The organism is Psychrobacter sp. D2, from assembly GCF_013608135.1.
Classification (GTDB): Bacteria; Pseudomonadota; Gammaproteobacteria; order Pseudomonadales; family Moraxellaceae; genus Psychrobacter; species Psychrobacter cryohalolentis.
The window spans coordinates 288,358-330,554 of record NZ_JACDXZ010000004.1 but is presented as its reverse complement, the minus strand read 5'-3'; the positions used below and the strand labels follow the sequence as shown (position 1 = coordinate 330,554).

The 42,197-nt window shown below is 42.3% G+C and carries 35 protein-coding genes (1 of these 35 running past the window's edge); 13 read left to right on the top strand and 22 right to left on the bottom strand.

From position 1 onward, the window contains the following. Positions 1-58: 58 nt before the first annotated feature. The 8 genes from H0262_RS07925 to queC all read right to left on the bottom strand — a co-directional run bounded on the left by H0262_RS07925 (position 59) and on the right by queC (position 9,794). A complete protein-coding gene (locus H0262_RS07925; protein WP_011513117.1) occupies positions 59-1,126 on the bottom strand; it encodes a DUF475 domain-containing protein in 1,068 nt (355 codons plus the stop codon). A gap of 274 nt (positions 1,127-1,400) precedes the next feature. Continuing rightward, entirely contained in the window at positions 1,401-1,976 is a 576-nt protein-coding gene (locus tag H0262_RS07920) for a TerD family protein (RefSeq protein WP_011513118.1), read from the bottom strand. 267 nt (positions 1,977-2,243) lie between these two features. Continuing rightward, on the bottom strand, positions 2,244-4,574 hold the full coding sequence (gene rlmKL / locus H0262_RS07915) for a bifunctional 23S rRNA (guanine(2069)-N(7))-methyltransferase RlmK/23S rRNA (guanine(2445)-N(2))-methyltransferase RlmL (RefSeq protein ID WP_181210354.1): 2,331 nt from the start codon (positions 4,572-4,574) through the stop codon (positions 2,244-2,246). A gap of 185 nt (positions 4,575-4,759) precedes the next feature. Next, positions 4,760-5,953 (bottom strand): mechanosensitive ion channel family protein, encoded by a 1,194-nt coding sequence (locus tag H0262_RS07910; RefSeq protein WP_227673075.1) that lies wholly within the window; start codon positions 5,951-5,953, stop codon positions 4,760-4,762. A 212-nt stretch (positions 5,954-6,165) separates the two neighbouring features. Further along, positions 6,166-7,701 (bottom strand): dihydrolipoyl dehydrogenase, encoded by a 1,536-nt coding sequence (locus H0262_RS07905; RefSeq protein ID WP_181210353.1) that lies wholly within the window; start codon positions 7,699-7,701, stop codon positions 6,166-6,168. Positions 7,702-7,754: 53 nt separating this feature from the next. Then, positions 7,755-8,252 (bottom strand): peroxiredoxin, encoded by a 498-nt coding sequence (locus tag H0262_RS07900; protein WP_181210352.1) that lies wholly within the window; start codon positions 8,250-8,252, stop codon positions 7,755-7,757. Between the two features lie 161 nt (positions 8,253-8,413). Next, positions 8,414-8,743 carry a hypothetical protein gene (locus H0262_RS07895; protein ID WP_181210351.1) on the bottom strand — a complete coding sequence of 110 codons (330 nt, stop codon included), beginning with the start codon at positions 8,741-8,743 and terminating at the stop codon, positions 8,414-8,416. A gap of 271 nt (positions 8,744-9,014) precedes the next feature. After that, positions 9,015-9,794: a 7-cyano-7-deazaguanine synthase QueC gene (gene queC, locus H0262_RS07890; RefSeq protein ID WP_011513124.1), complete on the bottom strand. Its 780-nt coding sequence runs from the start codon at positions 9,792-9,794 to the stop codon at positions 9,015-9,017. 354 nt (positions 9,795-10,148) lie between these two features. Here queC and ttcA point away from each other — a divergent pair, with 354 nt between their 5' ends. Beyond that, entirely contained in the window at positions 10,149-11,294 is a 1,146-nt protein-coding gene (gene ttcA / locus H0262_RS07885) for a tRNA 2-thiocytidine(32) synthetase TtcA (protein WP_181210350.1), read from the top strand. 107 nt (positions 11,295-11,401) lie between these two features. On the opposite strand, the gene H0262_RS07880 is transcribed toward ttcA, so the two are convergent. The 6 genes from H0262_RS07880 to ccoN all read right to left on the bottom strand — a co-directional run bounded on the left by H0262_RS07880 (position 11,402) and on the right by ccoN (position 17,479). Beyond that, positions 11,402-11,983: a FixH family protein gene (locus H0262_RS07880; protein ID WP_011513126.1), complete on the bottom strand. Its 582-nt coding sequence runs from the start codon at positions 11,981-11,983 to the stop codon at positions 11,402-11,404. A gap of 189 nt (positions 11,984-12,172) precedes the next feature. Then, the gene (gene ccoG, locus H0262_RS07875; RefSeq protein WP_133105301.1) at positions 12,173-13,582 is read right to left on the bottom strand and encodes a cytochrome c oxidase accessory protein CcoG; all 1,410 of its coding nucleotides are present in this window, start codon (positions 13,580-13,582) and stop codon (positions 12,173-12,175) included. 440 nt (positions 13,583-14,022) lie between these two features. Next, positions 14,023-15,171 carry a cytochrome-c oxidase, cbb3-type subunit III gene (gene ccoP, locus H0262_RS07870; RefSeq protein ID WP_011513128.1) on the bottom strand — a complete coding sequence of 383 codons (1,149 nt, stop codon included), beginning with the start codon at positions 15,169-15,171 and terminating at the stop codon, positions 14,023-14,025. Then, positions 15,171-15,350 (bottom strand): CcoQ/FixQ family Cbb3-type cytochrome c oxidase assembly chaperone, encoded by a 180-nt coding sequence (locus H0262_RS07865; protein WP_011513129.1) that lies wholly within the window; start codon positions 15,348-15,350, stop codon positions 15,171-15,173. Before H0262_RS07865 ends, ccoP begins: the two co-directional genes overlap by 1 nt. Then, a complete protein-coding gene (gene ccoO, locus H0262_RS07860) occupies positions 15,350-15,988 on the bottom strand; it encodes a cytochrome-c oxidase, cbb3-type subunit II (protein ID WP_181210349.1) in 639 nt (212 codons plus the stop codon). The genes H0262_RS07865 and ccoO overlap by 1 nt, the downstream gene beginning before the upstream one ends. A 9-nt stretch (positions 15,989-15,997) precedes the next feature. Beyond that, positions 15,998-17,479, bottom strand: coding sequence for a cytochrome-c oxidase, cbb3-type subunit I (gene ccoN, locus H0262_RS07855; RefSeq protein WP_020443069.1), 1,482 nt, complete (start codon positions 17,477-17,479; stop codon positions 15,998-16,000). An 872-nt stretch (positions 17,480-18,351) separates the two neighbouring features. Here ccoN and H0262_RS07850 point away from each other — a divergent pair. Continuing rightward, positions 18,352-18,741, top strand: coding sequence for a hypothetical protein (locus H0262_RS07850; protein ID WP_011513132.1), 390 nt, complete (start codon positions 18,352-18,354; stop codon positions 18,739-18,741). Between the two features lie 91 nt (positions 18,742-18,832). On the opposite strand, the gene H0262_RS07845 is transcribed toward H0262_RS07850, so the two are convergent. After that, the gene (locus H0262_RS07845) at positions 18,833-19,801 is read right to left on the bottom strand and encodes a hypothetical protein (RefSeq protein ID WP_181210348.1); all 969 of its coding nucleotides are present in this window, start codon (positions 19,799-19,801) and stop codon (positions 18,833-18,835) included. 449 nt (positions 19,802-20,250) lie between these two features. Here H0262_RS07845 and H0262_RS07840 point away from each other — a divergent pair, with 449 nt between their 5' ends. Genes H0262_RS07840 through H0262_RS07830 form a run of 3 tightly spaced genes read left to right on the top strand, consistent with a single transcriptional unit; the run spans position 20,251 to position 22,578 of the window. Continuing rightward, positions 20,251-21,486, top strand: a complete 1,236-nt coding sequence (locus H0262_RS07840) for a lipoprotein-releasing ABC transporter permease subunit (RefSeq protein WP_011513134.1) — start codon at positions 20,251-20,253, stop codon at positions 21,484-21,486. 44 nt (positions 21,487-21,530) lie between these two features. Beyond that, positions 21,531-22,211 (top strand): lipoprotein-releasing ABC transporter ATP-binding protein LolD, encoded by a 681-nt coding sequence (lolD, locus tag H0262_RS07835; RefSeq protein WP_011513135.1) that lies wholly within the window; start codon positions 21,531-21,533, stop codon positions 22,209-22,211. A gap of 58 nt (positions 22,212-22,269) precedes the next feature. After that, on the top strand, positions 22,270-22,578 hold the full coding sequence (locus H0262_RS07830) for a hypothetical protein (protein ID WP_181210347.1): 309 nt from the start codon (positions 22,270-22,272) through the stop codon (positions 22,576-22,578). Between the two features lie 9 nt (positions 22,579-22,587). Here H0262_RS07830 and H0262_RS07825 read toward each other — a convergent pair whose 3' ends face one another. Next, positions 22,588-23,181, bottom strand: coding sequence for a DUF2062 domain-containing protein (locus tag H0262_RS07825; protein ID WP_181210346.1), 594 nt, complete (start codon positions 23,179-23,181; stop codon positions 22,588-22,590). A gap of 262 nt (positions 23,182-23,443) precedes the next feature. On the opposite strand from H0262_RS07825, the gene H0262_RS07820 reads away from it, so the two are divergent. From H0262_RS07820 to H0262_RS07805, 4 genes are all read left to right on the top strand, one after another. Beyond that, positions 23,444-26,422 carry a ComEC/Rec2 family competence protein gene (locus H0262_RS07820; RefSeq protein ID WP_310502984.1) on the top strand — a complete coding sequence of 993 codons (2,979 nt, stop codon included), beginning with the start codon at positions 23,444-23,446 and terminating at the stop codon, positions 26,420-26,422. 256 nt (positions 26,423-26,678) lie between these two features. Continuing rightward, positions 26,679-27,734 carry a signal peptide peptidase SppA gene (gene sppA, locus H0262_RS07815; RefSeq protein WP_133105308.1) on the top strand — a complete coding sequence of 352 codons (1,056 nt, stop codon included), beginning with the start codon at positions 26,679-26,681 and terminating at the stop codon, positions 27,732-27,734. A 142-nt stretch (positions 27,735-27,876) separates the two neighbouring features. Further along, positions 27,877-28,767, top strand: a complete 891-nt coding sequence (locus H0262_RS07810) for an alpha/beta fold hydrolase (RefSeq protein WP_181210344.1) — start codon at positions 27,877-27,879, stop codon at positions 28,765-28,767. A gap of 111 nt (positions 28,768-28,878) precedes the next feature. Continuing rightward, positions 28,879-29,664 (top strand): CPBP family intramembrane glutamic endopeptidase, encoded by a 786-nt coding sequence (locus tag H0262_RS07805; protein ID WP_259275432.1) that lies wholly within the window; start codon positions 28,879-28,881, stop codon positions 29,662-29,664. Between the two features lie 75 nt (positions 29,665-29,739). On the opposite strand, the gene dusA is transcribed toward H0262_RS07805, so the two are convergent. The 3 genes from dusA to H0262_RS07790 all read right to left on the bottom strand — a co-directional run bounded on the left by dusA (position 29,740) and on the right by H0262_RS07790 (position 34,058). Next, positions 29,740-30,711, bottom strand: coding sequence for a tRNA dihydrouridine(20/20a) synthase DusA (dusA, locus tag H0262_RS07800; RefSeq protein ID WP_181210342.1), 972 nt, complete (start codon positions 30,709-30,711; stop codon positions 29,740-29,742). 150 nt (positions 30,712-30,861) lie between these two features. Beyond that, entirely contained in the window at positions 30,862-32,163 is a 1,302-nt protein-coding gene (locus H0262_RS07795; RefSeq protein WP_149408771.1) for an MFS transporter, read from the bottom strand. Between the two features lie 194 nt (positions 32,164-32,357). After that, positions 32,358-34,058 (bottom strand): phospholipase D family protein, encoded by a 1,701-nt coding sequence (locus H0262_RS07790; RefSeq protein WP_181210341.1) that lies wholly within the window; start codon positions 34,056-34,058, stop codon positions 32,358-32,360. A gap of 424 nt (positions 34,059-34,482) precedes the next feature. Here H0262_RS07790 and H0262_RS07785 point away from each other — a divergent pair, with 424 nt between their 5' ends. The 4 genes from H0262_RS07785 to H0262_RS07770 all read left to right on the top strand — a co-directional run bounded on the left by H0262_RS07785 (position 34,483) and on the right by H0262_RS07770 (position 38,315). After that, positions 34,483-35,751: an O-succinylhomoserine sulfhydrylase gene (locus tag H0262_RS07785; protein ID WP_181210340.1), complete on the top strand. Its 1,269-nt coding sequence runs from the start codon at positions 34,483-34,485 to the stop codon at positions 35,749-35,751. 84 nt (positions 35,752-35,835) lie between these two features. Further along, a complete protein-coding gene (locus tag H0262_RS07780) occupies positions 35,836-36,165 on the top strand; it encodes a YbaB/EbfC family nucleoid-associated protein (RefSeq protein WP_011513146.1) in 330 nt (109 codons plus the stop codon). Positions 36,166-36,274: 109 nt separating this feature from the next. Beyond that, positions 36,275-36,868, top strand: coding sequence for a recombination mediator RecR (gene recR, locus H0262_RS07775; RefSeq protein WP_020443082.1), 594 nt, complete (start codon positions 36,275-36,277; stop codon positions 36,866-36,868). 148 nt (positions 36,869-37,016) lie between these two features. Continuing rightward, complete coding sequence (locus H0262_RS07770) at positions 37,017-38,315, top strand: HRDC domain-containing protein (protein ID WP_181210339.1); 1,299 nt, start codon at positions 37,017-37,019, stop codon at positions 38,313-38,315. 17 nt (positions 38,316-38,332) lie between these two features. On the opposite strand, the gene H0262_RS07765 is transcribed toward H0262_RS07770, so the two are convergent. The 3 genes from H0262_RS07765 to H0262_RS07755 form a co-directional block, all read right to left on the bottom strand. After that, complete coding sequence (locus H0262_RS07765) at positions 38,333-39,010, bottom strand: triacylglycerol lipase (protein WP_181210338.1); 678 nt, start codon at positions 39,008-39,010, stop codon at positions 38,333-38,335. Positions 39,011-39,171: 161 nt separating this feature from the next. Further along, a complete protein-coding gene (gene gcvP / locus H0262_RS07760; RefSeq protein WP_181210337.1) occupies positions 39,172-42,069 on the bottom strand; it encodes an aminomethyl-transferring glycine dehydrogenase in 2,898 nt (965 codons plus the stop codon). A 63-nt stretch (positions 42,070-42,132) separates the two neighbouring features. Then, positions 42,133-42,197: the 3' end of a nitroreductase family protein gene (locus H0262_RS07755; RefSeq protein ID WP_259275431.1), read on the bottom strand. The gene runs 694 nt beyond the window's last position; the window shows 65 of its 759 coding nt (coding positions 695-759); its start codon lies beyond the right edge, outside the window — the gene reads right to left on this strand; its stop codon occupies positions 42,133-42,135.

Below are 42,197 nucleotides of genomic sequence, written 5' to 3'. Positions count from 1 at the left end.
TACCAAAGCGCTTTTTCTTAATTTGAACGTAGCGTTTAAACGTAAGACAAAATCAACACTAAGTAATCGCCTTTGCTTGTTGCTTGCGATGCTTAAGTGAAGCAAGCAATGCCCAACCAATAAAGGCAATACCAATCAAACCAGTAATAATCTCTGGTACATGGAATTTCACTGATAGCAGCATAATAATTGCCAAAGCACCAATGGCATAATGCGCACCATGTTCTAGATAGATGAACTCATCAAGTGTGCCTTTGTCTACCAAGAAAATAGTCATCGAACGCACAAACATGGCACCAATGGCCAGACCAAGCATAATCACAATAACGTCATTGGTAATCGCAAATGCGCCAATCACACCATCGAAACTGAATGAAGCATCAAGAACTTCTAAGTATAAGAAACCGATAATACCGCCCTTCATAATCGCGCTGGTCGCTGCGGCGCCTGAACCCTTCTCTTCATTTTCTAAGTCTTCCTCAAGGTCACCCTCGAGCATACCAGAGATAACTTGGACACCAAGATAGACCAAGATACCCCAAACACCCGCAATCAGTACGGCAGAAGCTTGCTCCGCACTGGCCCAAGATACAGCAAACATCAAGACAATAAGCGCAACGAAGACGCTCATGGCATCCACTTTGCCAAGCTTTGCTAAGCGGCTCTCAAGCCAGTTAAACCAATGCACTTCTTTATCATCAAAGATAAAGTTTAAGAAGACAAGTAACAAGAAGATACCACCAAAGGCTGATATTTCAGCATGATGCGCCATCAGTCTTGCTGAGTATTCTTTAGGATCGTTCAATGCCAAATCTATCACTTGCATCATGCCAAGGTCTGCGGTAACCGCAACGATGACAATTGGGAATACCAAGCGCATACCAAATACAGCAATTAAAATACCAACGGTTAAAAATATCTTTTTCCAAAATTCGTCCCAGCCTTTGAGGACTGAGGCGTTGACCACCGCATTATCAAAGGATAATGAAATCTCCATAACGGCCAAAATAGCAGTAATAGAAAGGGTGGTTATCAAACCGCCCATACCGCCATGTGAATATCCCCACCATGCAGCTACCATCAATGCGATAGCTGTGAAGATGAAGTCTAAATAAAAATGTCTCATGACACATCCTGTCTGGTTGCGTAAAGCTAAGGTTGTCTATTATAGACGCAGCATAAAAAAAGTGGCTATCGCTAGCCACTTTTCCATGTGTGATTTTTAATAAAATATAAAGTATTATCAGTCATTTGGCTATTAAAGATTGTGACTATTTTGCAACCATATTTTACAGCCAATAGTGAGGCATAATGGCTTTAGGTTTTGCACCTACTTATCATCTAATGGATGGTTTTAGCACGGGCTAAATATCGATTTAGATAGTAGTTTAACTAACAGTTTAAATAACGACACCATATTGCTGGCACATCGCTTGTAAGCCACCAGAGTAACCTTGACCAACGGCGCGGAATTTCCATTCTGCATTGTGGCGATAGACTTCTCCAAATACCATTGCTGTCTCAACAGAGTAGTCTTCTGCTAAATCAAAACGGACCACTTCAGCACCCGTTTCTTCATTCACAACGCGAATAAAGGCATTAGCAACTTGACCGAAGTTTTGGCTACGAGCCGCTGCATCATGAATAGTGACTGTAACAACGATTTTGTCGACATCAGCAGGTACTTGCGTTAGGTTGACTTTGACCACTTCGTCATCACCGTCGCCTTCGCCTGTACGGTTATCACCAGTATGCTCTACTGCACCATTGTCAGACTTGAGTTGGTTGTAAAAGATAAAGTCATGGTCGCCACGTACTTTGCCAGCTGCATTTAATAAGAATACGCTTGCATCAAGATCGAATTCGGCGCCAGAGGTTGCACGCTCATCCCAACCAAGACCAATAAGCAGCTTAGTTAAGTTTGGATCCGTTTTGGTTAGCGATAAATTACCGCCTTTATTTAGAGATAATGCCATGGAATGGTCCTTGTTATTTATTGGAGTAGGGTGGACTGCACGTTTACAACGGTAAAAGTAATAACTATTTTAAGACCGTCAGTTCAAAATAGTGCTGTGTCGCTTTTGAATTAGATACGCTATACCAGCGATAATGGGATTCAATAACGATAAAAAGATCGCTAGTAGCTCTCTATCATACCAACAAAAAATGACCCAATCAAAGCTGATTGGGTCATTGTTATGTTTTATAGCCAGTTAGGCGTCAAAGCTAAGATTTAGTGTTTGTTATAGACTCTGACGATGACGAATCTCAAAGCTTTGATGAATCGGTTTTTTGATATCAAAATCAAAACCAATGGTTTTTTGGGTGATATCAACGATGTCATAACGTTCAGTTAGCTGCTCATCCAGCTCAAAGCGGGTAAAGTTATTAGAGAAGTATAAAATACCATCTGCCGTTAAGCGGTTCATTGCGCGGTTAATCAGTGCAGCATGGTCACGCTGGACATCAAAGGTACCTTGAAACTTTTTAGAGTTTGAAAAGGTTGGCGGATCAATAAAGATAATATCGAATTGTTCCGTGTTGTCTTTGATCCACTCAAAAATATCGGCAGCAACGAATTGATATTTATTACCACTGACATTTAAGCCATTTAAAGCAAAGTTTTGTTTGCCCCAGTCCAGATAGTTCTGTGATAAGTCAACGCTGGTGACTTTCTTAGCGCCCGCCAATGCCGCATGCACACTCGCCGTACAAGTATAAGCGAATAAGTTCAATACCGATTTATTACGACTGTTGTCTTTGATACGCGCACGCATATTGCGATGGTCAATAAATAGACCCGTATCGAGATAATCGGTGAAATTGACATAAAGATAAGCACCATCTTCGCGGGCAATATAAAACTTGCCACGCTTTTCGGTATTGCCTTGTTTACTATATTGATCATTACCGGATTGACGAGCACGGGTTTTAATAAAGATTTGTTCGCGATTAATACCGAATACTTCACGAATACCCATTAATGCCAAATTAAAGCGTTTTTTGGCAGTTTCTGGTGGAATAGTCTTCGGCGGCGCGTACTCTTGGACATGGGCATAGTCGCCATATAAGTCGATCGCCACTTTGAAATCAGGCAGGTCAGCATTGTAGACACGGATATTACTCACGTTGTCTTTTTTAGCCAACTTCTTTAGTCGGGTCAGGTTTTTTTGCAAACGATTGATAAAATCTTGACCGTCTTCAACCTCAATTTCACGCTTCTCAAAGCGGCTAACGAGATTCCCTGTCTGACCAGCAATCAAGGTGCCATAGCGGAAATACACAGTAATAGCGCCATTATGACATCGCAATGTTTTTGGTTCTCTAATCGGCAAAATATCGACTTGCTCAACATGCGACGCCAATATACCAAGCATCGGGTCAATACCACTACCGGCAAAGCTGTCTTGTAGGATAAGCCCAATCGATTGATATAACGGCTTAATCATTTCTTCATCACCCAGACGCTCACCATAAGGTGGGTTGGTGATAATCAAAGGATTGCTCAAACGACCGTCAGCAACCAAAGGTTTTAATAGCGTGCTTAGCTGATCAAGGGCGCGTGTTTCGATATCGAGTAGCGGTAACAGGTCTTGTAAACCAGCAGCAATCAGATTCTTTTCTGTGGCAATGATAGCGCCATTATCGGCATCAAATCCAAAGATAAGCGGTAATGTATCTGGCTGCTCATTAGCAATCTCTAAGGCTGCACGGAAACGTGTCTGTGCATCATCAATCATTTCTTGCCATAATACTGCGTCATGATGCTGCCACTCGTAAAAACCAAACTGATTGGCGGCTTTATCGATACCGACGGCATAATCGCAATGCATGAGGAGCGCTTCAATGATAAAGGTACCAGAACCACACATCGGGTCGATTAGCGCATTATAAAAAGGCGCATCACCTGCTTCGTTTTTCTTATGCCAGCCTGCGCTATAAAGTAGCGCCGCTGCTAAGTTCTCTTTTAGTGGTGCTTCTGTCATTGCAACGCGATAGCCACGGCGATGCAAGCTGGTACCTGACAAATCTAGATATAACTCAGCTTGCTTATCATTGACGGTCGCAAAAACAGAAAAGTCTGGGTTTTTACTATCGACGTTAGGGCGGCTCTCATACACTTCGTTAAAGGTATCCGCAATCGCATCTTTAATACGTAGCATGGCAAACTGTTGGCTGACAGCCACACGTTTATCAACAGACAGACGAATCGCAAAGGTTTGCTCTAGGCTAAATTGCTCTGTCCAATTGACCGATTTCGCCAAACCATACAGCTGCTCAGCCACATCATATTCGGCATTGATATTTTTGCGTTTAATCAGCATTAATACGCGCGATGCCACGCGCGACCAAAGACAGATCTTATATAAATCACGCAAGGTACCCGTAACAGCAAGGCGACCAGTACTCTTTATCTCACTTGCAATACCAAAACTGGTCAGCTCAGTCTGTAGCGGTGCTTCTAACCCATCGGCGCAGGTGATGATAAGGTCAAGCGACAATACCTGTGAAGATGCTTGTGAAGATGGTTGCGAAGACGCTGTGGATGAGGCGAGCGCGGTTGTTTCGGTCATACGGATACCTGTGGGCTAAATTGATAAATAGTGCACATCATAAAATAAGATGTTTAACCGCTAATTTTACCATAATTCTATAGCGGATGGTTTAAAGCGCTAATGTTTAAGAAAGCGATGATTAAAAGATTTCTATTTGAAAGTATTTTTTATGGCATATAAATGCTAAATAAGTTGCAAGGATATTAATGCTGGTCTTTGTTCAGCGCTAATGACTCTGAAACAGTTTGCGCGGTCGTTGCCAATGGCTTGGGCTTAGTCACAATCGGATAGACGTCTTCTCTTGGCATAAGTAAGCGCATATGAGGATAAGGGGTCGAGATATCAGCGGCATCAAAAGCGCGTTTGATATTCTCTCGTAAATCTTCTTTGATTTTGGGCATACGAGCAACTGCCGCTGGTTTGACCCAAAAGCGTACAATAAAATATACGCCATACTCGCCAATCTCTGCCACGGTCGCAGAAGACTCAGGTCGGTTGAGGACCGCCTCACTATCAGACAGTACCTGCAAAATCTCATCACGTGCTTTATCAATATCATCTTCAAAAGCAATACGCATCTGAATATCAAAGCGGATAAAGTTTTTGGAGGTCAGGTTGGTAACGACGGAGGAGGCCACATTCGAATTGGGTATGATGACCGTAATATTATCACGAGTTAAGACGTGGGTCGTACGTAAGGCAATCACCACCACGCGCCCTTCATTGTCATTGATATTGACCCAGTCACCAACTTGAAAGGATTGCTCAAGCAAAATGGTAATACCTGCGATAAAATTGGCAAGCGTTGACTGCGCGGCAAAGCCGACTGCCAAACCAGCAATACCTAGACCTGCTACTAAAGAAACGATATCAAAGCCAAACTGAGCCATGACGCTGGCAAGCCCTAATACCAGTAATAGTACGGATAAGATATTTTTAAGCAGCTGCTCAATAGAGGCGTTTAGCCCATAGTGCTGTAGTATTTTATGGACAATTTGTCCCGATGATGTCCATAGCACGTAATATATTCCCGCCCATGTACTGGCTTTGGCAGTGGCTTTAATGGTATCTGGTTCAAAATTCAGCTGACTCATAATAGCAATGACACTGGTCACAGCCCATACATAACGCAAGATTGAGCGGGCAATTTTAGCCCGGCGCTCATTCAGACGAATGCGTGCTTTGCTTTTTTTTAGTACATAAATAGCTAGCCAATACATAAACCCCGATATCGCAAGCAGTATTAGAATTTTGATGCCAGTGCTCACCAGTTCTACTGATTTAGACGACCAATCTAAGGTGCCTTCCTCGATAGAGCCACCAATAGCAAGAAAAAGGCTGGTATGTAGATCACGAGCAATCTCTTGAAAAAATTCAGTAATACTAGCGATTGCCATTATCTTATCCATGAAAGGTGTGGTTCTAAAAAATATTACTCTGTACTAATAGGATTTTAACCGTATCATTATAAATAAAACCGCTTTTACCAAATACTGCTTTAACCATATAAAGTAGATTACGTCCTGACGGCAAATCAAGTTTAGATCTTCTGAAGTCAGCGCTAGTAGGTCTACTCCATTACTTTTAAAACAGAGCATTTAACAGCTGATTAAGAATTGTTTTGATGGATATCAAGCGACTGATACGGTATTTCCATCAGATCCTGAACATCACGCAAGGCGGTACGCAAGCCTTCTAAGATAGTAGGATGGTAAAAAGGCGTATCAAGCATGTCTTTAATACTCAAGTCATTAGTAATCGCCATTGCCAATATATGCCCGATGTATTCTGCATCCGGACCGACCATACTTGCACCCAAGATTCTGTCTGTTTTTTTGCAGCCATAAATATGCAATAGACCACAGTTAATACCCATGACGCGGCTACGACCTTGATTGTCGAAGCTGACTTTCCCAATCACATGCTCAAGTGTTGAATCTTCTTGGATTTCCGGTAAAGACATACCAACATTGACGATTTGTGGTGAGCTAAATACGATGGAAAATGGCGTGGCAGGCGGACGAATATAAGCGTCTTTTTTATTGTCACAGACCATACTGCCGGCGCTAAAACCTTCATCGCTTGCTACATGCAGCAATGGAATATTAGCATTGGCATCGCCAACGATATAAACGTCTAAATCACCGATTTTACCAGTTTTTTTGTCCAGCTGTTGTGGGCGATTTTTTTCATCAAGCTCAACGCCTAGGTTTTCAACACCCAATGCCTCTATATTATTACGTCGACCAGTCGCGACTAGTACGTAATCACCTTGCCATTGTTGCACTTCGCCAGCGCTGTCTTCATAATCAATAAAGGCAACAGTGCTCTTTTTATTTATGCTTTTATCGCTATTTTCATCTGATTTTTGACCGACATCAGTAATTTTGCTGCCCAAGTGCATGGTCAGCTCACGACTTAAACAATCAATAGCTTTGTTATTGATGTCTTCGTCTTTTAGACCAGCAACACGTTTGGCTCGATTAAATACCGTTACCTTGACACCCAATCGTGTGAAAGCTTGGGCAAGTTCTAAACCTATAGCACCTGCGCCAATCACAGCCATAGATTTTGGTAAGTCGGCTAACTCAAAGACAGCATCTGAGGTCAGCATAGTATCACCAAGCTTATCTTCCCAGCCATCTGGAATAAAGGTCGAGCTGCCAGTGGCGACAATGATTTTATCTGCTTTGATCAATTGATCATTGACCTCAATCAAGCCTTGCTTATTAATATAAGCCCGTCCCGCTATCTTACTATCCTCAGGCCAGCTATCGACTTGTTTTTCGATGTAGCTGGCAAAATGATCACGCTCAGCGCGCACCCGTTCCATCACCTGTTTGCCATCTATGCGAGCAGTGGCATGTACGCCAAACTCGGCAGAATGATTGGCATCATGAGCGCGGTCAGCAGCTGCAATGAGTAGCTTGCTTGGCATGCAACCTACCGCAATACAAGTCGTTGTCCAAAAGCCATCATTGATAATAATGACATCTTCTAAGAACTTTTTTGCTTGGCGAAAAGCGTTTTGTCCGGCAGTCCCAGCACCAATGACCGCAACAGATACCTTGCGAGTCACGTTTTGATGAGTGCTATGATCAAAGGGAGCAGAAGAATCAGAGGCGGTATCAGGCTGTTTATTCATAGTATTCTCAAATAAAAATAGTTTTAAGGTTTATCGTAAGCTCGATTAAAAGACTAAGGCGCAAGCGTAGTTAATAAACGCTCAGTATAATCCTTTGCTTTAAGGTTACGCTGTGCATGAGTGAGCGTACCATTTTTATCAAAGACAAACGCCGAACGTACAAGACCTAGAGTAATATTGCCATACATGTTCTTTTCTTTAATCACATCAAAATAGTGGCAGAGTTTTTCATCGGCATCACTAATAAGTGGAATATGTAGATTATATTTGCTAATAAAGTTTTCGTGTGATTCAACGCTATCACGTGAAACGCCAATAATGTCGTAACCTAAATCATCAAATTCGTTAAGATGGGCGGTAAACTCTGTCGCTTGTGTGGTACAGCCAGGTGTATTGTCTTTTGGATAAAAATAAAGGATAAGTCCTTTGCTGGTGTTGGCGACCAGCTCTTTTAGACTAATATCATCATGAATGAAATGACCATCTAACTCACGTACGATATTGACTGGAAAATCAGGTAGAGTAATGGTTTCTGTGGTTGGCTTTGCCATCATAAAATCCTTATTTATTTTGATTGCGGTTATATTATTATTGGTCATCCCATTATAGGCAGATTCATAGAAATAAATCCTCGATTTTACACATCACTTATGGATGAGCAACAAAAAAGACTGGCAATGGCCAGTCTTTTATATATCTAAAGATTTGAGGATTAAACAGGTTTTTGTGGCTGCTTTAAGTCCAAACCAACGGTACATTGTTGCAAATCTTTCTGCATTTTTTTCACATACGAGAGGCTTGATGGGTCTTTTTTACTTTGCGCATAGCTCTCAATCTCCCACATCTGACCAATGGTCATATTGCTACGGACACCGATCGTGCAATCACAAAGCTTGGTTGCGGTGCTCTTGTCAGCGACTTTATATTTGACTGCACCGTTGACGCAAGTATTGATATTATTCTGCTTAATATCAACAGCGTTCGCTTGTGGCATGGCAAATAGTGCAGCAAGAGCTAGGGGTAATACTGGCAAAAATTTCATAAATATCCTTTTACATGTGACTGCGATAACTTGAATTTTTTATAAATGAATTAGATTTTGTACAAATGATAAAATATTACTTCTAATAAAATGTTGCTACTTTGATGAGCATTTATATCTTGTGGTAGATAAAGTGGCTCATACCATAGCAATGATTGTATTTAAAATACAACGGTAGCGTGCTGTGTTAATGCAAGCGAATGTTTCGCCAATGTTTAATTGCCTTTATTTTAAGACCGTTTATTCATGTTCTGAGGCGAAACTTCTAAAATCACGACTGATAATGGGTAGGGTCGGCAACGCCTGCCTGAGCGAACCCTTGACGACGCAGCGCGCAACTGTCACAAACGCCGCAGGCAAGACCATTGGCATCTGCTTGATAACAAGAAATTGTTTGTCCGTAATCAACCCCTAGCGACAGACCCAGCTCAATGGTTTTGGCTTTCGATAATTGTTGTAGCGGGGTTTGAATCGATAAATGATGACCGGTAACGCCCGCTTTGGTAGCAAGATTTGCCATATGTTGGAAAGCGGCAATATACTCAGGACGGCAATCAGGATATCCTGAATAATCGACTGAACTGACACCAATGACGATATGGTTTGAATCAGTGACTTCAGCAACTGCTAGGGCATAAGATAAGAAGATGGTATTGCGCGCTGGCACATAAGTGTTTGGAATCGCGTCATTATCAATCTCATCACGCTTTTTGTCTGGGAATTTATCAGTATCACCATCAGGCACAATCATACTGTGATCCGTTAGTGATGAGCCACCCAGTTGGGCGATATCGATATCAATAATTCTGTGATTAACGCCTGCAGTTTCAGCGATTGCTTTGGCAGCGACCAGCTCACTATTATGACGTTGACCATAATCAAAACTGACTGCGGTTACTGACGCATAACGGGCCTTTGCCCAATATAAACAAGTCACTGAATCAAGCCCACCTGATAGCAGTACGACCGCATTTTGGCTTTTATGCAGCTCATTTAATTGGGTATCGTTTTCTTGATCAGCAGAAGAGGTTGGCAGAGCAGTATTTGTCATAATGGCATCTATTATTGGTTAGCGAAAAACGCCTATTTTAGCAAAAATTCTACCATTACAGAACCTTGAAAGCAGCATTAAAACGTCATGCAAGTAATAGTATAAAGTTTAGGAAATCGATAATTAGTAGCTTTAGATAAGCAGTCGCATTTAAGACGATAATTTAATGTCATCTTTTCAATCTGTTAGCAAATTTTGTTATAATCGCTGCTGTTTTAAATCATGTTTGAAGCGTTGCCTTATGAAGCATCATTGTTAGCCATACGCAGATAGCTTTTATTGCAGCCTTTTGAATAAATCGATTGATTATCTCTTTTGAAGTAACGCCATTCTTGTCAAGATATTGAGTAACTTATGACTGCAGCAACCTTATTTACACCATCAATCACGCCTCAGTTTGACAAGGCTTCTATCGATACTGATGTGAATCATCATGATAAAACAACTGACATTGAGGCGATGTTATATGATGATATCGATGACAGAAATGATGATTTTATGGATGAGCAAGCAGATAACATATTGGCTGATACACAATCACTGACCGAGTCGGCTCACTTTCGGAAATTGCAAAAGAAGCTTCGTCGTCAAGTATCATGGGCGATTCGCGACTTTAATATGATTGAAGATGGCGATGTGGTGATGGTTTGCGTATCAGGCGGTAAAGACAGCTATACGTTGCTCGATATCTTACTGCTATTAAAACGTATCGCCCCGATTCATTTTGATATCGTTGCCGTCAATCTTGACCAAAAGCAGCCCGGCTATCCAGAAGAGGTGTTGCCCGCCTATCTAAACGAGCAGGGCATCGCTCATTATATTCTGGAAAAAGATACTTATAGTATTGTCAAAAGCGTGGTGCCAGAAGGGAAAACTTATTGCTCGGCGTGTTCACGTCTGCGTCGTGGCTCACTCTATGGTTTCGCCAAACAAATCGGTGCGACCAAGATTGCGCTTGGGCACCATCGCGACGATATGTTGGCGACTTTCTTTTTGAACTTATTCCATGGCGGCGCGTTGAAATCGATGCCGCCCAAGTTGCTCAGTGATGACAAGCAAAACATGCTCATCCGTCCACTGGCCTATGTGGAAGAAAAAGACATCATTGAATATGCGAACCTAAAAGAATTCCCTATTATTCCGTGTAATCTCTGTGGCAGCCAGACCAATCTGCAACGTGCCATTATTAATGATATGCTACGAGAATGGGACGATGCTCATCCTCAGCGCCTAGCGTCTATTTTTAAAGCGATGCAAAATGTTGCGCCCTCGCAATTGGCAGATAGAGAGCTGTTTGATTTTGAGACATTAAGTCTGGATCGTGACGATAACGAGCGTTTATTTGAAGGCGATAATATCCAAGCGGGGCAAATAGAGAGTCTGGCTGAGATTGGTTTGCCAGTATCACCAGAAACGCAGATATTCAATCCAGACTTTGCTAATGCAGAAAAGGGCAGCCGTGCACCGAAAAAAATTCCAACGATTAATCCAATGATTTAATGACTTAATAGTTTAATGATCTGATACCGTTTACGCTCTTCAAATAAAAAACCAGCACATGATAGATTCATGGCTGGTTTTTTTATTTTAATCATACTTTGAACAGTTTAGCTTTCGCCAAATACCGGTAGAGGATCAAAGCTAACCTCTGAGCGTGGTAACTTGGCAACATCTTGCATGCGCCAATCGTCTTTACCCTTATGACTTACTTGTAAATAATATTTTGCTTTAAGAGGATCGATATCTACTTGGGCACTATATTTATTGCCTTCTAGATGCTTTAACACCGCATCACGGTCTTTTTTAATGTCAGTGGCATGAGATATAGACAAATCCAGTGTTTCAGGATAGCTAAGTGGACTGCCATTAATCAGTTTACCCGACTGCAAACTTTGCTCAGGATAATTCAGATAAAACACAACATCGCCATTATCTGCAAATTGCATTTGTCCATGTAGGTCTAAATCATAGGTCAACTTGTCACGCGACACATCATGATAAAGGGTTTTACCATCCATATACCAGTCGTCGCGTACCACGCTATCACGAATCTGATAAGAGTAATAAACAAACCAGATGCAAGCAATGACGACAAAAGCTGGCATACCAATGACAAAGATAACCACCATGTAGTTTTTGTACCATGGCTGGCTGTCTTGATGCTTAAAATTTGGGGCTGGACTGGACATAACATACCTATTAATCAGATATCTAGTAACCGTATCAACGGATAAAGCTGACAGCCAAAAGCTGCCAAGGTAAGGTAACTCAATCACCAGTGAGCTATCAAGCGCTAACTCATTGTTAAATGATACCTACCAGTGAGCTATCAAGCGCTAACTCACTGGTAGGTATCATTTAACAATGAATGTTAATACTTACTGACCTTGAGTGGTAAAAACATTCTGCTTACTAACATGATATTTGCCGTCTTCACTACTGACATTCAAAGTCACGGGTGTTTGACCAAATTCAATCACATCAGGGTCGCCATAGATACTAACTGGCATATCAAAGCTTTCACCGGCATCTAACGGCACATCGTTAAAGCGAATCTCCAAGCTCAAACCCTCTTGCGGTGCGAGCGTTATTTTATAAGTATGGGCATCTTGGGTTTTATTGGTCAACTTAACGATATAACTGTTTTCAATCATGCCTTGCTGATTCAATGAAGACAACTGATTGCGGTCACGCCGTATATCAATCTCTAATGGCACACGGTCATTCAAAGCGTATAAAACACCGCCACAAAGTATCGTGAGAAGTGTTAAGTAAGCGAAGAAACGAGGGCGAAAGACACGGCTCTTCTCTTTTTCAGCCAATTGACGCTCTGTGGTATAGCGGATAAGTCCGCGTGGATAGCCCACTTTATCCATTATCTCATTACAAGCATCCACACAGGCGGCGCACTGAATACAAGCTACTTGTAATCCATCACGAATATCAATCCCAGTAGGGCAGACTTGTACACACATCTGACACTCGATACAGTCGCCTAAATTCTCAGGGTTGGTGCCTTTTTTGCGAGCACCGCGAGGCTCGCCGCGCTCATAATCATAAGAAACCACCAAGGTATCTTTATCAAACATCACACTTTGAAAACGACCATAAGGACAGATTTGGATACACATCTGCTCGCGCATATAACCTGCATTAACGTAGGTCGAAAACGCAAAGATAAATACTGATACCCAAATCCACGTCGCCCAATCAGGGAAGGGGATAAAACCAATCATCTGCCAGCTATTGTATAGAGCATCTGTACCCGATACATAACTTACAAAGGTCGTGGCGGTAATCATGGAAAACACAAACCAGATAAAATATATCAAGAAGCGTTTAAACACCTTGGTTGCGCTCATTGGTTCTTTATCAAACTTAATGCGTTTATTACGATCGCCAATCACCCATTTTTCTACATATTGAAATAAATGCGTCCAAATGGTCTGGGGACAAGCATAGCCACACCAAACTCGCCCTGCATAGACTGTTACCATAAATAAGGCGAAGGCTGCAATGATAGCAAAGGCGGCAATAAAATAAAAATCCTGCGTCAAAAATGTCATGCCAAAAATATAATAATGCTGCGATGGCACATCAAACCAAATAGCTTGTCGTCCGTTATAGCGTAACCACGGCAACAGCAAAAACGCCGCTAAAAGTGCATACATCGTAATAACACGAATGTTTTGATAGAAACCAGTCACAAATCGTGGATGGACACGATGCTTTGTGGCATCAAGATCTACTTGCTGTACAGGGATTTTATTAGATTGTGGTGCTGACATAAACGTGCCTCTTTAAAAAAAGAATCAGTCTGCTGGCATGGGTAACAAACATCTATTATAAAAATAAGATAAGTGGATGTGCGGTGTTATCAATGTCAGTAAGTAGAGAGATAAAAATTAAAATACCTTTAATTCGTCTACCAAATGAGGGATGATCAATAGTTGGCAAAAAAGCTGAAATGGCTCTGTCACCAATGTCTTATGGTCTAACTATTTTAACATTCTCCCTACTATAAATGGGGTGAGAGTGTTAAAAAGCAATATCTATATGGTGGCTATGACGCTTCAAATAGTAGTACTGCTAAAAGCCATAATTGATGATAAAGCTTAAATATTTTTAATAAAAAAGAGAGGACTGTAATGACAGACCTCCCTTTATCTAAATCTACTCGTCAATGAGATAGCTGCTAACCAAGTAACTATAGTTAAAATTAACCGTATTAGTTAACCGTCTTCTCTGTACTTACCACTTGTTTCGGCATTGCAGCAGCAACAGAAGTTGCCTTAGCAGCAGGTTGAACAGTTCTATCTGATAATGAATATACGTAGGCAGCAAGCAACATAATACGTTCATTACCTAGCTTGGTTTCCCACTCAGGCATCACACCTGCACGACCATAACGTAATGTTTCTCGAATAGTCTCGCGATCGCCACCATATAACCAGATATTATCTGTTAAGTTTGGCGCACCCGCTGAAATCATACCTTTACCCTCTGGACCATGACAAAGCACACAGTTGGTAGGTTCTTTAAAGATAGCTTCACCTTGAGCAACTTGGGCTTTATCAAGCTCGTAACCGGGTTGGTTACCAGATAGTGACAACACATATTCAGAAACAGCACGAATACCATCTTCACCAAGTTGATCACGCCATGCAGCCATACCGCCGACGCGCCCATTATGTAACGTCGTTAAGATGTTTGACGCTTCGCCACCATATAACCAATCATTATCGGTTAGATTTGGATAACCTGTAGCACCTTTGGCGTTTGAGCCATGACAGACCGCACAGTTCTGTAAGAACAAGCGACTACCGACTTTTAACGCATTCGGGTTTTCAGATAGCTTTTCTACATAAGGTGACAGTTCTGCAATTTTCTCATCAATTTGAGCTTGCAGATCTGCAGGCGGCTTTTCACTGCGACGCATAGTCGCTTGCATCTCAGACAAGCTGGCTAGGGTCTTAGTAGCACCGCTGGCATCTGCTTTTGCCAAAATGTTTTTCTCAAAGTTATCCGTAAATACTTTGTTGTTACTTTCAAGCTCACTGTAAAGCTCGTTTTTAGAGGTCCATGGCAAAGTTTTGCCATCGACTTCTACGGTTGTGATGCCTTCCCATTTTGAGGGGAAAATACCTGGAAAGAACACCCAGTAAGCAACACCCCAAATGATTGATCCAAAAAATATCACTAGCCACCATTTAGGCAGCGCTTTATCATATTCTCGAATACCGTCGTATTCATGCCCTGTGGTACCATCGTCTTCTACTTCTGGTTTGAATTTTAAGACCATTAGTAAAATACCGAGGATAAACGCCCAGCACATGATACTTAGTATAGTTATCCAAGAACTCCAAAAGAATGTCATCATTTATCCTTATCGCGCTGCTCGTCAGACAGAGATTTGATATCCTCGTCATCAAGCGCAAGTTGTGCATCTTCTTCGAAGCGTTTTTTGTTTTTTGGCGAATACGCCCACCATGCAACACCTACGAAGGCAATAAAGGCAGAAACGGTCGCAATTGTTTGTAATTCACCAATACCCATTAGCGCTGTCCTTCCATTGCGGTACCTAACTGCTGAAGGTAGGCAACCAAAGCATCAAGCTCAGTAGCACCAAGCACAGCATCTGGAGCGCCTTCGATATCTTCTTCAGTATAAGGCACACCGAAGCGATCACGGAAGAGACGCATTTTGGTTTGAACATTAGAACCATTCACTTCATTAGTCGCAAGCCATGGGAAACCAGGCATGACTGATTCAGGCACTAATGAACGTGGGTCAATCAGATGTTGTTTTTGCCAATCTTCAGAATAACGTCCGCCCACACGTGCTAAATCGGGACCAGTACGTTTTGAGCCCCAAAGAAAAGGGTGATCCCACGTTGATTCGGCAGCACGTGAATATGGTCCATAACGCTCAACTTCAGCACGTAATGGACGTACCATTTGGGTGTGGCAGACATGACAACCTTCACGAATGTAGATGTCACGACCTTCAAATTCAAGCGCAGTCCAAGGCTCCATAGAAGGGAGAGGAGTGTTTACACCACCTTCTTCAGCACCTCTATAATCGTATATCAGCGGTACAATCTCAACGAGCGTTGCAAAGCTAATAGCGATAACGATACCGATGACCAACAAGCCTGTATTTTTTTCAATAATTTCATGCGGTGTACCAGCCATGATCGCTCCTTATACTTTAGCTGTCGAGATTTGATCGACACTAGGTTCATGATCAGTCGGATCAGCAATGTCTACTGGCTTACCTTCTGGCATCTTGATTGTTCTATAGACATTATATGCCATCACAAACATACCAGATACATACAGAAGACCACCAAACGCACGACCAATATATGGGAAATGCGAGAACTCAACGGTATCAACAAAGCTGTATACCAAAGTACCATCAGGGTTGGTCGCAAGCCACATCATGCCTTGGCCAATACCTGAAATCCACATAGAGACGATATAGAAGATGGTGCCCGCTGTTGCTAGCCAGAAATGCGTTGTGATCAAGCTGATAGAATACATTTTAGGCTTGTTATAAATACGTGGTAACAGTACATATAGCGAACCAATGGTAATCATACCAACCCAGCCAAGCGCACCTGAGTGTACGTGACCGATCGTCCAATCCGTATTATGCGATAACGCATTGACTGTCTTAATCGACATCATTGGACCTTCAAACGTCGACATGGCATAGAATGACAAAGCGACAATCATAAAGCGAATGATCGGATCGGTACGCAGCTTATCCCAACTACCTGAGAGCGTTAGTACACCGTTAATCATACCACCCCAAGATGGAGCAAATAGAATGATTGAGAATACCATTGCTAGAGACTGCGTCCAATCTGGAAGCGCTGAATAATGCAAATGGTGACCACCAGCCCACATATATGAAGCAATCAATGCCCAAAAGTGAACGATAGACAAACGGTAAGAATAAATAGGGCGACCAATCTGTACTGGCACGAAATAATACATCATGCCTAAGAAAGCAGCCGTCAGATAGAAGCCTACCGCATTATGCCCATACCACCACTGCACCATGGCATCGGTTGCACCGCCAAACAGCGAGTAAGACTTAAATGCACTAACAGGAATCGCCATGCTATTTACAATATGCAGTAGCGCAATCGTAATAATAAAGGCAGCAAAGAACCAGTTAGCCACATAAATATGTGACGTTTTACGCTTAATTAGCGTACCGAAGAAGACAATAGCATAAGATATCCATACCAATGCGATAAGGATGTCAATCGGCCATTCAAGCTCAGCGTATTCTTTAGCCGAGGTTAAACCTAATGGTAAGGTGATAACAGCCGATACGATAACCGTCTGCCAACCCCAAAAGGTAAACCAAGCTAAGTAAGGCGCAAATAATCTTGTCTTACAAGTACGCTGAACGATGTAATAAGACGTTGCGAACAAGGCTGAGCCACCGAACGCAAAAATAACCGCATTGGTGTGCAGTGGTCTTAAACGACTAAAAGTCAGCCATGGAATGTCAAAATTGAGTGCTGGCCATGCTAACTGAGAAGCAATGAACACACCAATACTCATGCCGACGATGCCCCATACCACGGCCATAACCGTAAAGAATCTTACGATAGTAATTTCATATTCACGGTCAATGGGGGCGAGTGCTGTGTTTTGTAAACTCATTGGATGATTCCTTTACAGCCCGAATTATCAACAGAATTAACTAACATGCCATGTCATCTAGATCATGATAAAGATCACAACCAAACAATGGCTTTGGTAAAGGCTGTTTTCACTTGTCTTATCAGGCTGACGGTATTAACTATCAAGCTAAGCATGGTCTAGATATCAGTGATTGCTGATGGGTAGAGAGCAGTACTAAAGCGGACTGCACGCGAAGCTGATTGATAGTAGGATTGTTAATATATTGTCAGGTTTAATAAGAAAATGTGCCGTTCTCGAGCATCAAACATCTATTGAGGCTGAGTATTTATCTTAATTGTCACCGCCAAAAGCCGTACAAACCAAGATAGATACTGATGTTCAACCGGTGATAAGAAGGTATCGACCGTCAATGTATGCTAGCGATAGCTGACAAAAAAACATATTTACGTAATGTTTAGTTAAAACTCCCGACTCTGTTTAAGGGTATTGTAACGCAAACCTAATTAAATATCATCAGAACTATGCGCCAAAATACAAACTCTTTAGTAAAATCTTAGCAAGCAACTTATCACTGCTACGCTATCCGCTTATTTTATACCCAATTTCATGACTATTCTATAGATGAAAAAAGATTGTATTAACAAGTTTGTATGGACCAACTATGAACAAGGTTTTGTAACAATTTTATTATTTGTTCTACAAATAAGTTTTACTTATTGTAAAGTCGCATCTTATAATGCCACTGAGCAGTATCCATAATAAAGTGCTTATTATATAAAATAGTCACCTTGTAGTATTAAGTTTTTTGGCATTTAACTGGCTGTTAGGTTGGAGCACGAAATGTGCTGACCTAGCACCGATTAACAACAATAGGTATTAAGGATAATAATATGGCAGTTTTTTTGACAGATGAATGGTTTGAGCAAGTTGAGCAAATGGGTCAAGAAGCAGGTGAGCTTAATTTGCCGCCCGCACTTGCGAATATGATCGTCAATCTAAAAGTATCTGATAGCGATCAAGACATTGAAGCCAACTTTGCAAACGGTCTATTACATCGCGGCTTAAACGATGGAGCGACCACTACGTTATTGCTTGATCGTAGTATCCTACAGTCCATCATCACTGATTTCGATACCAATGAAATCATGGGCGCCTTTATGGGTGGCAAAATTCGTGTCGAAGGCGATATGTCACAGTTGATGGCAGTACAGACGGCTCGTCCAAGTGCTGAGCAAAAAGCGCTTTATAGCAATATTAAGTCAATGACTACAATGGCTTAGAGTCATTATTAATTTAATCGTATTTAGACAAATAAAAAGCCCCTAAAATCAATTAGGGGCTTTTTATTTGTCTAAAATAATCTAAATCTGACTAGCTGGCTTTCGATTGTGCTACTTGCTGATTTTCTTTATAAATAGCCGCTTGTAGCCATACGTTTGCTTGTACGTAATCATGAACGTTAATAGAGGCAGTATCAGGTGTTTTTAGCGCACCAATACGCATTACAAACGGATCAGCATCTTGTTCGCGCAGTACCACCACATCAAACAGAATAATCGTTTTACCATTAAATAGGGTTTCTTGCTTGCCAAGTACTTGACCTTGACACCATGCTTCATCTTCTTGACCTAACGTATCGCCAAACAAATAAGCACACATATGACCCAGATTGATCTCGACCGGCGCCATTTGTTCTTTGGTTTCTGGTTGCCATGCTTTGATTTGTTCTTGTAGGTCATCCGGCATTTTTCCATCGTTTGCCGCAACGATATCATTAAAAGCACGGTGATAGCGTATCGCTTCTTGGTCTTCTACTTTGATGACTTCATTTTGTTCGCTGATTTTGATCTCATGTGCCCAGGCGCTAAAATTCACAAAATAGGTGGTATCACGTTGATATAAATGACGGTTGGCCGTATATAGCTGATCAAAAGCATAGATGATACTGCCATCAGTGGTACGTAAGCGTAATACGGCATCGTGTGAGTTGTCATTGACAATCATACGCTCGATTTTACAGCTCAATCCATATGGGCTGTCGACACAAGGATAGGCATTGATAAAGCATTCAGGCTTGCCACCCTTCATTGCCAGTACTTGATTGATATGACAAGGCTGGTTCTCAGATAGCAATAAACAGCTGTCTTTGGCACTGACATCGGTATTAAGGCCTTTAGGCATCGCTGCTTTTTCAATCATCTGTTGTAACCATTCAGGTACATCATGACTCATGTCATCAGTCAGAATACGCCAATGGTCACCGTGACCAGCTGATTGCTCATCAGTTAAGGTGATTTTGGTAGGAGATTGGATGTTTTTATATTGATAATTAATGGTCATGAAAATACTCAAACTTAAGTCAGCCATGAGGTTTGGGTCTGAAACTGTGATCGCTGAGTACCATGTACCACTTGAAAAGAGGGGTTTATGATGGTCAGCAATGCCGTCAGTAAAGAGGCAACAAACAACAATGAGGGGTTAATGACAATTGTCCTTAGCATACAATATATAGGTATAGACACAGAGAATAGCAAGTCTGTTATAAAAAATAATCATAAAACCGCATTTTTTATTATAAAATCTGGACAGTTTTCGGTAATGACTGGCACCTGTTAGCCAAATTGTGTCAAACTAGCTCCCTTTTGACAGCCACATTTGGCTTGTCTTACACCCTGTTTTTGTGTTCGATTGATATGTTTTTGTGGCAGCTGCAAAAGTATGATGCAATTGCCGCTATTTGTTTTGTAACCTACATAAAGTCGCACGTAGATAAGATAAAGAGTTTGAATATGTTTCGTCCTTTAGCGTTATTTATCGGCTTACGGTACACCCGAGCAGAACGTAGTAATGGTTTTATCTCTTTTATATCACTGATCTCAATGATTGGTCTGACGCTTGGCGTGGCAGTATTGATTACCGTACTGTCGGTCATGAATGGCTTCGATCGTGAGCTAAAAACGCGTATTTTGGGTATGGTACCGCAAGCGACTGTCACATCAACCGAGATTATCGGTGATTGGAAGCAAGTCGCTGATAAGATTAAAGAAGATCCGGAAGTGGTTGCAGTTGCGCCTTTTATCCAGCTGCAAGGTATGTTGACCTCGAATGGTCAGGTAGCTGGCATTATGGTGACAGGTGTTGATCCTGAGTATGAGAAAAACGTTTCTATCATTAATGAGCATATGGTAGAAGGCAATATCGATACGCTAAAGAATGGCGAGTTCGGTATTGTGCTTGGTGAAGGTATGGTGCAATCACTAGGGCTACAATTGGGTGACAAAGTCACTCTCGTACTACCAGAAGCATCGCCATCACCTGCTGGCGTGATACCACGCTTTAAGCGCTTTACCTTGACTGGTATATTTTCTATCAGTCCAGAAGTGGACAGTCTCATGGCATTTATTCCAATGGGCGATGCGGCAAAATTACTGCGTTTACCAGAGGGCGCCCAAGGTATCCGTATGAAGCTTCATGATATCTTTACAGCGCCAATGGCAGCACAAAAAGCGGCGGCGATAGCGCCAGAGCAATTATATCCTAGTGATTGGACCCAGACGCATGGCAATCTATTTGGTGCTATCCAAATGGAAAAAGCCATGGTTGGCTTGCTACTGTTCTTAATTATCCTCGTGGCAGCTTTTAATATTGTTTCAAGTTTAGTGATGCTAGTTACAGATAAAAAAGCTGACATCGCTATCTTAAAAACTTTTGGCGCCTCACCGCGTCTGATTACCCAAGTCTTTATGGTACAAGGTGTGGTGATTGGTTTTATTGGTACCATTGCAGGTACGATATTGGGCGTGATATTTGCATTAACGGTCAGTGATATTTTGGGCTTTATCAATAATAGCTTTGGTCTAAATTTATTTGATGCCTATTTTGTGAACTATCTACCATCGCAGCTGCGTTTGGCGGATGTGGTATTGATTACCAGTGCGTCATTTATATTGAGCTTTTTGGCGACCATTTATCCAGCACGCCGAGCGGCTAAAATTCAGCCTGCACAAACGCTGCGTTACGAGTAATTTACAGGCGTTAATGCCGTTATAAATAAAATAAAGGAAGCATTATGTCTGCTATCTTAAAAGCGACCAATATTAATAAGATATACGATGAAGGTGCCGTGAGCACCCAAGTCTTGACTGGTTTGGATTTGACTGTCACCGCTGGTGAGCGTATCGCTATCGTTGGTACCAGTGGCTCAGGAAAGAGTACTTTGCTCCATCTGCTTGGTGGACTTGATACGCCAACCAGCGGTGAGGTTTGGTTACATGGTCAATTGTTAAACAGTATGAATGAGACCGAACGCGGTGCGATGCGTAATAAGCATTTGGGATTTATTTATCAGTTTCATCATCTATTGGCTGAATTTACTGCCATTGAAAACGTTGCCATGCCACTATTGATGCGCCCAGAAGTATCGACGGCTGAAGCGCGTCAGCAAGCCATCGATATTTTAAACAGTGTTGGTCTTGAGCATCGTTTGGCTCATAGACCTGGTGAGTTGTCGGGCGGTGAGCGTCAGCGCGTGGCGATTGCGCGTGCTTTAGTCACCAAACCGTCGCTTATCTTGGCAGATGAGCCAACAGGTAACCTAGATTATGATAACGCACAAAGCGTTTTTGGATTATTATCAGAGCTGCAAAGTACGATGCAAACGGCACTATTAATGGTCACTCATGATCGAAATCTAGCGGCGCTTGCTGATCGTCAGCTGCTTTTACGTAATGGTCATTGGGAAAATTATTAAAATATAATAGGAAAGGACTGCAAGATAGCAGTCTATTGATTGAGTAAGGATAAATATAATGGATAAAGATGACGACCCGATTGCTGCTTTTGGCAGTATTGAAGAAGGTGATGAGCCACTAAAGCTTTATATGGATACCGCGTTATTTGATACGCTCGATAAACAAGGTCAAATAGATTTACTGACGCCCGTTTTTGATCGTATTACTTTGGCAGGTGTTGATTTTGATTTAAAGGTTCAAGACAGTGCGACAGGTAAGCGTTATGTATTGCTCAAAAACGAAGAAGTGGTTGAAGTTTTTGTGATGGATAATAAGCTCACTGACAACATCCTTAATGCTATTGAAGAAAATAGAGATGAGGATTGATAGCATTTATTAAAGTTCGGGCGGCTTATCTAAAGAGCTAAACTGCCTTTTTTGCCAACTCGTGACAGTCTTATAGCGCCAAATGGCTTTAAACGCTAAGCCGCAGACGATACTGGTGATAATGGCTAAGATAGTCAGACCTAGGCAAAATGCGGTCAAGGATACAGTGCCTTTATAAGTAATAAAGGGGTTGGCGCCGTCCGATATAATCCATAAACTTAAGTCAGAGATCATCCTGCCAATCGTGCGCAAGCTAATCATTGGCAGATCGAGTATTTCGGCACCGATATAGTATCCAGCGTAAAATACCGGTAAGGTGGTGAGTGGATTGGTAATCCATGTTAAGCCCAGTGCCATAGGGACATTGGCACGGAAAATAAGCGCACCAATCAATGCTAATAACATCTGTCCTGGCAATGGAAAAAAGGCACTTAGCACACCGATATAGACGGCTTTATTTAAGCTATGGCGATTAAAATGCCACAATCGTGGGTCAGAAAGTTGCGGCGCAAACAGTTTTAATGTGCGACTTTCTAACACTTTCTCAGGGGTAGGTAATAAGTCTTTTAAACGTTTTTTTGGCACAGATTTGCCTTTACTCATTGTCTGCAGCCCGCTCAATCATAATAATAGGCAGATAGGCAGTCATGTTATTGATAAAAGTATAGATAAGAATTCTATCAGAAAAACGTAAAGAGAACGTTAGACAATCACCATCCTAGTGTGTGCAATTAGTATAGGATAATATCCGGATAAATACCATGGCTTGATGTAGTGGTATTTAGCGCCAAGGTAATATAGCAAGCGCATTACAGTTTTTTAGTGGATGCTATATATTATTTCAAATATCACGCAAGGAGCACTGGTGTATTGGTTAATAGGTAGCTTTATCATCCTTGCTATGATGGGTATTTTGGCGGTTGCTGATAGCACGCCTATACCAATAATGCCGCTATTTATGGATAGCGCCGGCACTCCTGTTCTGACTATTTCATTCGTACTTCTTACCTTTATTTTAATTTTGATCAGCCAGTTTACTATCCCATCAGCTTATCCTATCAATTCCGTAAAAAATACGTCGCATCACTCTAGGTTTGCTTCTGGTATTCTCTATTTTATATCAATCGCTATACTAGCAAGCACTTTGGTTATCGGCAGTGGTTTGAAGGCACTAGTAAGTCATCAACAAGCAGACGCTCAAAAAATTACTGAGCCTATGCGTGTGCAGGCTTTGGTTCATATAGAGGGAATAAGCGATAGTGTGTATGATGCTGGTACCGATACTGGCTATCGGCAAGTGGCGATCATCAGTCAAATATTGCCATTGGTTTCTGAGCTGACAGCGCAAGACTTTGATAAAGTGACAGCAGAATATGGAGCAGGGCTAAATAATAGCTTAAGCGGCGATGATATCAAGTATGAATCTTCAAATACCATATCTTCACATCAAAACACACTTGCTGAAAATGCTGTTCAAGATAAGGTATACCGCGTCCTACTCAATGCTTACCCAAAAAAGCCAGTCAAACAGTCATCTAAGACTAACTCTCAGAAAAAATCTAAGAAAACAGAAAAACAAAGTCAGATTGCTGACTTAAATCATTTGCAGCCGGGTGATAGATTGTTTATGACCTTGACGCTTGCACCGCTTGCTACTTCTGAGCAAGTATCAAATAACCCATCAGGGTTTGATAGTTATCGCTGGCTACGTAGTCGGCATATTGACGGCATTGCCAATATACTGGCTACCAGCAGCGCGATTTTGCCATCCAGTCACCCACAGTCACATTCAAATTCGCATTTACTCTCTTCTGATTCTTATTTAACACGGTTGCGTACTGCTATTGACCAAGGGCGTTGGCAATTACGTCAGCACTTTTATAAAGATTGGGCTACAAATACTGCTGCAGAGCAACAAGCAAAAGCGGTCACATTAAGCTTGCTGAGCGGTGATCGCAGTTTAATTAATCGTGAGACCAAAGATCTATATCAGTTGGCTGGCATTTCACACTTATTAGCAATATCGGGTACGCATGTTTTGTTTTTAGCGATCGTGCTGGCTGGTATAGTTATCCTACTAGCTAATCGTCTGTATCCCGCTTTATATCGCTATATTCCGCGCTGGCACGTACGTTGGTGGGTGATGATTAGCACCGCATTTATTTATGCATTGTTTACAGGGTTTGATGTGCCCGCTGCACGTACCGCATGGATGTTACTGGCAATTGGTCTGACAAGACTAACTTTATTGCCTGTCAGTACCATGCGCGTATTATTTGCCTTGGCAGTACTGATGGCGTGGCATGACCCTTATGTATTATGGCAAGCAGGTTATTGGCTGTCCTTTATTGCCGTGGCGTTATTGCTTAAATATGAAGATACCTCACAAAATCAGCCATTAACATCAAACCAACCCTCTACTTCCTATGACAAATTACTTAGACGTCTATGGCTAAGTTTTAAGCGCTTATTTAAGTTACAGTGTTGGCTGTTCCTCGCTCTATTACCTGTAACGTTGTTGCTCTTTAGCAAAACCTCATTATGGGGGTTAATCGTAAATCTTTTTGCTATTGGCTTATTTGGTTGGATTATCGTACCGCTTAATTTATTGGCTGGGCTTTGCTATCTCATATTGCCGTCTGTAGCTGATATTATTTGGATGTTAGTCACTGCGATTGTCAGTAACCTACACGAACTGATAGGATGGCTAACGGCAATGCCTGTGCTATCAGATGCGTGGCTTTATACGCCCGTTAATGCTGCTATTTTGCTCATGGCATTATTAACCCTGTTACCTTGGTTGCTACCTCGCGGTCTGATCAGTCGTTGGCTAGTATTGCCACCGCTCAGTCTTTTGGTAATGACGGTATATGCCAATCAGCAGTCACTGACTACGACACCCACTCTATATATATTGCCAACGGGTGATCATTATATAAGTGCCGCTTTATTACAATATCCGGTCGTCAATGATAAAGATGCCAAAAATACCAGCTGGCTGTTTTTGGCAGATCATAGACCCAGTAATACTAAAATTAAGACCATGCCTAGCAATCTGACAGCAGATAAATTCTCTGCCATGTTAGCGCAGCAATTGGGTAGCTTATCTGTCAACAAGCTAGAGGGCATCGTCGTACAAAGCAGTAGTAGTGGCGTGACTGATTCACGCGTTTATGATAAAAAGAGCAGCGCAGTGGCTCCTAATGATTCAGAGCTCTTACCCATGATAGTCGCTCAGCTCAGTCAGAGATTGCCTGTGAGCCAATACTGGCAAGCAGGACGTAGTGAGCGTTGGTCTGCGCTGCATCAAGCTTATAAAGTTACTACGGACTCTCAAGAGACGGCAACTATCAGCGCCCAACGTTGCGAATCCGGTAAAATATGGCAGCTGCCAAATGGCAACTTAACGTTGCAAGCAATCACAGGCTGGAGCAAGATAGAGGATGCCAGTGTTTGGGATTGTACTGTGGCTATTGATAGCAGCACGCCCATACGAGTGCTCAAGTATCAAGCAAACGATCCTCTCAAGTCATTACCTGCTAACTCGCAAACACTCATGTCAAAAAGCAAACCACTACCTGACCAAGCAAATATGTCGCAATCGCGGCTAATTTTGAATGCAGATACCCATGAGAGAACTTGGCAAATGTGGTCGTTGCTATGCTCGGCTGATTTAACCAATAACAATATAGCCACGAATCATACGACATGGCTGGGTCACAGTACCTCACATATCTCGAATGAGGTAATCAGCCAGCAACAAATAGATGAGATAATCACCTATGATAATAAACCGTTAGAAGTGGCTTTATCTTCTGATGCGCTATTCAAAGAGGGTGATTAAGAATTGTTCCAGTATTAATAGTATTGTGGATGTTATTAATGCGCCCTAATGTTTAGCCCTAGTGTTTTATTTGTGATATCACATTTATAAAATACACGTATTTCACAGAGATGCTATTGAACCACGAGTAAAATGACACCATACTGAACCACCTATTCATACAGAAAACTTAAACAGTAAGAATCTCGAATTTTCTGTCGTAAGTTTATATAATCTGTCTTTTATCGTTTTACATTGTTTCTACTTAGGAAGTTATATGCCCAACTGGCCGCCAGACCCTAACAAACGTCCTGATAATTCGGCAAATCAGCCAGCACCGATGCAGCAGTCAAACCAGCCGAGCGGGCAAGAATGGCGACTGATTGAAAATACTTTATTAGCAAGCGTGGTCGAGCAACGCCGTGCCCGTCGTTGGAGTATTTTCTTTAAGCTACTGACCTTCGGCTATATTTTATTGATATTTTTGACGATTGGTCGTAGCTGTAGTACTGAAGCACCCACTGGTCTTGATGGTATCGATACCAGTAAGCCGCATTTGGCAGTGGTTGAGCTTCAAGGAACTATTAGCAGTGGTGATGTGGCCAACGCTTATGATGTCAATGATGCGCTCACACGCGCCTTTAAGAACAGTAACTCAAAGGCAGTGGCGCTCGATATCAACTCACCGGGTGGTTCGCCTGTGCAGTCAGATGAAATCTGGCAGACTATGATGGATTTGCGTAAAGAATATCCAGATAAAAAGCTTTATGCAGTGATTGGCGATATGGGTGCTTCTGGCGCGTATTATATCGCATCAGCGGCTGATGAGATTTATGTCAACCCATCAAGCCTAGTCGGTTCGATCGGCGTCATTATGCCAAGCTATAATGTAAAAGGCTTGATGGACAAGGTCGGCGTAGAAGATCGCACCATTACAGCAGGTGAATATAAAGATATCTTGAGTTTGTCACGTCCCCTAACGGATTATGAAGAAAAGCATGTTGAAAAAGTGCTAGACAATACTCATAAGCACTTTATTAATGCCGTAAAAGAAGGTCGTGGCGATCGTCTAAAAAATCCTGAACAAAATAAGCTGTTTTCGGGACTGTTTTGGACAGGTGAGCAATCTATCGAGCTTGGCTTGGCGGACAAAAAAGGCAGTATTTCAAGTTTAGAGAAGCAGCTTAAATTAAATAATGTGGTTAATTATACGCCAAGTGATCCGTTCCAATTATTTATGGATCGCTTCGCCGTCAAATTGGGCGCAGGTGTGGGTTCAAGCATTAATCTTGATCTCTTGCCACAAGAAGAAGGCAACGCGCAGATGCGTTAATAGACTTTAATTTTTAGCGTTACCGTGTATGATTGTTAAGGCTGAGCGTATGATTACGCTCAGCCTTATTTATGTGTCGCTATCTAGCATTTAAAACCATAAATACAATACAAACCGTTATAATAACTAATGAGAATGTGTCATGAGTGAAGTCAATTTGCAGTCTTTTGCGTCCTTACCGATATCGAAAATAACCCAAAAACCAGTCATCCATTTTGCTCATGCCAACGGAATGCCAAGTCCTGTCTATGAGCCATTTTTTGAGAAATTGGCTGGATTTTTTACCATTGAATATATCTCAATGTTAGGCGATACGCCTGATTATCCGGTCGATAACCAATGGCGAAGTCTCACGCAGCAGATTGTCGATAGTGTTAAAGATACCTGTAAAAAACATGGCGTTAAGCAAGTCGTAGCCGTCGGGCATTCGCTTGGTGCCATGTGTACCTTGCAAGCGTTGTACCGTGCACCTGAGTACTTTTCGCAAGCCGTTCTGATGGATCCGCCATGGATTTATGGCAAAGTTAGCTTGCTATGGCATCTTGCCAAGACAGCAGATCGATTGCCATTGATGAATAATCGTTTGATGGATAAGCTATCGCCAGCTGGCGTGTCTAAGCATCGCCGTGACGTATGGGACAGCCGAGAAGATGCGTATGACAAACTGCGCCATAAAGGATTTTTTAAAGATTTTACTGAGCGCAGTTTTCAAGGTTATATTGAGCATGGTCTGCATAAGCGTGCCGATGGTAAAGTTACCTTGGCGATTCCAAAAGCCAGTGAAGTCGCTGTTTTTCGTACCAATCCTTCTTGGTATTGGTTAACCCCAAATCGAGCGCCTAAAGTGCCAGTGACCTTGATTATTGGTGAGGACAGTATCTTTTTAAAACGTCGATTCCCGCAACAAATAAAGTCGCGCTTACGTATTCCTTATATTACTCATGCGGGCGGTCATATGTTTCCACTTGAGCATCCAGAGTCTGTGTCAGAGCAGGTATTATCATTGATTAAAAAACAGTTATCTGCCAAATAACAACAGACTTTGTGTTTAATCAATTTCCTTACGCTAAACCGATTGTCTTTGTGAGCAGTTTTTAAGTAATGCTTCAGTATCTTTTCGAGTAAACCTATTATGTCAATGCGAATGCCAAATAAGAGCACCGCTGAAAACAACAAAGTTGTCATACATCCTCAGCCTTTATTCACACGCTTAGGCACTTTATTGCTTATCATAGGCATGGTGGTTTTTTTCTTTATCAGTCAATTGATCGGGATTTACATCGCTGGCAAACTGGTATTACCAACTGCCAAAAGCGCAACGGTCGGCGATATTTTCTTTTTTGGCAGCAATGATGGAACGGTTGTCAGTATTTCTATCATGATAGGCTGCGTGTTATTAGTGGCAATCAGTGCGTTGGTTATACGCGTGAGAGGCGGAAATTTAAAGCAGTATTTGGCATTAAGACCGTTCTCATTGGCGGTCGGTATGGGCATGATAGGGCTGCTGTTGATATTTATGATTGGCAGTCAGGCATTGACGTATATGCTTGATAAATCACCGTTGGCGTTTGTAGATCCTTTATATCAGTCTGTCAGCTCAGTATGGTTACTTATTTTTGCGATGGTTATCGTCGCGCCCATTTATGAAGAGCTCATATTTCGTGGCATATTGTGGTCGGCGATTGCAGAGCAGTTTACTTCGCCACCTGATACAGAATATCGCGGAGCAATCGTAGCAAGTCTGGTGACCAGTTTGATATTTGCGGTCATTCATTTGCAATATGGAATTTACGAGATCAGTACCATCGTGGTGTTAGCATTACTATTTTGCTATGCGCGTATCAAATCAGGCTCGCTGATATTACCCATTTTATTACATATTATAAATAACGGCGCGGCTATGTGGCAATATTTGGCGCAAGTAGCATAAAGAATAACAGTGAATATTTGATAATTAATACTCACGCCGTATGCATTGTTATTTAATAGTAGGTTTTATCAGGCGTCAGGCATCAGGGTTAAGGGCTAATACCTCAGTCGCCGCGTGCTTGATATCATCAATGGTCAAGTGAGGCTTACCGCTCAATGCTTGACGCCATTTTCGAGCACCCACCAATCCTTGGAATAACCCTAAATAGTGCCGAGTCATCGTTGGAAGTGCTTCACCTTTAGCTATTTGCTCTTCTAAATAAGGATACAGCTGAGCTAGTATATCTGAACGCTTCGGGACAGGGGTGTCCCACAAGCTATTGGCTTCGGCTAACAAATATGGGTTGTGATAAAAGGCGCGCCCAATCATAACGCCATCGATATGCTCAAGATGCGCCTCAATATCAGCGACGGTCTCAATCCCACCATTTATCTCAATATCAAGGGTAGGAAAGTCCTGCTTTAAACGATACACATCTTCATAACGCAGTGGCGGTATTTCACGATTTTGCTTTGGGCTCAAGCCTTGTAGCCATGCCGTACGCGCATGAACGATAAAGCGTGTACAACCACCTGCTGCTACCTTTTGTACAAAATCTGCCATAAATTCATAACTGTCAAAGTCATCAATGCCAATACGATGCTTGACCGTGACTGGAATATCGACTGCCACTTGCATATGCTTGACCAAGTCTGCAACGGTATTGGGTTCCGCCATCAAGCAAGCACCGATTTTATTGTGCTGTACACGATCAGAGGGGCAGCCCACATTAATATTAACCTCATCATAACCATGCTGCTGAGCAAATTCTGCACACTGCGTCATCTCAGTGATATCTGCGCCGCCAAGTTGCAATACCAGCGGATGTTCAAGAGTATCAAAGCGTAAATGCCGTGCACGATTGCCATGTATCAGCGCGCCCGTACTGATCATCTCGGTGTACAAATAAACATGCGGATTAAAAAGCCGAGCAAAATAACGATAATCCGTCGTTGTCCAATCGATCATTGGTGCAACCGAAAGACGTTTATTGGTCATATCAACCATAGTGGTTAAGCCTTAATTTTTTAGAAATTTTTGAAGATGTATATGCTAAATGCTAATGCTATATGTGTCAGTTTACGTATCACTTGCAATGGCTTGTGAGTCTATAATCAATAGGCTGATAAAAGATCAGCCTATTTGGATAAAATAATATTATATGACCTGATCGATTTTCTTGAGTTCAGGCAGATTATAAAAATAAATGCCCATGATGATTGCAATAAAACCGATGAAAGTGATATAGAGTGCGGGTGAAAAGCTCACATATAAAGTGGCATAGCCAAGTCCAAATGGTACTAGCACCCCAACGATACCATAAGTGACATTGTAGCAAAAAGCCATTCCGGTGAGTCGCACATTGGTAGGAAATAGTTGAATCAAGATGGCAGGTATCATGCCGATAACACCGGCACAAAAGCCTAAAAGTGCATACATAATAAGGATATAGTCGCCACTTGCCTCTAAGTGATAGAAGAAAGCAAGCATTTGAGCGATTAAGATAATAGAGCCTATCGCCAAAATTTTGCCAAAGTTTTGGTGGTTAGAGATGATGCCATAAAAAATACAGCCAAAAATCATAAAAACGATGCCAAGACTGTGTGAGAATCCAAACAAGTCAGTATCGAGCGTAAAGCGTAATTCAATCAAATCAGGCAATAAAATAACCACGACTGTGGTGATGCTTGAGACAATTAAAGTGAGAACCAGACCTATAAAGATAGCATGCTTGCAATGCTTAAATAGGGTCGTAAAAGGTTTAGCAACATAATCACTAGGTCTTGATTTTTTCATCTGAGTGAAAAACGGAGTTTCTTCTATCCATCGCCAGGCAAGGAGCGGTAAAACCGTCAGGATAGCCGCTATAAAGAAAGGCAAACGCCAGCCATAATCTGCCAATTGCTCAGTGGTCAATGTACTGCTTAACCAAAGAAAAAAACCATTAGAGAATAAAACACCCACAAAAAAACTGGCAGTCACATAGCTACAGCCTACTGACAGATATTGGCGCGGCACGTGCTCTGCAACGAACACCCAAGACAGTGGCACATAAAGACCATAGGCCATGCCATGTATGATTCGCAAGACGATAAACAATGCAGGCGCTGCCAAACCCCATTGTGCATAAGTAGGCAAACATCCCATCGCCAATAAGCTTGCTGCCGTAATCAAGATACTGATTAGTAATAACGGTTTACGACCTTTTATATCGCCATAACGTCCAAAGATAACACCGCCAAGTGGGCGTGCCACATAACCAATTGCAAATAATGACAACCCCTGTATCTTCATAAGATTGGGATCTGAGCTAACAGGAAATAAAGTCGCTGCCAACATATCTGCAAGATATAGGTATATTAAAAAGTCGAAAAACGCTATTGCACTGCTATAGCAAGTAAACAGTACCGTATTTTTATCTTTAGAAGACATAAGTGCATATTGAGAACGAGAAGGCATATTAGGTCACGCATCCAGACATTAAGGTATTCGTTAAGGCAGTCATTATCTAAATAACTGCCTATAATAAAAAACGATAAATCATCATTACTAATGATTTATCGTCAAAATAAAGACGTTTATGTCAAATATGATTATATGAAACAGAATTAAGCCAAGAGCATTCAACTTCTGTTTTTTTTATATTGAGCCAACTATAACAGCCAATCAATAGGTAACCATGACATGATGGTTAGCCAAACATGGTCACTGACATCGACGCGCGGCTCTGAATCATAAATGACTTTCTTATCTTTTTCCATGGTATGCCATTGTAAATCACCGTTTTCTAGTAACTTCACTTCATACGCTTGGTTTAGTAAGTCATCGCTCAATGCACCATGCAACTGAGTGGCAAGCTCCTCATCATTGATAATCACGCCCATCTCAGTATTAATATTAGCCGAGCGCGGGTCAACATTATATGAGCCAATGAATACTTGATAGTCATCAACGGCGAAAGCTTTTGCATGTAAACTGGTTGAAGATTGGCTACGCGCTTTCCAAAGTTTGTTTTCGCGCTTTTCTTCAGAAGCGGTTGATTTTAGCTCATAAATCTTGACTCCCGCGCGCAGTAAACTAGGACGCCATTGGCTATAGCCAGAATGTACCGCCGTTACGTCGGTTGCATCAAATGAATTGGTGAGAATTTTGATTTCGATACCAGATTCTGCTAATGAGACCAACGTATTAACACCGTCTTTGGTCGGTACAAAGTAGGAGGAGATAATAGTCAATTTTTTTGATGGACTACCAAGCAAAGTGCGTAGCTGATGCACCAAATTGGTGTCTGCTGGCACGGTTTTAGTCAATTTGCCGACGTCATCACTCAAGAACTGCATGTCCGTCCAGCGAAACGGCACTCGCTTATTAATCAAATCCGTATCGATAGAGGAGTCTTCTATGGCTGCTTTATACACTGATAAGCTGCCACTGCTACTACTTTTCTCATCGGCTTTTAACTTATCGAGCCCTTGTACGAAGTCAGTCGTCTCTCCTTTATCAAGAGTCGCTAAGGTTTGAATATCGAATGATATTGGTGCTGACCAGTAGCTGGCAAAGCTATTGTCAATATCTGCCACCACTTTACCAATCAATAGTACATCCAAATCTGCGAACTGACTGCTTTTATCATTGCTTAGGTATTCATCGCCGATATTACGACCACCAATGATGGTTATTTGTTTATCAAAAATCATGCTTTTATTGTGCATGCGTCTATTGATACGTGGCAGACCGGTGACAAAATTTAAAGTCTGAAATTTACGATGCATAAGTGGATTGATGATACGCACAGCAATATTAGGGTGACTGGCAAAACGCAGTAAATGCTGATCAAACTTAGCATTATTATTAAAATCATCGAGCAGTAAACGTACGATCACGCCGCGCTCTGCCGCATCCCATAAGTCTTTGAGCATCAGCTGACCGGCTTGATCATCGTGCCAAATATAGTACTGGGCATCGATATTTCGCGTTGCCATACCCGTCAATATACTGCGTGAGGCAAAAGCATTGGCGCCCGTCACAATTGGATGATAGCCTGATAAATCAGGGTGAATCTCACTCTGTTGACTGATGGCAGCAACCAAATCAAGACTATCCGTGTTTGGGATAGCAAGGTCTGTGCTAACAGTCGTAGTATTTATAGGATCGCCCTCTTTTTGGGCGTCTTTTTCTATTTCAGCTTGTTTGCTGATGTCCGATTGGTATAAAGCATTGACCCGTGCAGATAGTGCTTGGCTTTCAGGCAAGTGCGGCTGCTTGGGTAAGCTTTGGCATCCACTAAGACCTAAGGTGAGACCGAGTGTCAGGCTCAACGATAAGTTGCTGGGTTCTATACTGAACATCGACATAAATAAATTACCTTAGTGAGCCTTTATATAATGGAGAAGTTGCCAAAAAATATGTATGGATTTCTTGGTGGTTTTGCAGATAATAACACTGATTATAAGGCATATGATAATATCGCCTAAGGCAAAGTTTAAATCGCCGCTAAGCTTATCAGGTGTCGGCATCTGTGCCTATTATAAATACGTTACTTTTATAAAATATTGCCTGTATTAGATCTTGTTCTTATTGGATCTAGGTAGCACAATTTTTGCTTCTTCTTTCTAATAAGTGATACGTTAGGCAAAATAATAGACAGTCAGCGCTGAAAACTGCTGCTTTGAAGCTGCTGCTTGGAATAATTTATCATGATATGATAACGCGAATACGTGAAGTTTATAATCAAAAATAAACGCTATTGTAAATAACAATCAAGGCAATGGAAACTTTATGAGTCAACCGCAAAATAAAGACAATATAAACGGCTTGGATGCAAACTGGTGCAATGATGCACTGGATTTAGAACTCGATTATGGTATGCAAACCATTGCAGTACGTGCAGGTCAGCATCGTACCGATGAGGGCGAACATTCAGAAGCTATTTTTACGACCAGCTCTTATGTATATAGCTCAGCAGCTGATGCTGCCAGTCATTTTGATGGCACTAAAACGGGCAATGTCTACTCACGTCATACCAATCCAAGCGTACGTACCTTTGAGCGCCGTTTAGCAGCACTTGAAAATGGTGAGCGTGCAGTCGCAACAGCCTCTGGCATGGGTGCGATTTTGACCATGTGTTTGGCGTACTTAAAAGCCGGTGACCATTTACTTGCTGCTAATCAGCTATTTGGCTCCTCTATTGGTCTGTTTAATAACTATATGGCAAAGTTTGGTGTAGAAGTCAGTTACGTTGATTGTTTCGACAATGACGCATGGGCAAATGCTGTTCAACCAAATACCAAGGTGATTTATTGCGAAAGCCCCAGTAATCCATTGGCACAGATTTGTGATATTGGCTTTTTAAGCCAGCTATGTAAAGCCAATGATATACTTCTTGTCGTTGACAACTGCTTTGCCACCCCAGCTTTGCAACGTCCGCTTGATTTGGGTGCCGATGTGGTGATTCATTCTGCAACCAAATACTTAGACGGTCAGGGTCGAGTACTTGGTGGCGCGTTAGTCGGTAGCGATAAGCTGATGCAAGAAGCGTTTACCGTCATACGTTCAGGCGGTATCAGCATGAGCCCTTTTAATGCTTGGGTCTTTACCAAGGGACTTGAAACGCTTAAATTACGTATGCAAGCGCATTGTAGTAACGCCAATCAAGTGGCAGAGTTTTTGCTTAATCATCCCAATGTCAGCATCGTACACTTTTCAGGCTTGAGCGACCATCCATCGCATGAGTTGACCAAGCGTCAGCATCATATGAAAGACGGCTTTGGAGCCATTATGGGTTTTGAAGTGCAGCCATCAGAGACGCGTGATTCAAAATCTGCCGCATGGCATGTCATTGATTCAACCCAAATGGTCTCTATCACCAATAATTTGGGTGATGCTAAAACCACGATTACCCATCCTGCAACAACGACCCATTTTCGTTTGAGCGCCCAAGAGCGCGCAGAAGCAGGCGTAAAAGACGGGCTGATTCGTCTGTCGGTCGGTCTAGAAGATGTGGAAGATATCATCAAAGATTTGGCGCGTGGTTTAGACAGTTTGTAAAGATAGCGGTATAATTGCTATTAGTATTTTATTTTTTATTATCAAAACCCCCATTATTTATTATTAAAAAACCAAGAGGCAACTATGAATATTCAAGCATTGATGCAACAAGCACAAACCATGCAAAAGAAAGTCGAAGCAAACGTCGAAAATGCTAAAAAAGAGCTTGGCAATAAAGAAGTACATGCAGAAGCGGGCAGTGGTCTGGTAAAAGTAACCATGACGGGTCGTCATGTGGTTAAGCGCTTGACCATTGATCCAAGCTTATTAGAAGATGAGCCAGATATGATCGAAGATCTTATCGCTGCTGCTATCAATGACGCGGTGCGCCAAGCAGATGCGCTATATGAAGAAACCATGGCTGGCGCGACCTCAGGTATGGGCTTGCCACCAGGTATGCAAGGCATGTTCTAAGTAGCTGGTTCTTAAACGCTAAAGGCGACATATTAAAGAAAATGGGGTTGTTATCGACATGATACGACCCCATTTTCATAGCTATGATTTATAAACAAAGGACATCACTTTGCTGACAGCCAAATTTGATCAGCTGGTCAAACAGTTGCGTATCTTGCCGGGCGTTGGTCAAAAAAGCGCTCAACGTATGGCGCTGCATCTGCTCACCAAAAAACGCCCACAAGGAATGGCACTTGCTCAAGCGCTTGATGAGGCGATGCGTGATATCGTCGAATGTCAGCGCTGCCATAGCTTTAGCGATGAGGCTGTTTGCCCATTATGCCAAGATCCTAGGCGTGATGATGCATTGCTATGCGTGGTTGAGACTGCAGCTGACGTGATGGCGATAGAGCAGACGGCAGGCTATCGTGGGCGTTATTTTGTGTTAGGTGGTCACTTATCACCGATTGATGGCATTAGTGCTGATGATTTAAATATTGAGCAACTGGTCTGGCGCGTCAAGCAAGAGCCTGTTGAAGAGCTGATATTGGCGACCGGTACGACGGTTGAAGGGCAAACGACCGCTCACTTTATCAGTGAGGCAGTCAGTCGTCATGTCAATAAAGTCACGCGTCTGGCGCAAGGCGTACCGATGGGCGGTGAGCTTGAATATCTTGACAGCATGACCCTTGGACAAGCGATGCAAAACCGCTCCTTTTTATAGCCTTCTTATCTTTATCAGATTAAAATCTTGCGCATTTTATTCAATGATGTGGTTATAATTGTTTATATTATTTTATCGCTTTCTCTTTTAATTTTATTAAGACGTGCTTTAGCGTTTTATTCTCTCTTATCAATGCAGGTATCTGCCCGTGTCTAACACTGCTTCAACTGAATCAAACCTTCAAAATACATTTTCGGCTGACGAAGTACACCATTCAGTCAATCCAGCCAAATTAGTAGACCTGCCAGTAGAGCCGGATATTGACGCATTATTAGATATTGCTGATGAGGTTGCCGTCACTTGGGTGCGTAAGCAAAGCCAGTTGGATGAAGTGATTGAGGCATTGGCCACTTGCGGGCGTGTGGCATTAGATACCGAGTTTATCAAGCGCGATACCTATTATCCACGCTTAGCACTGATACAGCTAAATACTGGCAATCATGTATATTTATTAGATGCGCCGCAGTTACAACTGAGTGAGCTATGGCAAGCACTTATTAAAGTTGATGTGGCTATCTGGCATGCTTGTGGTGAAGATTTAGGTATATTTTATCTATTGTCCGGCTGCCCGCCACTGACCAATATTTTTGATACGCAAATTGCCTTGTCCTACTTAACAGGTCAATTACAGATGGGCTATCAGCAAGCGCTTGATGAGCAGCTCGATATGCATATTGATAAGGAACAAAGCCAGTCAGATTGGTTACAGCGTCCATTATCAGATGAGCAAGAGCAGTATGCGATTGATGACGTGCGCTTTTTACCTGCGTTATATTTGAGTCTTGAATACGCTCTAAAATCTCAAGGTCTCTATGAGTATGTCTGGGAAGACTGTCAGCTTTACGCCAACGACTTATATGATGCTCAAAATGTTGTAGACGAGCAGATGTATCTAACCATGGCAGACTATCGCTATACCTCTGAGCAAATGGCAATATTGCAGGCGGTAGCCACATGGCGTGAAGAGCTGGCGCGCTCAACCAATCAGCCCCGTACTTTTGTCATAAAAAAACAAGCGGTGCGTGAGATTATCACTGAAAAACCAAACAATATGCGTGAGCTTGCGCATAAAACAACGATGCATCGCAGTATGCTGCGATTGTATGGTGAAGAGCTACTCAAAGTAATAAAGGCAGCCAAAAACCTGCATCCTGCTGAGTATCCCGATTGCCTATTACCGCCGTATCGTTCAAAAAACAAAGTACTGTCAAAAGCGGTGCAACAAGCGATAGATGATCAGGCGAAAGCTACTGGCGTACCTGCCAATGTCTTGATGCGCAAAAAATGGCTTGGGCAATTATATGAAGTCATTGCTTTTGATCAAGATATCAGCGAGTTGCCACAAGGGTTGAAGGGCTGGCGTCATGATTGGGTGATGCACACCTTTATTCCCGTTATCGAAGCGCACAAGACTGAGCTACAGCAAGGCATGGGCATCAATGTATAAGGTTTAACGCCTGACACTTACCTGCGTTCAAATTGACCATACTGTAAAAAATATCCTGTCTGCTTGGCAACGTTAGTATCAATCAACATGCCGGTATGCGATACAGGCAGGATTAAATGGTCAGCCGCTGCTTCAAGTTTGGTCTCTTTTAAATAGACGGTGCCATCATGCACCAGATGTTCATCAAGCAATGGGTTATGAGCTTGGCGTAATTTGCGATTATGATATTGCAGAAATATCTGACCCAAACCGTATGGACGACTCCCAGCAATCACGCCGAGGCTAATATGCTCTGGTAATGCTGCGACGGTGCCATCCAATGCATCTGCATATGATCGTCCCATAACCGCAGGGGTTAATCGCCAGATATAATCGGCGCAGATACTGCCTACATGTGGCGTACCAAGGGTCACGCAGCGACCAATTTGCCACTTAGGATACTGAGTAACAAAATCACGAATAATCAAACCGCCCAAGCTATGACCGACCAAATGTATCGGCTCATCAGGATGATGATTTTCCTCAAGCCACTTATTAAGCCGCTGACTATTGGTTTGAATACCATCGCGCATACTACGATAGCCAAATTGATGAGTTTTAAATCCTGCTGCTTGTAAGCGTTTGGCAAGTGGTCGCATAATCCAAGCCGTTTGGTGCAGACCATGGATAAGAATGACAAGATTGTTTTTCTGCATATGTGATTCTAACCAAGTGGATGATATGAATAGATTAATAGCCATTTTATTATAGCGCTAAATGTTATTAGTAAAATAAAAACCTCCAAATCAGATGCTGACTTGGAGGTTTATTTTTATCTTTTATAAAGTATCAAAACTAAGACTATATAAAACTGGGATTACATATAGTTTTCGATACTTGGGCAAGAACACATGAGGTTTTTGTCACCATAGGCGTCATCGACACGTGCCACACTTGGCCAGAACTTATTGGTGCGGATATAAGGCAGTGGGAAGGCTGCTGTCTCACGGCTGTATGGATAGGTCCATTCGCCGTCAATTACCATAGCAGCTGTATGCGGGGCATTGACCAATGGATTGTTCTCTAACGTCCAGTTGTCTTCGCCCGCTTTGGATTTCAGCGCTTCCGCTTTAATAGATTTTAGAGCACTGATAAAGCGATCAAGCTCTTCTTTTGACTCTGATTCTGTCGGCTCAATCATCAAGGTGCCTGATACTGGGAAACTCATGGTTGGTGAGTGGAAACCATAATCCATCAAGCGTTTCGCGATATCGCTTTCACTGATGCCCGTCTCTTCTTTTAAAGGACGAATATCGATGATACATTCGTGAGCAACGCGACCGTTTTTGCCCGTATAAAGGACAGGGTAGTGGTCTTTTAATTGAGCAGCGACATAGTTAGCATTTAATAGCGCAAGCTCAGTTGCTTTTAGCAGACCATCACGACCCATCATGGCAATGTACATCCATGAAATTGGTAGGATGCTTGCTGAACCATAAGGGGCTGCCGATACGGCCGAGCAGTCTTTTTGGGCGTTGTGTACAGGACTTAGAGTATGGTTGGCCATAAATGGCGCCAGATGCGCCTTCATACCGATAGGACCCATACCAGGACCACCGCCGCCATGTGGGATACAGAAGGTTTTGTGCAAGTTCATGTGTAGTACATCAGCACCAACGTCAGCTGGCTGCATCATGCCAACCTGCGCATTCATATTAGCGCCATCCATATAAACTTGACCGCCATGTTTATGGATGAGGTCACAGATTTTACGGATACCTTCTTCAAACACACCATGCGTCGATGGGTAGGTGATCATCAATGCACCTAGACGCGTGCTATGTTCTTCAGATTTGGCAGTTAGGTCATCGATATCAACGTTACCATTGTCGTCAGTTTTGACCACAACCACTTTCATGCCCATCATCATAGCAGTCGCAGGGTTAGTACCATGCGCTGACATAGGGATCAAGCAAACATCACGGTCAGTCTCACCAAGTGATTCATGATAACGGCGAATCGCTAGCAAGCCTGCATATTCACCTGAAGCGCCAGAGTTTGGCTGCATAGAGACATCATCAAAGCCGGTAATGGCTTTTAATTGCTCTTGCAAGCTATCAATCATGGCAACATAGCCTGTGACTTGGTCACGCGGTGCAAAAGGATGCACATTGGCAAATTCAGGCCAAGTGATCGGTAGCATCTCACTGGTGGCATTCAATTTCATGGTACAGCTACCAAGTGAAATCATACTGCGGTTCATCGCCAAATCTTTGTCTTCAAGCGATTTTAAATAACGCAGCATTTCATGCTCGGTATGATGCGAGTTGAATACTGGATGCGATAAGATGGCATCAGTACGCAAATGAGCACTATCAAGAGAGACACGAGCGTCTTCTGGTAAGTCATGTGCTTTAGTAACGAACAGCTGAGTTAGGACATTAAAGTCTTTCTGATCGCTGGTTTCACTGAACGCAACGCTTAATTTGGTCTCACCAAGACGCCATAAGTTATAACCGACATTGTCAGCATTTTGAAAGATTTGGCTAGCAAGTTTTTCTGAGCCACAATCAACCACAACGCTATCAAAGAATTGATCATGGACCACATTTAAATTACTATCGTTGGCGTTTTTGATGACGTCAGCGAAGGCAGTCGCAAATGCATGGATACGAGTAGCGATACGCTTTACACCACCTGGACCATGATAAACCGCATACATACCAGCTAGGTTTGCCAATAGTACTTGTGAGGTACAGATGTTTGAGTTGGCTTTTTCGCGGCGGATATGCTGCTCACGAGTCTGTAGCGCCATACGTAGGGCAGTATTGCCTTGTGAGTCTTTTGAAACTCCGATGATACGACCAGGTGCTGAGCGTTTGGCTTTATCAGAGAACGCAAAGTAGGCGGCATGTGGACCACCAAAGCCCATTGGAATACCAAAACGCTGGGTGCTACCCAATGCCACGTCTGCGCCCATGTCCGCTGGTGATTTTAGTAACACCAAACTCATGATGTCACTGACGACACTCACATAAGTTTTATTTTTCTTAACGGCAGCGATAACGTCGGTTAGGTCTTTAACATCGCCTTCAACACCGACATATTGGAATAATGCACCGAAATAGTCGCCTGATTTAGCCAGTTCAAAATCACCAACAACCACTTCCCAACCAAAATATTTGGCGCGAGTATTAATAACATCTAGCGTCTGCGGATACACGCGGTCATCAACGAAAAACTGCATAGACTTGCTTTTGCTGACACGTTTTGACATTGCCATCGCTTCAGCAGCAGCCGTTGCTTCATCAAGCAGTGAGGCGCCAGCAAGCTCAAGACCAGTCAGGTCGATACAAACTTGTTGGAAGTTAAGCAATGCTTCTAGGCGACCTTGAGCGATTTCTGCTTGATAAGGCGTGTAAGCGGTATACCAACCTGGATTTTCAAGGACGTTGCGCTGAATAACTGCTGGCATACGCACAGGCGAGTAACCTTGACCGATATAGCTCTTATTAACAGTGATGTCATCTGCCATGGTACGCAATTTGGCAAGCGCTGCGTGCTCACTCATCGCCACTGGCAAATCTAATTCTTTATGCAGACGTACTGGTTCAGGCACGGTATCATTGATAAAAGTTGCCATGTCGCTATAACCAATGGCACTGAGCAAGTCAGCTTGTTTGCTATCATTGGAGCCAAGATGACGATAAACAAATTCGGCTTCGTTGAATAAGCCTTTGAAGGTATCAAGCGCTGGGTTTTGAGAGATAGTCATGGTGATCCTTGGTAAAAATAGGGATAAAGGAGATGGCTATAATAAAAATAGGGTATTAATAGGTTATACGTAATGTACAAATTGATCTTGCTCAAAGCGGAACTGGGTATTGTAGACGCCATTATCAG

Excerpts from the sequence above, each read along its gene's own strand:
- H0262_RS07925 (WP_011513117.1), bottom strand. The coding sequence starts at position 1,126 with ATGAGACATTTTTATTTAGACTTCATCTTCACAGCTATCGCATTGATG.
- H0262_RS07920 (WP_011513118.1), bottom strand. The coding sequence starts at position 1,976 with ATGGCATTATCTCTAAATAAAGGCGGTAATTTATCGCTAACCAAAACG.
- rlmKL (WP_181210354.1), bottom strand. The coding sequence starts at position 4,574 with ATGACCGAAACAACCGCGCTCGCCTCATCCACAGCGTCTTCGCAACCA.
- H0262_RS07910 (WP_227673075.1), bottom strand. The coding sequence starts at position 5,953 with ATGGCAATCGCTAGTATTACTGAATTTTTTCAAGAGATTGCTCGTGAT.
- H0262_RS07905 (WP_181210353.1), bottom strand. The coding sequence starts at position 7,701 with ATGAATAAACAGCCTGATACCGCCTCTGATTCTTCTGCTCCCTTTGAT.
- H0262_RS07900 (WP_181210352.1), bottom strand. The coding sequence starts at position 8,252 with ATGGCAAAGCCAACCACAGAAACCATTACTCTACCTGATTTTCCAGTC.
- H0262_RS07895 (WP_181210351.1), bottom strand. The coding sequence starts at position 8,743 with ATGAAATTTTTGCCAGTATTACCCCTAGCTCTTGCTGCACTATTTGCC.
- queC (WP_011513124.1), bottom strand. The coding sequence starts at position 9,794 with ATGACAAATACTGCTCTGCCAACCTCTTCTGCTGATCAAGAAAACGAT.
- ttcA (WP_181210350.1), top strand. The coding sequence starts at position 10,149 with ATGACTGCAGCAACCTTATTTACACCATCAATCACGCCTCAGTTTGAC.
- H0262_RS07880 (WP_011513126.1), bottom strand. The coding sequence starts at position 11,983 with ATGTCCAGTCCAGCCCCAAATTTTAAGCATCAAGACAGCCAGCCATGG.
- ccoG (WP_133105301.1), bottom strand. The coding sequence starts at position 13,582 with ATGTCAGCACCACAATCTAATAAAATCCCTGTACAGCAAGTAGATCTT.
- ccoP (WP_011513128.1), bottom strand. The coding sequence starts at position 15,171 with ATGACATTCTTTTGGAGTTCTTGGATAACTATACTAAGTATCATGTGC.
- H0262_RS07865 (WP_011513129.1), bottom strand. The coding sequence starts at position 15,350 with ATGGGTATTGGTGAATTACAAACAATTGCGACCGTTTCTGCCTTTATT.
- ccoO (WP_181210349.1), bottom strand. The coding sequence starts at position 15,988 with ATGGCTGGTACACCGCATGAAATTATTGAAAAAAATACAGGCTTGTTG.
- ccoN (WP_020443069.1), bottom strand. The coding sequence starts at position 17,479 with ATGAGTTTACAAAACACAGCACTCGCCCCCATTGACCGTGAATATGAA.
- H0262_RS07850 (WP_011513132.1), top strand. The coding sequence starts at position 18,352 with ATGGCAGTTTTTTTGACAGATGAATGGTTTGAGCAAGTTGAGCAAATG.
- H0262_RS07845 (WP_181210348.1), bottom strand. The coding sequence starts at position 19,801 with ATGACCATTAATTATCAATATAAAAACATCCAATCTCCTACCAAAATC.
- H0262_RS07840 (WP_011513134.1), top strand. The coding sequence starts at position 20,251 with ATGTTTCGTCCTTTAGCGTTATTTATCGGCTTACGGTACACCCGAGCA.
- lolD (WP_011513135.1), top strand. The coding sequence starts at position 21,531 with ATGTCTGCTATCTTAAAAGCGACCAATATTAATAAGATATACGATGAA.
- H0262_RS07830 (WP_181210347.1), top strand. The coding sequence starts at position 22,270 with ATGGATAAAGATGACGACCCGATTGCTGCTTTTGGCAGTATTGAAGAA.
- H0262_RS07825 (WP_181210346.1), bottom strand. The coding sequence starts at position 23,181 with ATGAGTAAAGGCAAATCTGTGCCAAAAAAACGTTTAAAAGACTTATTA.
- sppA (WP_133105308.1), top strand. The coding sequence starts at position 26,679 with ATGCCCAACTGGCCGCCAGACCCTAACAAACGTCCTGATAATTCGGCA.
- H0262_RS07810 (WP_181210344.1), top strand. The coding sequence starts at position 27,877 with ATGAGTGAAGTCAATTTGCAGTCTTTTGCGTCCTTACCGATATCGAAA.
- H0262_RS07805 (WP_259275432.1), top strand. The coding sequence starts at position 28,879 with ATGCCAAATAAGAGCACCGCTGAAAACAACAAAGTTGTCATACATCCT.
- dusA (WP_181210342.1), bottom strand. The coding sequence starts at position 30,711 with ATGGTTGATATGACCAATAAACGTCTTTCGGTTGCACCAATGATCGAT.
- H0262_RS07795 (WP_149408771.1), bottom strand. The coding sequence starts at position 32,163 with ATGCCTTCTCGTTCTCAATATGCACTTATGTCTTCTAAAGATAAAAAT.
- H0262_RS07790 (WP_181210341.1), bottom strand. The coding sequence starts at position 34,058 with ATGTCGATGTTCAGTATAGAACCCAGCAACTTATCGTTGAGCCTGACA.
- H0262_RS07785 (WP_181210340.1), top strand. The coding sequence starts at position 34,483 with ATGAGTCAACCGCAAAATAAAGACAATATAAACGGCTTGGATGCAAAC.
- H0262_RS07780 (WP_011513146.1), top strand. The coding sequence starts at position 35,836 with ATGAATATTCAAGCATTGATGCAACAAGCACAAACCATGCAAAAGAAA.
- H0262_RS07765 (WP_181210338.1), bottom strand. The coding sequence starts at position 39,010 with ATGCAGAAAAACAATCTTGTCATTCTTATCCATGGTCTGCACCAAACG.
- gcvP (WP_181210337.1), bottom strand. The coding sequence starts at position 42,069 with ATGACTATCTCTCAAAACCCAGCGCTTGATACCTTCAAAGGCTTATTC.